The sequence below is a fragment of the Pseudomonas sp. GM18 genome (genome assembly GCF_000282195.1).
In the GTDB taxonomy this organism is placed as follows: Bacteria; Pseudomonadota; Gammaproteobacteria; order Pseudomonadales; family Pseudomonadaceae; genus Aquipseudomonas.
This window is the reverse complement of record NZ_AKJT01000026.1, coordinates 1-55,628: the sequence shown is the minus strand read 5'-3', so window position 1 is coordinate 55,628 and position 55,628 is coordinate 1. Positions and strand designations below refer to the sequence as shown.

Below are 55,628 nucleotides of genomic sequence, written 5' to 3'. Positions count from 1 at the left end.
AGAACTTGCGGTGCATCAGTCACACCACGTCAAGCGGATTCACGACTGCTGCGCAGCCGAACGCAGCCTCGCAGGCTCGACAGCTGCTACGGGCGGATGGAGTGGCAAGAGAGGTATTGCTGGAGGGGGATATAGCGAGGATTAGCAGTGACAGCACGCCGGGTGACGGCGGGTGCTTAACGCCTTTTCAGCTTCGGCGTACCCAGCACCTGGCGACCAACAACCCCATCAACACGCCGATGCAATTAGCCAGCATGTCGTAGGGCGAAGCCGTGCGCAGCGGCATCAAACCTTGCGCGAGCTCAATGAATACGCCGGTGAGCAAACACCCCAAGGCGATCCAACGCAACTTCACGCTGGGGAAGGCCAGGCGGCAACTGAACGCAAACACCAGAAAGCCGATCCAGTGATGCAGCTTGTCCTCTTCGACGAACAGCTCCGGGATCGGCTGAGGTCGCAAACCTGCGTACAGCAGAATCACAGTCACCACGGCAAAGACCAGGCCCCGGAGCCAGAATGGCAGCTCGACCAAGCCTTTGAGCCATGTGATCATTCGGTAATTTTCTCGAAGTTGTTGTAGAACAGGCTGCTGTCTCGCCCGTCGGTCATGGTCTGCAACGAGTAGGCACGGTTCAGGCGCGCACCACCATCGCGAGTCAGTGGCGCCCAGACTATATTGGCGCGGCGCATGGTCGAGGTACTCATCAGTTCGTCGAACGGGATGGAAATGTAGATGCCTTTATCGAAGCTGCCCTCGCCATATTCCGCCTTCGACGCAGTGGTCAGGGTGACCCAGCCGCCAAACTTCACGCCGTTCTTGAACTCCCGCGACAAGTCGACGGTGGTGCCCCAGTCCCGTGCCAGATAACGCCCGACGCTGACCGCTGCAAGCATGTCATTGGGCAATTCAGTATAGCTGGTGACATGACCCGTAATGGTCTGGTAATCGCGCAGGCCAAAGCCCTGATCAAAATCCCGCTGGCGCACGAAGTTCAGATCCGCGCCCAATGACCAGCGTTTCCCCGTGCGTCGATACAGCACTTCGCTGCCGACCCCGGCATACATGGATTCCAGATAGCCGCCATAGACCATGCCATACCAGTCCTGATCCAGCTGCGCCGCGTGGTTAAACTGGAACGTCGGCATTGTCACATCGGAGGTGGTCAGGTATTGACGCAAGTCGGTGCGCACCCGCGGCAACCCGCTCGGTGCGTCGTAGGTGAACTTGTCGTAGTTGTTCAGCAGGTTGGCGCTGAGCAGGCCGCTCCACCAGGTGTTGCGGGTGAAACGGTACTCCGCGTCGGCATCGGCGGTGAACTGATAGAGCAAGCCGTCGGGGCCGCCGATGTTCTGTTTGTAGCCCAGGCCCAAACCATAGCTGAACGGCTCCAGCGCCTGGGTATAGAGCGTGGTTTCCCGGTGTGCAGTCGCCGGATTGACCTCGGTCGTACGGTGCAGATCCTTCAGCGGCTGGTCGTTGTTCACCACCGCACGGAAGGTTTCCCGCGGCACGCTGGTTTCTTCGATCGACATGTCATAACGCTGATTGACCAGGGTGAACCAATCGATGTCCTGATTGACGCTGTTATCGAGAATCCGGCTGGCTCGCCCGACGGCCTTGGACGGATAAAAATAGCGAGACTGCTCGCCATACACCATCAGCTCCGAACCGCGTTGGGTGATCCGTTTGACCTTGTAGCCGGCATTTTGCTGCAGCCGGTTGGAGACATCGGCCCAGTTGACTTGATCGGGCGGGGTCGACGGTGCCTGCGCGGGTAGCCGCTCGGCGGGAGGATCATAGGTCTTGGCCGGTGCCTTGCGGCTGACAAAGTTGGTGTGCAGGGTGATGCCGAACATCGCCGTATTGCCACGCTCCCAACCGGCGCTCAGGTCGACGCTGTCGGCCAGCTTGTAGACCACACCGAAGTTGACCGGCAGGTCTTGCTTGAGCGGGTTGTCCAGTGGTTCGTTCTTGTAATCGTTGCCTTCGTACTCGATCTTCAGGCTCAGTGGTTCCCAGGGCGTTTGATAAGCAATCCCGCCAAACAATGAAGGGCGCCCCCTGAAGTAAGCGTTGGTGTTCACGTCCCCTGCCCTGGCCACAGCCGCCGTGCTCTGCGGCCGGTCGTTGAATTGGCTGCCCAATACCGACAGCGGGTTACTGAAGTCCCCGCGATTCCCCAGATAACCCCAGGCAATTCCAAGGCTGAAATCCAGGTCGCCATAACGCTTGTTGGCGACGAAATATTCGCTGGAAAACAGCCCGGTACCACCGATGTCCCGGGCGCCGATAGCGACCTGCGGCGCCCAGTGAGTTTCTTCCCAAAGCCGCGCTTTCAAGTCGATGGCCTTGTCTTTAAAGCTCTGGTCGCCGCTCAATTCCTCGGTGCCGTACTTACGGTTGGTGATCGCGGTGTAACGAAACGAACCCTCCAGCCAATCGAACGGCTGCAAGGAAAAACTGTAGCGCGAGTAAGGATCGGTACGACTGGCCGTGGCGCTCAACTCCCCCGCGGGGGCCATGCGCGCGGTGGGTGTCTGTAACAGACCGACGCCACCAAAATCACTCTGGGTGTAGCGCGGTTCACCGTGAGCCAACCCGCAGGGCAGGAGCAATGCAGCAGCAAAACGTAACTTCAACGGGCACTTCAAGGGGCCACCTCAGCCAGCGGTTGAGTGGCGAGAAACTCGGCCAGTTGTTGATTGAGCTCAGGGGTCGGCGTCTCGAGATCGTCGCTCCTGATCGGCACCAGGATCTTGCTGCCGGGCGCCGCCATGACGCCGTCCTCACGATTCCATGCCGCCACACCCACGCGCCGTATTTGGCCGTCGGGCTGGATCAGCCACAGATAATCACCTTCGGCGTCGCCAAGAATGGCGCAGTCACGGGCATAGCCACGCACTTCCTGCAGGGCTCGGTAAGGCACCTGACAGGGTTGCGCGACCGCCCCGAGAACTTCCACGGTGGACGGCCGCTGGGGGTAAATCAGATGGTCGCCATCATCCAGCAGCGCGTTGCGGGCGAACCCCACTTCCACAGCGATCGGGTCGAGCACCGCGACCTGGCGTCCAGTGACCGGCAACTGCTCGACCTGCTCATAAAGGCGCGCGCTCAACGCTGCTCGCGTGTTTTTGCCATCGAGCAAGGCACCCCGTTGTACCAGTTTCAGATCGAACAGGACGCCCGCCTTCAACCGCATCTGTTTGTCCACTAATGAACGGTGCAGCCACGCCGCGCCCAGCCAGTAACTTTCGGCATTGGGTTGAGCATTGCGAATGACATCCAGCAAACGTGCACCAGGTTTGATATCGAATTGGCCAGGGCTGCGCACGTCACCGCTGACCGTGACGGCCGCCTGGCCCACGCCCGGGCCTATCAACAGCAGGCCAAGCAAGAAAAGGTTTGGACACTTCACCGGGTAGCTCCCCGATCACGGCGCACCTGCACGATTTTCAGAAACAGCTGCGGCGTCAGATGCTGCTCGCTACGCAGGATGAAACCGTCCTGGGGGTCGACCCAGTAGCGGTTGGTGGCGCGGAAATTCAGGGTGGGTGCATCCACCTGCTCGTCGATGCGCAGCAAGGCGTAATCCTTGTCCAGAATGCTGATGGTCTCGATACCGTGACGGCTGAAACGGCTGTTGACCGCGATACCGATGCGGTTGCCGTTATAGATGTCGATCCAGCGCGTGCTGGTATAGCCGTCGGGCAAATGCTGAAGGCCGCGCTTGAAGGGCGACTCTTCATTGAAGCGAGTGCCATCCAGGGAAACGCCCAGCCCGACAGTGCGCACCACCAGGCCGTCGCGCATCATCAGCACCTGCTTGCCGGAAGCGACCCAGAACTGCAGGTCGCCCCGCCGACGAGCCATGGCCATCACGCCCTCACTGGAGGGGGTGGTGACCAGGATCTGCGGATACGGCACGGCGTCGACCTGAGCACGGGTCAGATTGATGGAGGCAGGCCCCGCGACGGACGTTTCAAGGGTGTCCCATGAGGCCTTCATCAACGGGTTACACCCGCACAACAAGAGCGCCATCGTCAGACTGGCGAAGGTAGGCAAATTTTTCACGGCGGGATTGAGCCTTATCTGCTGTTGGCTTCGCTGAGATCGTTAAGTGAGCTGGCACCGGTCCCCAGGACAGTGGCCGTAGGCAGAAGCTGGCTGATCAGACGATTCCAGCGCGTCACGCCGGCCGGGCCGACATAGACGATGTCTTGCGGTTGCAAGTCGAAACGGGTGGCCAGTACCAGGGCCGAAGGGGATTCGGCGTCGAGCTGGAACACCTTGGCAGGTTCGGTTTCCAGGTGGTCGGCGCCGCGAATCACGTACACCGCGTTGCCGTTGGAGGTGGTCTGGTTCAAGCCCCCCACTGTGCCCAACGCATCGGTCAGGTTGATCGATTTGCCTTTGAAGCTCAGCGCGCGAGGCACGTTGACCTCACCCATGACATAGATCCGCTTTTGGTCGTTATAGGGCAGGTACAGCCGGTCGCCGCCCTTGAGATAAACGCCTTGCAGCTGTGAGTCCTGGCGATTGAGGGTGTCCAGATCGAGCTTGTATTCGCGCCCGTCCCGGGTCAGCGTCAGGCCTGACAGGTCTGCGTTCGAGGGGTCCACACCGGCCGCTCCAACGGCCTCCACCACGCTCAGCGGCGTGGTAGTGATCGGTTGCTGCCCAGCTTTGAGCACCGCACCGGAAATCACCACGGTCTGGCTGGCGAAGCGCAATACGCTGACGTCGACCTGGGGGCTTTCGACAAATTGCGACAAGCGCTCGGCAATAAAGGCTCGCAACTCTTCGATGGTTTTACCGGCGGCCGGGATATTACCGATGTACGGATAAAACAACGTGCCGTCCGGACGAACCAGACGCCCGTTGGCATCGATTTGCTGTTGCGGCCCCGAAGGCGCCGTCAACTCGGGGTGATCCCAGACCGTGATAAATAGCAGGTCGTTGGCTCCCACGCGATAACCGCCTGGAACGTAGGACAACAACGCTGGGGGAACGGATTCGCGAACTTGCGTGGCCGCATCCATGGCAATCAATTTAGGCGTGATGGGAATAAGCTCCACCCGGCTACTTTCCGGAGAGCCGTCACTGACCATTTGACTGGTGTCCATGTGTTGACCAGGCGAAAACATACAGCCGTGCAAGCTGATACTTGCCAGCATAACAACAGATAATCTACGGATCATAATGGCACTACGCTAGTCGAGGGCAAATCTAAAACAAGATCACCCAGAAAGTTCTGAGTGATCTTGAACAACATACTTCGCGGGGTTTAGTTGGTACCCGTCGTACCACCAGTACCGGTTGTGCCACCCGTTCCAGAGGTACCGCCATTGGAACTGCCTCCAGAGTTTGAAGCGGCCGCCGCAGCGCCGACAATGGCCGCGCCGATCACCACGGTTTCGGCGACCGTCACTCCCCCGACCAGCGGGGTACTCAAGGACAATGGCTCGCTCACTGCTTCGCTCGCCGCTTCGCTAGCGGTTTCGCTCGGCGGTGCATCCGCCGCCAACGCTGCAGTGCTCATGACAGCCAGCAAGCCGGCCGTAAGTAGTTTCTTCATATCAGACTCCTTCTCGACATCAACTCTGCATTAGATTTGAGACTAAGGGACCGGGAATGGAACAGCAGGTGAATTAACTGACACCCGTCAATTTAACGAGACAGTTCATGCACATTGCCTCCTTTGGAGAATGTCATTTATAGGGAGTGCATGCCATACGCCAAACCTCGTCACGTCATGGACAAAAGCGCTTTAACCGGGCAGGACTCATTGACGGAAAAAGGTGTTTTTCCAAGATGTTTGCTACATGACAAGGCATTTTCGGCACAAACTCCCGAGTGAAAATCACTCACCCTTCGCGCCCATTGTTATTATTAGTCAGGATTTTCCCGGCTTCTTGTCCCGCAAGGTTCTATTGCGACTGAACATTCAAGGTTAAATAACATCAGGTCATAAATAGTTAATGTTAACTATAGACCATTATTAACCCGTCATTCCCCTTTCAACACCGCGCGCAAGCGTGGGTTGCGCAAGTCTTTTTCCGAGAGTTGAGGCGATTCAATGGGCCAGGTAATGCCCAGGTCAGGATCATTCCAGAGCAGCCCACCCTCATCCTCGGGGAAATACAGATCGGTGCATTTGTATTGAAAATCGGCGGTATCGCTGAGCACGCAGAAGCCGTGGGCATAACCCGGCGGCACCCATAGCTGTAGATGGTTGTCGGCGGTCAACTTGACCCCTACATGTTCACCGCAAGTGGCCGATTCGGGATCGATGTCCACCACCACGTCATACACCGCACCTTGGGTAACCCGCACCAACTTGCCCTGGGGCCGGGTCCGCTGGAAGTGCAAACCACGCAGTACGCCATACTGCGAGCGTGAGTGATTGTCCTGGACGAAAGGCAACTCGATGCCGGCATCACGATAACGCTGCTCGTGATAACTCTCGAGAAAGAACCCACGGGCATCGCCAAACACCTTGGGCTCGATAATCAGTACGCCGGGCAACCGGGTGTTGATGACATTCATTTCGTAGGCTCCATCGTCAGTACGCGCGCCAGGTATTGTCCGTAACCGGTTTTGTGTAACGCGGTGGCTTGTTTATCCAGTTCCGCAGCCGACAACCAACCCTGGTGATAGGCCACTTCTTCAAGGCAGGCCACTTTCAAGCCCTGCCGCGCTTCGATGGTCTGGACGAAATGCCCGGCCTCCATCAACGAATCATGAGTGCCGGTGTCCAGCCAGGCAAAACCACGCCCCAGCACACTGACGTGCAGATCCCCGCGTTGTAGATAAGCATTGTTCACGTCGGTGATTTCGAGCTCGCCGCGTACCGACGGTTTGACTTGCTTGGCGATGCTCACCACGTCTTTGTCGTAGAAATACAAACCGGTGACAGCATGGTCGGACTTCGGATGTGCAGGCTTCTCTTCGATCGAGATCGCCTTGCCGCTCTCGTCGAACTCGACAACACCAAAACGCTCCGGGTCGCTGACCCGATAACCAAAGACGGTGGCACCGGTTTGTCGTTGAGACGCTTCGCGCAACAAAGCGCTGAAGCCATAACCGTAGAAGATGTTGTCACCCAGGATCAGCGCCACATTGCTGTCGCCGATGAAGTCCTCGCCGATCAGAAAAGCTTGCGCCAGACCATCAGGAGAAGGCTGTTCGGCATAGCTGAGTTCAATGCCGAAAGAAGAACCGTCACCCAACAGGTTCTCGAAGTTGGGCAAGTCCTGCGGCGTGGAAATAATCAATACCTCGCGAATGCCCGCCAGCATTAATACCGACAGCGGATAATAAATCATCGGCTTGTCGTAGACCGGCAGCAGCTGTTTTGACACACCACGGGTAATGGGATGCAAGCGGGTGCCGGAGCCTCCCGCCAGAATGATGCCTTTCATAGGGGATTCCCTTCGAAGTTAAATAGAGGCAGGTTTTGAATGTTTCAGCCGGTGTGGCCAAGACGCACCGGCCGGTACTGACCGTTAAGGACCCGTTGCCACCAACCTTGATGCTCCAGATACCACTGGACCGTTTTGCGTATACCGCTCTCAAAGGTTTCCTGTGGCCGCCAACCGAGTTCACGCTCGATCTTGCCTGCATCGATGGCGTACCGAAGATCATGCCCGGGCCGATCCTTGACGAAGGTAATCAGCTCGCGATAACGCTCGACGCCCGCAGGCTTGTTGGGCGCCAACTCTTCAAGCAGATCGCACAGGGTTTCCACGACCTCGAGATTGGTTTTCTCGTTATGGCCACCGATGTTGTAAGTTTCACCGACCTTGCCCCGGCGCACGACCTCACATAACGCGCGCGCATGATCCTCTACAAACAACCAGTCGCGAATCTGCAAGCCGTCGCCATAGACCGGCAGAGGCCGGCCGTGAATGGCATTCAGAATCACATGGGGAATCAACTTTTCGGGGAAGTGATAAGGGCCGTAGTTGTTCGAGCAATTGGTCACCAGCACCGGCAGGCCATACGTACGTTGCCAGGCCCGAACCAAATGGTCCGAACTGGCCTTGGACGCCGAATAAGGTGAACTGGGTGCATAAGGCGTGGTTTCACTGAACAGGCTATCGGTCCCCTCCAGGTCGCCATACACCTCATCGGTTGAGATATGGTGAAAGCGAAAAGCCTGTTTGACCTCCTCCGACAGTCCGTTCCAATAACGCCGCGTCGCTTCGAGCAACGTATAGGTGCCGACAATATTGGTCTGGATAAAGTCCGCGGGACCGTCGATAGAACGATCGACATGCGACTCCGCGGCCAGGTGCATGACAGCATCTGGTTGAAACACAGTGAATACCTGATCCAGCGCCTGAGCATCGCAGATATCGACCTGGAAGAAGTGATAACGCGGCGACTCGGCAATGCTGGACAGGGAGTCGGGATTACCCGCGTACGTCAACTTGTCAACGTTAGCGACTCTGCAGTTGGTTTCACTTATCAGGTGGCGTACCACGGCTGATCCAATGAAACCGGAACCACCGGTAACGAGGATTTTTTTAAACATTAGAGGAGATCCTGGCGGCGAGTAAAAAGACTGAAATCGGTCATGCCCTGCCGTATTTATCTTCAAACCTTACGATGTCGTTCTCGCCCAGATAGGAGCCCGACTGGACTTCGATCAGTTCAAGGGGAATAACACCCGGGTTCTCAAGCGCATGCACTTGACCGATAGGGATGTAAGTAGACTGATTCTCGGAGACCAGATAAGTCTGCTCACCGTTGGTCACTTTGGCCGTACCGCTGACGACGATCCAGTGCTCGGCGCGGTGGTGATGCATCTGCACCGACAACTTCGCACCCGGCTGCACCGTAATGCGTTTCACCTGATACCGAGTGCCTTTATCTATCGAGTCATACATGCCCCACGGACGATAAACTTCTCTGTGGTTCGAGTATTCGTGGCGATCGGCCTGCTTGAGGCGTTCCACTACTTTTTTAACGTCCTGCACTTGATCCTTGTGCGCAACCAGAACGGCGTCGTTGGTTTCAACGATGACCAGCCCTTCGACACCGATAGTCGCAATCAAACGGCTATTGGCGTGAACATAGGTATTGGATGTGTTCTCGGCGAAGACATCTCCCTTGAGCACGTTACCGTCAGCATCTTTTGCAAAGGCATCGGCGAGTGCAGACCAGGAGCCTATGTCACTCCACCCGGCATTCATTGGGACCATCACCGCATCGGCAGTCTTTTCCATTACTGCGTAATCGATAGAGTCCTCGGGGCACGCAGAAAACAAAGCGCGGTCAACCCGAGTGAAATCCAAATCCTGCGAGCCGTTACCCAAGGCTTCGATACACGCAGACAAAATGTCAGGCCGGAATTTTTGCAACTCTTCCAGATAACGGCTCGCACGGAACAGGAACATGCCGCTGTTCCAGAAAAAATCGTTCGTGAGCACATACTCTTGAGCCGTTGCCAGATCGGGTTTCTCGACAAAACGGCTCACTCTATAACCGCCGCCGATATCGTCGCCCTTTTCTATATAGCCATACCCCGTTTCGGGATAGGTAGGCACTATTGCGAAGGTCACCAACTTGCCTTCCATCGCCAGCCCAAGCGCAACCCTGATGCTCTCCTGGAAAGCGTCGACATCTTTAATGGTGTGATCCGCCGGCAAAATCAGCAGCATCGGATCTTCACCTCCGACCGTGGCCTGCAGCGCGGCCAACGCAACCGCCGGCGCCGTATTACGACCTACGGGCTCAAGCAGGATATTGACACCTTCCATACCCAGCTTTCGTAACTGTTCAGCAGCCAAGAACCGATGTTCTTCATTGCAAATGAGCCTCGGAGGTTGTATCTCCAAGCCATCAAGTCTTTGAATAGTAGCCTGCAGCAAAGAGAGGTTGGTATCTATTAACGACAGGAATTGTTTAGGATTCAGTTGTCGCGAAAGTGGCCATAGGCGCGAACCAGAGCCTCCAGATAAAATAACCGGAATCATTTAGCACCTCATCGAAAAGTAACAGCCTGGATTAGATCGAAGTAATGGATGACTTATGAGGGTCGCCATTCAATGAAAAGCTGCTCATACGCACTCAACACTTTTTCCCATTTAAAACACTCGACAAATCTCGCGGCACCGGCCTCTTTCATGTCCGCTATTTTTTGCTCATCCGCCAGCGACTCATCCAACAGGCGCGAAAGAGATTGTTTGTCCGAGAAGTAAGCAGCCCCCTCACCCACGACCCAACGGTTAAATGGATTATCGTGAGCAATAATTGCGCAGCCAGCACCCAGCGCCTCGACCAAAGAGGGGTTGGTTCCGCCAACACGATGGCCATGGAGATAGAAACGGCTGAAATACCTGAATGCCTGCACGACGTTCGAATCGTAGATGGCACCTGGAAATATCACCTCATCACTTGCCGCATCCATCACTTTCTTGTGATATTCGTTGGTATTCGGCGTGAAGTTCCCGAGCACCACAAGTTTATGATTTCTGACCGAAGAGCTAAACGCATCGACCATCTCGAAAAAAGAGTTTTCCGGTTCGGGCCTGGCAATAATGATAGAAAAATTCTTCGGTTCCAGACCAAAGCCCGCCAATACTTCGACAGACGCCGATTTCACTTCATCACCGCCGTAGGGAATCATGGTGATCTTATCGGCACTGACGCGCGTAGCGAGGTGCTCTTTGATCTTCGGATGGTCGGCGACCAGATGATTACCAATCCAGCAACCGAAGCGCTCATTTAACCAGAACCAGGTCTTGGCAATCGCCCCCCACTTTTCTCTGCGCCACTCAATACCGTCCATATTGATTATATTGGTCTGGCCTTTTGCACGTTGCAGCAGATTAAAAATGGCGGTGTTGTACCCCAACGTCAAAAACAAACCTTTTTCACTCAACGCATGGCGTACAGCCTTGAAATCAAAAATAACGGTACCCAGTGCGCCCTCTCTGGAGACAGGTATGTGAACACGACGAATACCCCGCCATTCGGTTTCCGTTATTGCACCACTGCCGCTTTCCTGACAATAAACGGTGATTCTCCAGCCTCTTTCCCTCAGGTAGACCGCCAGTTTTTCGGCAAATGTCTCGAAGCCGCCATGTTGTGCCGGAATGCCTCTTATCCCTAGAATCAACAAGTGCCTATTCATAAGTTTCAAATACCTTAATGTGCTGACGCGCTACGCGCTTCCAATCATGCTTTTCTATCATTTCGGCTCTAGCGTTCTTCGAAATATCCTCGGCAGCACTTGAGCCCAGAGCGACAAGTATTTGCCGGGCTAAATCCTGTGGGTTATCCGTTTCAAACAAAAAGCCATTTCGGCTGTCGTCGACGACTTCAACCATAGCTGGCAAACGTGAAGACACGGTAATGCAGCCATACGACATCGCCATTAGCAGCACGCCACTTTGGTAGATTTTTTTATAGGGCAGGACCACGATATCAGCAGAGGAATAATAAAAATCGACGTCCTCGTCATTGATATAACGGATATGTGGAATCACCACATTGGATATATTTTTTGATTTTATTATTTCCTCATAATGCTGAAACGAATCCTTCCACACCTTACCAGCGATGAGCAGCACGGCATCAGGTTCACGCTTTGAGACGATCTCCATCGCACTCAACAGAACGTCCAGCCCCTTGACCTTTTTTATCTGACCAAAGAAAAGTATGAGCTTTTTATCGACTGGTAATGACAGGTGCTGGCGAGATAAAACAGTCTCTCGTCGTTTCACGAACGGCAGGTAGTTGCCGTGCGGGATAATAGCTATCTTCTTGTCGATACCCTGCGCAGAAATCACCGAGCGCAACTCTTGCCGAGAGAACTCGTTATGGACGATGAACTCCTCCGGCGCCCTCAATATCGAGGTATGGGTTCCTGTCAAGGAATTTCCCGAAAACGATTCGACATCATGAACCGTGGCGACTATTTTTATCCCGCTAAACTTCAGCAGATTGCATGTTATCAATTCGAGCAGTGAGTATTGAAAAAAATGCAGATGGCAAATCTTTCCGCCTTTTTTCTTTATATCAATGATCGATCTCGTCAAGGCCATAACAAACCTGGCCAGTCTGACGATTTTATTAGACTTGCCGTAGACCCCTTTGAAAAACTTATTTATCGTAAAATTATTTGAGCTTTGCTCCTGAGACTCAGGGCAAGTGTAGAGATGTACACAGGCATTATTCAGAACCAATCCTTGCCCGAGGCCGGTGTTGTAATAATTCATTCCACCGTGCCCGCCTACTGGTTCAATTATGAAATAGTCCAAATGAGCCATGAAGAAAATCCTTATTCAGTTCAATTTAACAACTGATATATTTCATTAACAGTCGACTGCGCCAACTGTTTATGCGTGCTTTTTTCACCTGCAGCACCGACCTGGTATTGAGGCACAAACCGGCTTATCGCGCCCCTGTGTATCAAGCACTCATCGGTGTGAGTCTCAGCGGTGAATTTTTTATTCTTGTCTGAATAATTGTATAAAGAGAATGGCGTACCTACCGCATAGGCAACCACCGCAGGGTGCAATCGAGCACTGATCACATGCCTGGCTTTTTTTATACACTCAATGGATTGATCAATATCACTGCCCGGGATTTTAAATACCGAGAACCCGCAACCTTCCAACTCCCGCTCGGCATACAGCGATACTCCGGCATCGACCTCTGCATCCGCATTTAGTACGCCTATCTTATTAATACCCAATGCTCTGCACGCCTTGATCGAAACACCGAGCAACTGCCTGTATATATCTGCACTGGATTGTTCGCCATAACCTTCAAGGTCGCGCAAGCACACGATGATATAATCATCTGTGCCATCCAGACTACTTGCCCCTTGCGTATCGTCTATATCAAGCGCATAAGCCAAGTCCACAGATTGCTTTATTTTTCCGGAGCGCATCCAAGGATTTATTTTTTTAACGGCCTGCAACGAAGCCGAGTCTCTAATGTAAAGCGCTTTAGCTATTAACGTTGCAAGAAACAATATCAGCCGGGTTTTCAGTTTTTTATGGTTGTCGACCCCAATACCTGCATAGATAACATGCGCACCGAACAGGCGGCCCAGCGCCATGTACTTGATCCCGCCAGTCCCGCCTTCATCCATGAAGCAAGTGCCACCACCCCAGATGATCGCAGAACTGCTCATTACCTTTTTATAGGCGGCCAACGCGTTAGCCTTATTAAGCTCCACCACCCCCACATCATTGTCGCTGATAAAGCTTTGTTTCCTGAGCGACTCGGCATCCCCGTAAGTTAGCACGGTAAACACCAAACCTGGCTTCTTCAAGGACAGGAGCGACTTTAGCATCAGGAGATCGCCGAAGTTATCTCCGTAATACCCAATAATAGAAACATTCATACACTCATGCTCTTTCTATAAAGAATATAGTACGAAACAGCTATGAATAGCTCGCTAGCCACAATACTGGCACCAATGCCTTTTGCTTCAAACTGCATTAACAAGACAAACAAACCGACCTGTAGCACCATACCGATACTGGCGACCAGTATCTTTTTACTCACCCATTCCTCGCTCAACAATGCAGCGCCAAAAGGGGTTGCGAAAAACCTGAACGGAATAGACAGCGCCGCTATTTGCAACACCTGTGCCGCATAATCATATTCACCACCAAACAGCAAATGAATAAGTTCTCGAGAGTAAAAACTCAAGCCCGCCGAAAAAACAGCTCCCACTGCAAATGAATACAATGAATGTTTGATGGGTATGGATTTTTCCGCACGCGAAAGTGCATGGTATTTTTTTATTAAATAGGTATTGAATACTGTATTAGGTGCGATATACAGCGCCGTGAGCAAGGTATTGCAAATCGCCAGATACCCGGAATAGGTAGAACCATAGATCACCCCTAACAAAGAGATCGGGATCTGCAACTGAGCTATATTGAGAGCGCCATTCAACGAATATTTAATGGAGTCCTTCAAAAAATCTCGAATTTTTAAACCTGCTGCTTTTCCGTGCCGGGTTATTAAGACAACACACAGCACCAAGCAAAGAATATTAGCCGCCCCCAGGGCTGCCGCAGCGGTGGTAAAACTAGGGACCAGAGAATAAAAAATTGCCGCAACCAGCAATATCCTTGAAAGCGGCACGACCACTTGGCCAAACGAAATCCGCAGGGGACTGCTCTTGAGCTGACCTTGAGTGATCACAATCGCCTGAGAAGACAGTGCGACCACTCCTGTCGCCAGCAACACCGACTGCAAAAGATCTATGCCTGCTCCGTACAACAGCGCCATGCTGATGACATAGGCACCCAGGGTATTGATCAACAGGCAAACGTAGGCAATCTGCATGTACCCGGTATATTCAGACGGTGACCGGCTGACACGCCTCAACAACAAACTATTGATGCCACTGAACGCCAACGCCCCCAGCGTTATAGTAATTGCGTTGGAAAATGATATAAGGCCAAAACTGCCTGCGTCCAAAGTCCGGCTGAGTATGACTTGAAGTAAAAAAGTCGCACCCGCAGCCCCAAACGATGAGATCAACAATTGAATTGCTTTCAAGGAAAATGTCCTGCTCGCGGTTAGTCAGCGGCCTGAAATCGATCGTTCAATTTAAAGTGCGCCTTCAACAGCAAATATTTTTTGGATGCGGTGTCCGGGGCCAAACCTCTTTTTGTCAGGGACATTTGGGGATTCCAGATATCAGCTTCTTTATAAGAGTGATAAAACCAACTCCAGCCCTTTCGCTCAAACAGATCCAGCAATGTGTTCATGTACAGATCAGAGTCGTCCACCGGGCTATAATTCGACACACTAAACTCACCGACAATCACCGGCCCCGGATGACTTAAAACCCGAGACAGTGTTTTTCTGAAATACAACCGCAAGCTCTTTTCACTTCTCAGCAAAAATGGCAGGCGCTGATTGACAGGAAACTCATGAACGCCCTGATGAGTAAAATCTCCGGGATCGTAATAATGCAAGCTACCTATTACTTGCTTGTCATCAATCAAGTCGGCGATCTCATTCCAGTTTGAGCGCTGCCCATTAGGAATCCCATTCGGTTGAATGGTAATGCGGGGCTGGATCAACACAAGTTTGCCTGGCGAAACCTTCAGGATTGTTTTTGATATTTGCTTTATAAAATCAAGGTAGTTCGCAAGCTCAGCCTGCGCCGGCTCATTCACAATGTCATAGCCAATGACGATGCTTTCGTCCTTGAACCTCTCTGCCAATTGCGCATAGCTCTTGATCAGCGCGTTCTTCAAATCGGCATTACGCCAATATTCGTCCCCCATCGAACCCGAGTATTTTTTGACATTGCCTGGAAAGGTATGAACATCGATAAGAACCAGAATATTGTACTTTTTTGCATACCGAACATAGCGATCAAGTACGGCGACTGCAGTACTGTCCAACCCACCCATTTCATCAAACAAGGGATGTGATGCAAACGCTACACGCACGGCATTGACATTCAAATCATCCAGAGTCTTAAAATCCTGCTCACTTAAATTCAAATCAACATTAAACCCTCGCAACGGCATGCCCGCTTTATAATCTTGAGCACTTCGAGTCATTGCCTGGGTGCTAAACGCAACCAGCAATAGCATGACACACAGAAAAGCGCTTCTAAGCATGTCGTTTTGCTCTGTCGTTAAGGGCGCAGATGATTCCAAAATTTATCCAAATAATTGCCTGTATACTATCCGCCCGGAATGACCAACCCTGAATACCGGTGATTAATATTGCAATGATAGAGACCAGCGCAGCGGCCGAGGCATTACTAACGGAAACCTCACCTGCCCTTTTGATCGTATTTTTATGAATTTTGTAGACACCGTATATAAGAGCTAAATAACTGATAATTCCTATCAACCCTGTCTCGGCCATGACCAACAAGTACATATTGTGAGCCGGGTATCTAAAGCTTTTAGACGCACCAAACTCATCATACTGTTCCATGACATCCACAAAATTGTTCCATCCCACACCAATGATTGGATGCTCTACAAACATGTTGAGCGCAATTTTGGCCAAAATCAGCCTTGAGGTCGTACTCGACTCGGGCGCATCAAAGAATCGCGCATAGAGGTTTTCCAGGTTGTAAATGGCACCTGCCATAATCACCAAAGAAAATATTACAGAGGTGTAGATGATTTTTTTGTTTCTTAGGATCGAACTGCCATTCGGACGCTTAAAATAAAACAGGCAAAGACCTACGACAAAAAAGTACAACACAATTTGAGTTCTTGAGTAGGTTAAGCAAATGACAACAAAGCCCGCTGCGATCGCACCGATGTACAGCAACCTGCCCTTTCCGTTTACTGCTCCATAGACACAGAACGGTAATAACAGCACCGTAAACAAAGAAAGCAGCGCCGGGTGTCTTAACGTACCCGTGACCCGAGTGATGCCATTTTCTACAAAAAGCTCTTTAACTTGCTGGGCATCTTCCGTGACATCGCCGGTTGCCAGTTGATAGGCCGCATACAACGTTTCAAAGAGTATCAATAACGCGGAAACTCTTGTGAACTTCTCCATGGACTTGCCATCCTGGAAAACCGACCTCACCACCAGAAACAGCACGATAATCTTCCAGTGCCGAAAAATTTCATACACGGTGAAGCTTACCGCTTCCGAATTGATGATCGACACAGAGGACAATACAACAAAAAATATTGCCATCGCCGTTATCCGGTCAATCTTTATCTTTTCCAGATTAATTTGCTTACTGAAAAAAATGATCGACACCAGTATCAGAAAGAGAAATATATCGTAGGGTGCAATGGAAAGTTCCGCGCCCCCAAGGTGTATATCCGCCCCCGTCAATCGATACCTCAGGTTGAAGGCCGTCGCCACCAAGAGCAACGGAAATAGCATATAGTTGACAAGCACCCTTACTGGCATTTTAGTTCTCGAGAATAGACTGAGGTGGCTATTCTTTTACCGATATCAATAAACGGCGTCTCAATGCACCGGTGAATCACTGCCGAAGCCGTGTAGGTGAGTACTATCGATAACACTATAAACAGCACAACCAGGTCACTGCTCAGATAACCGAACGCTCTCGCGACAATCATCACTGCGTCGATAATCAGGATATGAATCAAATACGTGGAGTAAGAAAGCACGCCCAGTTTGACCAGTACCTTGTTCCTGAGCGGGGCTTTCGACAGTTCCAATACCCTGGTGATCAAAGGCTGCCTGAATCGGCCATTCAGTTTGAACACGATTGCCAACACCGCCCATAAGCTGATCGAGGCAAAACTGGCAAAGGATCGGGTAATGAGGCCTATCCCCAAGACGATGACCACGATCAAAAGGCCGTTCTTCAGTTCACCCTCGCCACGACGAATCAAATCGTGGGTCAACATGCCGATGATAAACACAGGGAGTTTTATAAGGATGAAACTGCCGTAAGAGAATGTCAGCCCGGAGTGAGACAGGAGCAGCAGCGCGAGCAAACTCGCCGCCACGAGCAATTCTTTCCCGCGTTTCAGCAGGAAGCCGCCGACTAACAACGGAGCGATCAGATAAAATTGCCATTCCAGTGTCAGGCTCCACGCCGGAGCTAAAAAGGCGTCCCCTGCATGGGGTAGAACCTGGTCCGGAATCACCCCCTGAAGCAATATTAAACAAGGCATCAAGTAAGCAGTTACATTGCCGGTGATACTCGTCCAATAGCTTTCAACTGCTGCCATTTGCGCTGGTGTGTTCCATGGCATGTCCATGCGAACACTCATTCTTTCGTTAAACAACAATGCCGCCAGAAACATCGCAAGCAGATAGATTGGAATGATCCTGAAAGCGCGTCGAATAATATAGGGCTTATAGTCGCTGCTTTTTCCGCTCAGGGCTTTGGCGATAAAAAAGCCGCTGAGACAGATGAAAATATCCACGGGTATGGCAGTGGCCAACAAAACCTCATTGATTATTGGAGGTACATTGCCTATTGCCTGACGAAAGCAGGAGTACAGGTGACCGAAAACGACCCACCACGCCATCAGTCCTCGAATAGACTCCAGCTCTATGTAGAATTCCTGTTTGTTTGCCATGGCCATCTTTTCTCAACTATCTATCAGGAGTAGTCACTTGGAACGACACACCTATTACTTGCCAATCGGCTAAATCCGGGAAACAGGCTTCTCTTCAGACATTTTTTGAAAAAAACCACGCTACCGCCCCAGGATTTATAGTCAATTCCCTGAGAACACGGCGTATTTCTTATCGGTCAACATGGGTATCAGCACATGCCCCTGGCGGGAAGTCAGGTGCCGACACCTCATACAATCAAAAAATCAAAACACTCAACACAACTCAACAGTCCGGGAGGACTGACGTCTCCCCTACCGCACCCGAATCAACTGTTATCCGATTGGTACTCATAGTTGTAATAACCATAAGCACCATATCCGTATTTAACCGAAGCGCGTTTTTCTACCCCGTTGAAAATCGCACCTCTCAACTCGATCCCGTTTTGAGCGAACCGGCGAATGGTCAGTTCTATTTCCCTGGAAGGGTTAAAACCGAAGCGCGCAACAATCAAGTTTGTGCCTGACTGCCTGCCGACAATCGCTGCATCGGTCACCGCCAATAACGGAGGAGTATCCAGTATGACCAGGTCATACCGTTCGCTGACCTGCGACAGCAGCTCACTGAAGTTTCGATGCATTAACAGTTCCGAGGGGTTAGGCGGTATCTGCCCACGGCTGATGAAGTCGAAATTGTCGATGTCTGTTTTGCGGATCGCGGTGTTCAGATCGCAACGCTTGGCCAAGACATCGGAGAGCCCGTTGGTGCTGGGGGAGTTCATGACTTTGTGGATATAGCCCTTACGCATATCGACGTCGATCAGCAAGACGCGCTGCCCTGTTTGGGCGATCACCGCCGCCAAGTTGACCGATACGAAGGTTTTACCGACTTGCGGGCTAGGACCGGAAATCATCAGGCGATTGTTATCAGCTTCATGCATCGCAAAATGCAAACTGGTGCGCAAACTGCGAAGCGCTTCAATCGCCAGGTCGGTGGGGTGATTGACGGCCAGCACCGAGATGCCTTTGCCAGAACGCTTCCCACGCGTATTTTTTTCTTCTTCATTCTTTTGCAGCATGCTGTAGGGAATGGACGCATATACCGGGAGCCCAAGTTGCTCAATGGCTTCTGGACTTTCCAGTCCGCGATTCAATGCCTTGCGCAGCAGCACCAGCAGCACTGCCAGGAACCCGCCCAGAAAGGTGGCAATCAGAACAATCAGGATTTTTTTGGGCTTGATCGGCTTGATCAGGTTCACATCCGCCGTATCGATCAAACGCACATTGCCCACCGTCCCGGCGCGCATCACATCGAGTTCCTGGGATTTATTCAGCAGCTGGGTATAAATCGCCGTACCTACTTCGACGTCGCGAGTCAGGCTGAGCAGTTCTTGCTGGGTCGAGGGAAGGTCCTGGACCTTCTCTGACAGACGCTGTTGTTTGCTGCTCAATTCAGCAATCTGAGCAAGCAGGGCACGGTAGGCCGGGTGTTGACGGGTGAACTTTCTGTCCATCTCGGCTTGCTGGAGTTTTAGCTGAGAGATGGCCGTGTCCAGCGAAACAATCTGGTCCAAGATCGCCTTGGTTTCCAGGCTGATATCAACGGACTTGGTGCGCGTCTGGTACGAATTGAGCGCATTGCCGGCCTTCTCCAGATCATTTTTGACCTGGGGCAGCTGTTCCTTCAGAAACTCCAGACTTTGCGCGGCCTCGGCAGAAGTCCGTTGTACGTTTTGCTCGACGTAGAGTTCGGAAATTTTGTTGAGGATTTTTACCGCCAATTCCGGCTCGGTACTTTCCAGCGCCAACCCGATGATGCCCGACTCTTTCCCACGCTCGATGACATCCAGTGCTTCCTGATAATCCAGAATGCTGGTCAACCGCGGTTTGCGGACAATACGAAACCGTGTTCCAGGGTTGGCACGCAACTCTTCGACAAACAGTTTAACGCCGCGTTGATCGACAGGCTCTCCAACCTGCCCTTCAACCAACAGTTCGTCAGTTTCATCGAATAGTTGGAAAGCGCCGTTTTCACCGGTAATGAACGTCAGTTTTTTGGCTAACTTATCTTGTGGCAGCTCGAGGCGAGCTATTTTTAACGATTCGCCACCCCAGGCGTAACTCGTCATGCCCAACCAAGGGCTGGCTATTTCATCAGGGTTGGCGTTTTTAAATCGACGTGCAATGAACTCGCCGATAATGGGGAAGTAACTGGGCTCTACGATAATAGCCAGTTTCAGTTCATCGACTGTTTTGCCAATCACCGCACGAGACTTGATCAGCTCGATCTCAGTCGCCGAAGGCGACTCTTTTCCCAGCATGCTGCTGACATCGGAGAAGCCCAGCAAATCGTTCTTCTTCGCTTCAACCTGCAACAGCGCATTCGCCTGGAATACCGGTGTCGCCAACACCGCATACGCGGCCCCGGCCACCATGAAGGCTCCGGTAATCGCGGCAATCAGCCATTTATGGTCGATGAGTGTTCCAAACAGGCCGAGAAGATCAATCTCGTCATTGTCGTCGTCCCGCACGTTGACTACCGGTGCTTGCTGCATAAGTCGGATTCTTTGCCTTGATTACGATTCAAAAAGGAAGTGGTCATCAGCGTGCGAGACGCTGTGCCCATGCGTGTACGGCTTCTTCGATCAACGCATAAGCGTGCACAAAAGCAGGTTTGCCTTGACGGTAGGGGTCGCTGATTTCGCGATCGTCCTGCCATTTGCCCAACAGCAACACCTTGCCTCGCGCTTCAGGGGCAATGTCGAGCACCCCGCGGATATGCCGCCGCTCCATCACCAGAACCAAGTCCGCCTCGCTGACGGCTTGAGACGTAAGTTGAACGGCCTGGTGCTCATGGGGCAGATGACCATGTTCCTTGAGTACAGCCTGTGCCGTCGGCTCGATGGGTTTGCCTGTCAAGGCGGCCAGGCCAGCCGAGCTGACCTGGATATCGGAATGAACGAGTGCCCCGCGCAGCAAGTGCTCCGCGGTGGGACTGCGGCAAATATTGCCGACGCAGACAATCAAAACCCTTTTAAGCAAGATAACCTTCCCCGTCTTGTCAACATTGGCGGTGACATGCACTTGCCGAACATAAGAGCTTTAAACTACGAATGAGCCCGGGCATTTATAATAACCGGTAACTGCAGCTGAAACTTTCAAACAATCAGTGCGTATTTATTACCATGACGCTTGAACAGCCCCCAACTTTTTCTCCAGACAAAAAATAACATTCCACTCTTCAGAATGTGAATATAACAGCCGGCGAATTTATCCAGACATTTTCTAACAGTTGCCGTTTTCCGGCGATCGTTCAATCTAAATTACACCGAAATAGCGAATGTCTAATGTATAGCCGTTCCGCTAGTGCATTGCCAGGGTGTCGAACATTCGATTAGTAGTTGGATAAGGGACGCCTTGGGCAATAACTTTATTGACAGCGGGTTACGTCAGAAGCATGCCGTGAGGCAATCGGCATGCTCGCCTCCATAATATTTTTCTCGAGTGACCGGGCCGTTTCGAGCCTGCACTCCCCAGCGTGACCGGCTCCGCCATCTTTCCTACTGCCATTAGCCACTCCATCAGTCTACTTTCAAGGACGCTTCCATGATTCGTAAATGCCTGTTCCCCGCTGCCGGTTATGGGACCCGCTTTTTACCCGCCACCAAGGCCATGCCGAAGGAGATGCTGCCGATCGTCAGTAAGCCGCTGATCCAGTACGCCGTCGAGGAAGCGCGTGACGCCGGCCTGCAACACATGGCCATCGTCACCGGCCGCGGCAAGCGTGCGCTGGAGGATCATTTCGATACCAGCTACGAGCTGGAGCACCAGATTCGTGGCACCGATAAGGAAAAGTTCCTGCACGGCACTCGCGAGCTGATCGATACCTGCAGCTTTTCCTACACCCGTCAGGTGGAAATGAAAGGCTTGGGGCACGCCATTCTCAGCGGCCGCTCGTTGATCGGTGATGAGCCATTCGCCGTGGTGCTGGCCGACGACCTGTGCCTGAACCTGGAGGGTGATGGAGTTCTGGCGCAAATGCTCAAGCTTTATGAGCAGTTCCGCTGTTCGATCGTGGCGATCCAGGAAGTACCCCGCGAGCAGACTCAGAAGTACGGCGTGATTGCCGGCGAGTTGATTCGCGAGGGGATTTACCGGGTCAACAGCATGGTCGAGAAACCCCGTCCGGAAGACGCTCCGTCCAACCTGGCGATCATCGGTCGATACATTCTGACCCCTGACATCTTCGACCTGATCGCTGACACCGAACCTGGCAAGGGCGGTGAAATCCAGATCACCGATGCACTGATGAAACAGGCCCAGAACGGCTGCGTACTGGCTTACCAGTTCAAGGGCCGACGCTTCGATTGTGGCGGTGCCGAAGGTTATATCGAAGCCACCAACTTCTGCTTCGAGCACCTGCATCAGAACGCCCTGTGATGTTGCTGTCCCCCGATATGGTCTTTATTACCTTATGGACGAAGCCTCTATGAATACGTTGAGCGGTTTCAAGGCAGATGACAGTCGCCACCCGTATAGCGCTGACCTTAAGCACAACCTCGCGTACCGCATCGTGCGCGCCTATGCGTCGGAACTGATTTTCCCCCGCGCGCGAAAACCACCGGTACTGCTGGTGGAACGCATCGGCGCGTTTCCCTCCTCTGGGGAGATCCGCCGCCAAGTCAAGGATGGTCAGGCGCTGCTGGCGAGCATCAAGCAGCGTTACGCCCGCGATGCCCTTGACCTCAACGAGAGCAGCGGGCTGAACCTGGTCTTTGCCGACTGGCGCTTCTGCTTGCGCCTCTCGGGCGAGGGTTGCGTAGCTTGCCTGACCGTGGAAAGTCGGGGCGACAGCTCGCTCCTGCAGCGCAAAACCGCCGAACTGCTGGAGCAGATCGATGCAGGGAGGGCATTTGAATGAACGCGATTGCAGAACACGCCACCAAAGCCTGGTACCTGGTCCAGTGCAAGCCCAAGCAAGATGAGCGCGCCGAAGAACATTTGCAGCGCCAAGGCTATGCCTGCTTTCGCAAGACCTACAGACGTGAGCGCATGTTGCGCGGGCAACGTCGAGTGATCAGCGAGTCGCTGTTTCCGGGCTACCTGTTTATTCAACTGAGCCTTCAGGACAGCTGGGGTCCACTGCGCTCGACCCGCGGCGTATCGCGGGTCGTCGGGTTCGGCGGTCAGCCGCTGCCGATCCGCGATGCGCTGATCGACGAGCTCCAGGAGCGGGACAGCCAGGCGATCGTGACCACGTTGTTGAAACACGGAGATGCAGTGCGTATCACTGAAGGCCCGTTCTGCGATCTCGAAGCGGTGTTCCTGGCCATGGACGGCGAGGAACGGGTGCTGCTGATGATGAATTTCCTGCAGCGTGAACAGCAAATCAGGCTGCCGCTGGCGCGGGTCAACAAGCTTTAGATGCTTTTAGACGCTCAAAAAAAACGCCGCTCAACAAGCGGCGTTTTTTATCAACACAGGAAAACCTACGCCCCTTCCGAGAGGTGATTCCAGTCGACCCAACCCAAAAACCACGTCGCCAGAATCAGTAAACCGAAGGTGATCCGGTACCAGGCAAACACCGCATAACTATGGTTGGCAATGAACTTGAGCAACCCGCGCACGGCAATCATCGCAAAGACGAAAGCGGCGACAAACCCCAGGGCAAACACCGGCAAATCTGCGGCCTGGAACAGGTCGCGATATTTATAGCCCGAGTACACCGCGGCACCCACCATTGTCGGCATCGCCAGGAAGAACGAAAACTCGGTGGCCGTCTTGCGTGACAGGCCAAACAGCAACCCGCCGATAATCGTCGATCCCGAGCGCGAAGTACCGGGGATCATCGCCAGGCATTGTGCGCAACCGACTTTCAAGGCATCGGTCCAGCGCATCTCGTCCACGTGATCGATCACCACCACATGCTCGCGTTGTTCGGCCCACAACATGATGATCCCGCCGATCACCAGCGCCACGGCCACAGTGATCGGGTTGAACAGATACTGATGGATTTTGTCGGCGAACATCACACCCAGGACAACCGCCGGCAAGAAACCGATCAATAAGTTCAGAGTGAAACGTTGCGCATTACGCTGGGTCGGCAAGCCGGTGGTGATCTCCAGAATTTTGCGACGGAACTCCCAGACGACCGCCAGAATAGCTCCCAACTGAATAATGATATTGAACGCCATGGCTCGCTCACCGCCAAAGTCGAGCAAGTCCGCGGCAATAATCTGGTGGCCCGTACTGGAGATCGGCAAAAACTCTGTGAGTCCTTCAACCAGCCCTAGAATCGATACTTGCGTGGTGGTCCAGAAGTCCATTAATCCCCCGTTAACCCCTTTCGGCTGAAAGGTCTGTTGTTGATTCCGAGCATCTGTCGGATCAAGGGAGAATTAAAACGCATTATCCGCCGGCTTGAGCCAAACGTTATAAAACGACCATGACCAGGGCTATGACCACCTCCACGGCCCCACCCGCCTGCTACGCTTTGCGTTCATGACTGGATGACTCACCACTCATCGTCAGCTCGTTGACGTTTTGAGTTTGGACGCGCGCAATGTCTACCCCAAAAATGATCGCCCAAGAGAACATTCCACATGGCAAAGATCATAGTGCTCGCTGGTGACTTCCCGCAGGGCGATGGGGAGTATTACTCGGGAACCATCACACTCAAAACAGCCCTTAAACCACGACTGGGGAAAAGCTTCTCCGTCTCGGAATTTAAAGATCTGACGGTCCAGAACACAGAATCCAACAAGAATATAAAGAGCGCCATCGGCCTGGGCATTGCGGGCGCGATGTTGTTGGGGCCGATCGGGGCCATCGCCGGCTATCTGCTCGCCGGCAAGAGCACCGAGGTGACCTTCATGGCCACCCTGAAGGGCGGCGCCAAGCTCCTGGCAGCAACCGATAGCGATACCTACCGGGATATCTCGGAACGTGCCCTCAAAAAATCCCGCCCCAGCCGCCGAGACGCCCTTAGCGAGTCATTTGAGAACGGATTCATTCACTGATCCGCTGGCCCCGTGACCGCGAAGATGTTGCAGGGCACTCGATACAGAACATGCTCCGTCGTACTGCCCACCCACTTGCCCAATCCCTTGCGATGCGCATTGCCCATGACGATCACATCGGCCCGGTGATGGGCTGCAAAGTCAGCCAGCGCTTTGCCGGGCGGCCCCGCAACGAAGTGTTGTCGCTCGGTGGGCACGCCAAAGTGGTCGGCCAATGCGATGAATGACTTATGCAGAGACTTGCGCACGTCACTGTTGAAGCCTGGCATCGTCACTGCACCCGCGCCTGCATCGGATATATGCGTCAGCGATAGATCATAAGCATGCAGCAAATGCAGTTCTGCGTTGCATTGCATGGCCAATCCGTTCGCTGCCTGGATGATGCGGTCGTTGATGCCGGTGATCTGCGTCTCGGGTTGCGACGGATCGACTGCCGCCACGATCACCCGCGGTAGCGGACACCTGACCTCACTGACCAGATGCACGGGCACCGGACATTCGCGCAACAGGTGCCAATCCAGAGGCGTAACGAAAACGCGCTTGAGCGCAGACTCGTGCTGCACGTCCTTGATCACCAGATCCGGCTGCATTTCTGCCACATGCCGAAGGATCTCTTGCAACGCGCTGCGGGTTATAAGCACTTCAGTGCTTACCGTGACCCCGCGCCCGCGTATCAGATCTGCTTCATCCTTCAGCCACTTTTCGTTCTCTTGCTGGCAGGCCTCACGAAACCGCGCACCGGCGCTCATCAAACCCAAAAGATGGGAGTCTTCGATAAACACCGTGATGTGCAGCGCTGCGCCAGTGGCTTCGGCAATGGCGACAGCTCGCTCCAACGCCGGAGTGTGACGCATGGCTGGGCCGGCTATCAGAAAGAGTCGTTGATATTGGCTCATGTAACACCTCCAAACGTTCCGGGATACCTAGCTCCCCCAACGCTCTCGCCTGTCACACCACCGACGATTGGCTATCGCCTCAACTAACGGGATCGACACTATCAATATACGCCTGGATTCAATAAGCGAGTGATCGACGTGCCACGTCACACCGAATCCGATGATCCGGATTCGGTGATGACCCAACGCTACTTCTGCGCGTATTTCGTGCCGTGTGAATCGTTAAGCTGTGCCTGCATCAGCCCCCACTCACGCTGAATGATCGAGTAAGGAATAAAGATACTGATCCGCTCGGCACCCTTTAACCCAGGGTGAAAACTCACATCGTGAAGTGTGGTGGAGAAGTAGCCGACATTAATACCGACAATGCTGCCGTCATTGGCGATGACGGGCCCACCCGACATCCCCTTGATCATCGGGGCATCATGGATGGCATAGCGTTCGCCGCTGCCTTCATCACTGTTGATGAAAGGCGCCGGATACACCTTGCCTTGCCCGCTGACCGTTGTCATATACGGGCTCGTCCCCACGGCAGTGATGTGCTCACCCACGCGCGGTGCGCGCCATGACGGATAATGACCGTCGGCCTTGTGCTTGATGAAGACCAGGTCGCAGCCGGTGCTGCAGCTGTATTTCACGTTGCGAATGAGGGGGGTGTGGCGGGTGGTAACGGCGTAGTCCTCGTTCCATTGTACGGCCGAGGCGGTGTACAGATAGGGCAAGGGAAAGCCTGAAAAGACTGAGAAATATGAATCATTGGCAGGTCCCGACAAGTCGGGTTTTACCATACCGTTGCATCCTGCAATACCAGCTCCTATTAAAAAGTAGGCCATGACTTTAATCATGATGCTCACCGACTTGTAAGGAGATTTTAGTTTTAGTTGTGTCAGGTTTTTAGTGATCAGGTTGTTGTAGTTTTTCCTCGCCGCCTGGTCTGGTGGGTAATGTATGGCTTAGGTTTTAATAGTGCGTATGAATTAATTGTGCTAAGCGCAATCGCTTTTCGATACATATAAAAAACTGCAAATATTTGGCGCCTGAAAAATGTCAGGCATACCGAAATAAATAAAAATGGAAGTTGCACCATGAAGAGTAAAACGCTTGAAACAGCGCCTTTAGAGCGACTTAGATCACTTTGGAATGCCTCGGCAACCTAACAGAAATCAGGGCCGCGAATATAACAAATGCGCTGGATATCCATAAACATGCTCCCAGCCCGAACACCTGAAAAACCCAACCAGAGAGCACGGTGCCGATCAGCCGTCCCATGGCGTTGGACATGTAGTAAAAGCCCACATCCAGCGATACGCCGTCTTCCTTGGCGTAGGACACGATCAGATAGCTGTGCAGCGAGGAATTCACCGCGAACAACGCACCAAAGATCATCAAACCGCCCAACAGCACCCACTGTTGCGACAACCCGGCGTTCAGCCCCAGAGCGATTGCCGCGGGCAGGCCTGCCAAAGCAACTGCCCAAAGAAACGCAGCGCGGCCATCAGGAACATGTCCTCGTTGTTTGCCGGTGATCCGCGGCGCGAATGATTGCACGATGCCGTAGCCAATCACCCAGGCCGCCAGGAATCCACCGACCTTCCAGAAGTCCCAGCCAAAAACGCTGCTCAAGTACACCGGTAAAGCCACGACGAACCAGACATCGCGGGCACCGAACAGGAACATCCGTGCTGCCGACAAAATGTTGATGGCCCGGCTCTTGGAGAGGATGTCGCGAAACCTGGGCTTGGCTTTCGCCTTGCCCAGATCCTTTTTCAACAGGATCAAGCTGCTGAACCAGATCAGCGAAAGAACGCCTGCCATGGCCAGCAACGCCCCTTTGAAACCGATCAGGGCGAGCAATGCCCCGCCGAGAAAGAAACCGACGCCTTTAAGTGCATTCTTCGAGCCGGTAAGGATGGCTATCCATTGATAAAGCTTGCCCTGCTGCCCATCGGGCACCAGCAGCTTGATCGAGCTTTTGGCGCTCATCTTGTTCAGGTCTTTGGCGATCCCCGACAGCGCCTGAGCCCCCATCACCCAAGGAATCGTCAGCCAGGCCACCGGCACCGTCAGCATCAACAGCGCCACAACCTGCATCCCCAGCCCGATGTTCATGGTTCGGTTCAGCCCCAGTCGCGCACCTAGATAACCGCCCACCAGGTTGGTGATCACGCCAAAGAGTTCGTAGAACAGAAACAACGCCGCGATTTGCAACGGGCTGTAGCCCAACCCGTGAAAGTGCAGCACCACCAACATGCGCAAGGCACCGTCGGTGAGGGTAAAGGCCCAGTAATTGCCAGTCACAAGCAGGTATTGCCGCACTGACGGAGCGAGGGCTGACAAGGCTTTCATCAATGTTCCTTAAACGGCCAGACCGACCATCCTGGCCAATTCGACGGTGCGGTTCGCGTAAGCCCATTCGTTGTCATACCAGGCATAGAGTTTGACCTGGGTGCCGTTGATGACCAGGGTCGACAGTGCATCGATGATCGATGAGCGCGGGTCGGTTCGGTAGTCGATGGACACCAGCGCACGCTCCTCGAAACCGAGGATGTCTTTGAGTTGGTTTTCGGACGCGTCCTTGAGAAACCGATTCACTTCTTCGACCGTGGTGACGCGCTCGACCTCAAAGACACAATCGGTCAGCGAAGCATTGGCCAACGGTACGCGCACGGCGTGGCCATTCAGACGCCCGCGCAGCTCCGGGAAAATTTCCGCGATGGCGGTAGCGGAACCCGTGCTGGTCGGGATCAGGCTCATGCCCGAAGCCCGCGCACGGCGCAGATCCTTGTGGGGTTGGTCGAGGATGCTTTGGGTGTTGGTCAAGTCGTGAATGGTGGTGATCGAGCCGTGGCGAATGCCTAGCGCTTCATGGATCACCTTGACCACTGGCGCAAGGCAATTGGTGGTACACGACGCGGCGGTAACGATGCGATGTTCCGCCGGATTGAACAGTTGATGGTTGACGCCCATGACGATGTTCAGCGCGCCCTCTTCTTTCACCGGAGCGCTGACCACCACGCGTTTGACGCCCTGGTCGAGGTACGCCTGAAGCACCGCGACGGTCTTCATCTTGCCGCTGGCTTCAATCACCAGATCGCAGCCCGACCAATCGGTATCGGCAATCGCCTTGTTGGCGGTGACCTTGATGCGCTTGCCGTCGATGACAATACAGTTGCCCTCGGCGCTTGCTTGATCATTCCAGCGACCATGCACCGAATCGAAGTTCAGCAAGTGCGCATGCGTCGCCGCGTCGCCTGCCGGGTCGTTGATCTGCACGAACTCAAACTCCGGCCAGTGCCAGGCGGCGCGCATGGCGAGACGACCGATGCGGCCAAAACCATTGATGCCCACTTTGATAGTCATGTTGAGGTGCTCTGTAGCGGTTGTCAGGGAGGGTGCTTTGGCAATCATCAAGCCGGACAGCAGGCGGCTGCCCGTTCAGGACGGTCGCCCATTTGTTCAAGGCGCTTGGCATCGGGGCTTAACCAGTGCGTGTTGGCTTGAAGCGCCACGGTCAGCATCTGATGCACCCAATCCGGAAGATTTGGGTGCAGTCGGTAGTAGACCCACTGGCCTTGTCGACGGTCCACCAGCAATCCGCAGGTACGCAACTGCGCCAGGTGCCTGGAAATTTTCGGCTGGCTCTCGTTCAACGCGCAGGTCAGCTCGCAGACACACAACTCTCCCTCACGGGCGATGAGCAGCATCATGCGGGCGCGGTTGTCGTCAGCCAGGCATTTGAAAACGGCGGTCGGCGTCAGAGAGTCAGACATTTCGGTTCTCGCTGGTTTGGGCTTTGCGTCACAACGGAGCATCAGCTTATATGCGATTTACCGAATATATGTTTTTCCGTATGTACGGTAAAGCGCCAGCGGTCAATCTTCATAAACGCCAGACCGCCCGCCCCCTCTCTATGACGATAGAGGTTGCAGCAGGCACCGGGCGCCCAACGCATCAATCTGCGGACGTCCGAATAGATAACCTTGCCCCCACTCGCTACCGCAAGCGGTGACAAGCGCGCGGTCGGCTTCGGACTCAATCCCTTCGATAATCACGCACGGCGCCAGGGTCTTGCACAGCTGCACCAAGTGGCCAAGGGTCTGGGCGTTGTTGGTCTCCAGGCGTGCACGTTGCAGGTAACCCTGATCGATCTTGACGATGTCCGGCCGGGTCTGGCGAATGAATTCCAGGGTGCCCAGGCCCGCGCCAAAATCGTCGATGGCCACCCGGCAGCCAAGTTCGCGCAAGCACAGGACGAACTCGATCGCCGCCAACGTGCTGGGCGGTGTCGCGCTTTCGGTGATTTCAATCACCAGTCGCGCGGCCACCGAGGGGGCGTCACGCAACTGCGCGATGATCTCCCGCCAGTAATGGTCGACGATGGCGCTTTGCGCGGAGATGTTGCAGCCCAGTCGCAGGTGTTCGTCCAGCAGCAAGCTGTCGATCACGCCATGCACCACGCTGCGATCGAGCTCACGCATCAGTTGGTGTTTCTCCAGCATCGCAAAGGGATAGACCCCTTCCCCCAGCGCATCGACATGCCGCAACAACCCTTCCTGATACAGCACCCGATTGCTGTCGGGTAACCAGACCACCGGCTGAAACGCCAACACCAATCGGCCGAGCGCCAACTCACTGTAAAAGCTTCTGACTCTGTGCATGACACATCCGTGGACAAAGCAGCAGTCTGCCGCCGGCTGAGTGTAACGCCGCCGAGCGGGCGCTCCTGCAACTGCAAAGGGTTGACTGCCGGCCATAATCCCCTCGCCTCCTGCCGTCAGGAAGTGTTCCCGGATACCTTTCGTTTGTCCTTGGAAACGTGGTTGTGCCGTTAATCGACTGTGCTCATTTGTTTATTGCGATCATGCGCCGGCTTGCGCGATATCACTTAGCTATCAGTCCAGGAAGAACTATGCACAGAATGACTAGCGCCAGTTTTCGGGTGCTTGCCGATGTCTTGACCGACGGAGGTGCAAACGTAGAAGCCTTGCTCAAGCAGTTCGACAGCAGCGAGGAGGTCTTTGCAAACCCCAAGGGTGTCGGGCTGGAGCTGGTCTATAAGGTGATGGAAGAAGCGGTAAAGCGCACCGGCAATCCGGACATCGGCCTGCTGGCCTATTCCCGGGCGCACCCTTCCAATCTGGAGGTGCTCGGTTATGCCATGATGTCCTGTGCAACGCTGGGCACTGCCCTGCAACGCCTGGTGGACTATCACTCACTGATCAGCAACGGCTTTTGCATGTGCCTGGAACGCAAACCCCGGGCGCTGAGGCTGATCGGTTTCGACATCAGCATGGAGCCGTCGTTGACGCCCCGCCCGTTCATCGACGCGGGTGCCGCGCAAACCCTTGGGCTGGTTCACTGGCTGTTGCCCAAGCACAAACCCCATCCCCTGGCAGCGACCTTTACTTACCCCGAACCTGCGGACACCACCCGGCTGGAACAGTTGCTGGGCAGCAACCTGCTGTTCGGCGCACCGTACAACAGCTTGTCGTTCAGCATCGACGACTGCTCGATTGCCTTGCCCACTGCCGACCCGGCACTGGATGTCTTGCATGTCGAATACGCTCGCGCGCGTTTGAACGTGCTGCTTAACGACTCGATGACCGCGCGGGTGCGGCGAGTGCTGTCCGAACGCTTGGCCCAAGGCGTGCCCAGCGACCTCGACAAAATCGCCCAGGTGGTCGGGGTCAGCGCGCGCAGCCTGCAACGGCGCCTGAGCAATGAAGACATGCACTTCTCCGCGCTGCAGGATGAGGCGCGGCTGATGCTCGCGCACAACTTCCTGCGCAACTCGGTGCGCAGCGTAAAGTACATCGGCGCATTGCTGGGTTTTCGCGATCAGAGCAGCTTCCATAAAGCCTGCCTGCGTTGGTTCGGCATGACCCCGGGGCGCTATCGCGAAGAGTCCTGAGGTTCGTACGGCCCAAGGAAGATCAGCGAAAGGATTTCGTATACCCTAGCGCTATCTCACTCCAAACGATCGCCGCCGTGAACCTACCCAAACTCAACGCTCCCGACCTTGGCAATACGCCGTCGACCTCGGAAATCATCACCCGTCATCTGCGCGACGCCATCGTCGCCGGGCATTTCGCCGAAGATGAGCCGATTCGCCAGGACGACATTGCCCGCCAGTTCAACGTCAGCAAGATTCCGGTGCGCGAGGCCCTCAAGCGGCTGGAAGCCGAAGGGTTGGTGATGTTCCAGCGCAATCGCGGGGCGATGGTCACGCGGGTTTCCGATGCCGAGCTGGCGCAGATGTTCGAAGTGCGCATGTTGCTGGAGGACAAAATACTGCGCCTGGCCATTCCCAACATGACCGAAGAAACCTTCGCCCGTGCCGAGCGCATCTGTCAGGAATTCATCGGTGAGGACGACGTGGGCCGCTGGGCCGAGCTCAATTGGGAGCTGCACGCCTGCCTGTACGAACCAGCGCAACGGCCGTTTCTGGTCAGCCTGATTCGTTCGGTCAACGACAAGCTGGAGCGCTACCTGCGCATGCAGATGAGCCTGTCGGCCGGCAAGGAACGGGCCGATCACGAACACCGTGAGATCCTCGCGGCCTGTCGTGCCGGCGATGTGGAGCTGGCGGTGAAGCTGCTGGACGAACACATTGCCGGGGTCTGCAAGACCCTGTTCGAACACCTGCCCCACGCCCACTGACGGCTCAGGATGCTGTGCCGATTTCGTCATCGGCACAGGATAAATCCATCAAGCCGGCACCCCGCCGCACAGGCCACTCTTGCGTTCACTCATCTGAACGGACGTGGCCCTCCCATGAAACGCATCACCGTGATCGACTCCCACACCGGCGGCGAACCGACCCGCCTGGTGACCGCCGGTTTTCCTGACCTGGGCACCGGCAGCATGGCTGAACGGCGCAAGCGGCTGGCCGACCATCACGATCAATGGCGCGCGGCCTGTGTGCTGGAACCACGAGGCAGCGACGTGCTGGTGGGTGCCTTGCTCTGCACACCGGTAGACTCGAGCGCCTGTGCCGGGGTGATTTTCTTCAACAACAGCGGTTACCTGGGCATGTGCGGCCACGGCACCATCGGCCTGGTGGCGTCGTTGGCGCATCTGGGCAAGATCGGCCCCGGCGTGCACCGCATCGAAACGCCAGTGGGGACGGTGCAGGCGACCCTGCACGAAGACCATTCGGTGAGCGTGCGCAATGTGCCGGCCTACCGTTACCGCAAGGCGCTGGTGTTGCAGGTGCCGGGCATCGGCCAGGTGGTCGGCGATATCGCCTGGGGCGGCAACTGGTTTTTCCTGATTGCCGAGCATGGCCTGAGGGTCGCCGGCGACAACCTCGACGCGCTGACCGCTTATACCTACGCGGTGCAACAAGCGCTGGAGGCCCAGGGCATTCGTGGCGAAGATGGCGGGCTGATCGACCATATCGAACTGTTCGCCGATGACGATCAAGCCGACAGCCGCAACTTTGTCCTATGCCCCGGCAAAGCCTATGACCGCTCACCGTGCGGCACCGGCACCAGTGCCAAACTGGCCTGCCTGGCCGCCGACGACAAGTTGCAACCGGGGCAGATCTGGCGTCAGGCCAGTGTCATCGGCAGCGAGTTCGAAGGCTCTTATGAATGGCAAGGCGAGCGCATCGTGCCGACCATTCGTGGCCGTGCCTTTATCAGCGCCGAGGCCAGTTTGATCATCGAACAGGATGACCCGTTCGCCTGGGGCATTCGTCCATGAACGAGGGCCTGGTGGCCGATGTGATCGTGATCGGCGCCGGCATCATCGGCGCCGCCTGCGCCCAGGCGTTGGCCCGGCGTGGCTTGCAGGTGCTGGTGCTGGACGCCGGCCTGCACGGCGCGACGGCGGCGGGCATGGGCCACTTGCTGGTGCTCGACGACAACCCGGCCGAACTGGCCCTGAGTCAATATTCCCTGCAACGCTGGCGCGAACTGGCGCCGGACCTGCCCGACGGCTGCGCTTACCGCAACAACGGCACACTGTGGCTGGCGGCCAACGCAGAAGAGATGGCGGTCGCCCACAGCAAATACCTGAACCTGAAAGCCCAGGGCGTGGCGTGCGAACTGGTCAGCGCCAGTGCCTTGCGCCAGCGTGAGCCGGAACTGCGCGCGGATCTGGAAGGCGGCTTGCTGATCAATGGCGACGGCATTCTGTATGCGCCGGCAACGGCCCGCTGGATGCTCGATACGCCGAATATCCGTCAGCACCGGGCGCGGGTCAGCGCGGTCGATGGTCACCGCGTTTGCCTCGATGACGGTCAGTGGTTGCGGGCCGAAGCGGTGGTGTTGGCCAACGGCATTCAGGCCAGCGAACTGTGCCCGGAATTGCCCATCGAGCCGAAAAAAGGCCACCTGCTGATTACCGACCGCTACCCCGGCACCGTCACCCACACCCTGGTGGAACTGGGTTACGTCACCAGCGCCCACAACGCCACGGGGCCATCCACCGCCTGCAATATTCAGCCGCGCCCGACCGGGCAATTGTTCATCGGTGCCTCGCGGCAATTCGGTACTACCGACCCACAGGTTGAAGGCTGGATGCTGGCGAAAATGCTCAAGCGCGCCGCCGAATACATGCCAGGCCTGGCCCGGCTCAACGGCATCCGCGCCTGGACCGGCTTTCGCGCCGCCAGCCCCGACGGCCTGCCGCTGGTGGGTCAGCACCCACAGCACCAGGGCTTGTGGCTGGCGGTCGGGCACGAAGGGTTGGGCGTCACCACCGCCCCCGGCACCGCCGATTTGCTGGTGGCGCAGCTGTTCAACGAAACCCCGCCACTGGCCGCGCAACCCTATCTGCCCCAGCGTTTCCTCGGAGAACCCGCCTATGCCTGAATTACTGCTGGACGGCCGCGCCTTGAAGGTGGCCGAGGGCACCAGCGTCGCCGCTGCCTTGGCGTTGGGCAGCGACGGATGCACGCGCACTTCGGTCAATGGCCAGCGCCGCGCACCGCTGTGCGGCATGGGCATTTGCCAGGAATGCCGGGTGACCATCGATGGCCGGCGACGCCTGGCCTGCCAGACTCTGTGCCGCGACGGCATGCAGGTGCAGACATGCCCATGAACGAATACGCCGATCTGCTGATCATCGGCGCCGGCCCCGCCGGGATGGCCGCTGCCCTTGCCGCCGCGCCCAGTGGCGCACGCATCGTCATGCTCGACGACAATCCGCTACCGGGCGGGCAAATCTGGCGTGACGGCCCTCAAGCCAACGTGCCCGATCAGGCCCGTCGCCTGCGTGAGCGTTTGCAGGCGTGCAGCAACATCCGCCGTCACGCCTGCACCCGAGTGATCGCCAGTCCCGGTCCGAAACAGCTGTTGGTCGAAAATGACGATGCCGGTTGGCTGATCAGTTACGACAAGCTGATTCTGTGCACCGGCGCCCGCGAGTTGCTGCTGCCCTTCCCCGGCTGGACGTTGCCTGGCGTGACCGGAGCCGGTGGCTTGCAGGCGCTGATCAAGGCGGGCCTGCCGGTGCAGGGTGAACGCGTGGTGATCGCCGGCAGCGGCCCGCTGTTACTGGCCAGTGCCGCCACCGCGAAAAAACACGGCGCGCAGGTCCAGCGCATCGCCGAACAAGCCTCGCGCACCGCCGTCGCCGGTTTCGCCGCGCAACTGCCCCGCTGGCCTGGCAAATGGTTGCAATCGTTCAGCCTGTTCGACCGCCATTACCGCACCGCGACGCATGTGCTGGCCGCCCTTGGCACTGATCGGCTGGAAGGTGTGCGCCTGCAACAGCAGGGCAAAATCGTCGAACTGGAATGTGATCGGCTGGCCTGCGGTTTCGGCTTGATCCCGAACATTCAATTGGGCCAGGCACTGGGTTACGCCATCGAGGGTCAGGCGTTGGCCGTGGATACCTGGCAGGCCAGTCGTGCCGACCATTTTGCGGCGGGTGAATGCACCGGGTTTGGTGGCAGTGAATTGGCGTTGGTCGAAGGCGCAATTGCTGGGCACGCGGCGGTCGGTGACCTTGAAGCGGCGCGCCAGTTATGGCCACGCCGGGCACGCTGGCAGGGTTTCGCCAAGGCGCTGAATCAGGCCTTCGCCCTCGACCCGCAACTCAAATCCCTGGCCCGCCCCGACACCCTGGTCTGCCGCTGCGAAGACGTGCCCTACGCCGCATTGGCCGGGCACACCGACTGGCGCGAAGCCAAGCTGGCCAGTCGCTGCGGCATGGGCGCCTGTCAGGGCCGGGTGTGTGGCGGCGCGGTGCAGCACCTGTTTGGCTGGCAACCTTCAGCGCCCCGCCCGCCCTTCAGCCCGGCCCGAATCGAGACCTTGATGTGCCTGGACGACACCCCGCCGGCCTGATTCCCCCTCGGGGGTTTCGGCCGCGCTGTCGAGCTACTATGATCCCGGGGTCGCCACCAGACCCCAGCGCCATGTACCCCTCGCTCAGCACCTTCAAACCCTGCGACCTGCCAACGCTGCTGAACAGCCTGCAGCCGATTGCGCCGCTGCTCGATACCCTGGCGGACGTGGTGTTTTTCATCAAGGATCGCGAAGCTCGCTACGCCTTCGTCAACCAGACCCTGGCCCGGCGTTGCGGTTTCAAACATCGCGAAGAGCTACTGGGGCGCACCGCTGAAATGGTCTTCCCGGAACGCTTCGGCCCGCTGTACACCGAACAGGATCGGCGGGTGCTGTCCAGCGGCCGCGAACTGGCCGACCAACTGGAACTGCACCTGTATTACGGCAACCAGCCGATCTGGTGCCTGACCCACAAACTCGCCTTGAAGGATGAACAGGGTCACATCGTGGGCCTGGCCGGGATCTCCCGCGACCTGCAATCGCCGCAGTCCAATCACCCCGCGTTCCAGAAACTCGCCGCCGTGGACGCGCACATCCGCAGCCACTTCGCCCGCCCCATCAGCCTTGCCGAACTGACCGCCATCGCCGGTTATTCCGTGGCGCAACTGGAGCGTCACTGCAAACGGGTCTTCCAGCTCACGCCACGGCAGATGATCAACAAGGCGCGCCTGGAAGAAGGTTCGCGGTTGTTGCTGCACACCGACCTGCCGATCACCGAGATCGCCCTGCGTTGTGGTTACACCGACCACAGTGCGTTCAGCCGACAGTTTCGTGCGTTGACCGGCCTGTCACCGAGTCAGTATCGCGATACTCAGCGCTAAGGATCGTTCCCACGCCCTGCGTAGGAACGATCAACAGGTGATGTTTAAACGACACTTCCAGAAACTCACCCAGGCTACACATCCTTGCGCCTCTGCCTACGACTACGCCAGAATCCGCCGGCTAGTGCGCCTGTGGCCCGGGCTATATCGTTTCCCTGTCGCTGAAAAACAGTGATCGGGTTTGGTAGCCCGCCGTCCACATGTCGCATAGCAGCACCTTTATGGTGGCCATGCGTAGGGTGCCCTCGGGCACGCCGGTTTTTCCATGTGGGCCGGTCTACCAACCTTCGTATGGCCACCACCTCTTCGTTTGGTAGCGAGGGTGATGGCTCCTCTAATCACATATGGAGTTCCATCTATGTTCAAACCAACGCCAAATCCTCCGGAAACCGACGACGTTTCCCCCTACGAATCCCTCGATTCCAAAAAGCTCCACGAAGCCGCCGACCGCGCCCTCGACCACTACCTCAAACCACCCACCCCCAAAGCCACCAAGCGCAAACCCAGCACCATTTACCATGTGGGTGAGAAGGTCGATAACGAAACCCTGCTGGTCAACGCCTGCGAATCCCTGGCGTCAGCGAGCGTGATGCTCAGTGAGTTCGCCGGGTTGATGGACATGCCCCATCGCAACATGATGTTGGGGATTCAATCGGTGGTCATGCTCGGGGAGCTGGCCGTCAACCGGGTACTGGATAACCTCGATCCACAAGGCTAGCGAGGATGATCGTTCCCACGCTCCGCGTGGGAATGCCTCAACGGACGCTCCGCGTTCGGCTCTGGAAGGGACGCGGAGCGACCCGGGCTACATTCCCACGCGGAGCGTGGGAACGATCAGCGCGCCTACGCCTGCCGATGTTCCTTAAAGGGGCGCCCCGCACATCCATTGCTCCCATCTGTAACACCCGCCATCGCGGACCTCGCCCCTCGCGACATCCCGCTGACGCACCGCAACACCTCTACTCCAAGGCCTGCCAACAAATTCACGCCTCTGCCTGGAAACGGGCACGTTGATTGCTATATTTAATATCGTATACGAAATCCCCAATACGATATCCAACAGCACTTCACACCAACGAGGCCTCTATGAAAAACCCCGCATTTGCCGTAGCCCTCAGCGCTGTTCTCAGTACCTCCTTTATCGCCACCGCCCAGGCCGACAAGCTCGACGACATCATCGGTTCGGGCAAGCTGCGCTGCGCCGTAACCCTGGACTTCCCGCCCATGGGTTTCCGCGATGCCGGTAACAACCCGGCCGGTTTCGACGTGGACTACTGCCGTGACCTGGCGAAAATCCTCGGGGTCGAGGCCGAAGTGGTCGAGACGCCGTTCCCGGATCGCATTCCGGCGCTGGTCTCCGGGCGGGCCGATGTGATCGTCGCCTCCACCTCCGACACCCTCGAACGGGCCAAGACCGTCGGCCTGACGGTGCCCTACTTCGCTTTCCAGATGGTGGTGCTGACCCGCGACGACACCGGCATCAACAGCTTCGATGACCTCAAGGGCAAACCCGTGGGCAACACCAGCGGCACCTATGAAGCCATCGCCCTGGAGAAAGACGTGAAGAGCTGGGGCACTGGCACCTTCCGCGCCTATCAGTCACAGAACGACACCCTGCTGGCGGTCGCCCAGGGTCATATCGACGCCACCGTAGTCACCAACACCGTGGCCGCCGCCACCCTCAAATCGGGCAAATACAAAAACCTGAAAGTCGCCGGCAACGCGCCGTACGTGATCGACTACGTCTCCCTCGGCGCCAAGCGTAACGAGTATGGCCTGCTCAATTACCTCAACCTGTTCGTCAACCAACAGGTGCGCACCGGTCGTTACAAGGAGTTGTTCGTCAAATGGGTCGGTACTGAAATCCCGCCGACCAACCTGACCGTGCCCCAGGTCTACTACTGAGGTGTCCGGCATGCCTAGGCCCACTTCTCTGACCGGCCGCAGCCTGGTCGCGGGCGCCGCCCAGGGTGACCTGCTGTTCGCCGATATCGGGTTGAGCTTCTGGGGCGGGGTCGATCCGTTTAGCGGCGAGATCATTGACCGTCACCACCCCCTCAGCGGCGAATACCTGGCCGGCCGCGTGCTGGCCATTCCCAGCGGTCGCGGCTCGTGCACCGGCAGTAGCGTGTTGATGGAACTGATCAGCAACGGTCACGCACCGGCCGCACTGGTGCTGGCCGAACCCGATGAGATCCTGACCCTGGGCGTGCTGGTGGCGCAGACGATTTTCGAGCGGTCCCTGCCGGTGCTGTGCATCGGCCGGGAGGCCTTCGCCGCATTGCGCGGCAAGGCCTTCGCTCGGGTCGACGGCGCCTCGGTAACCGTGTTCGAACACCTGCCGGGCGATGCCTGGCAGGCACTCGACAGCGCGTTGCAAACACAAGATTCAAGCGCATCGATCGAACTCACCGAACACGACCGAGCGCTGCTCGACGGCCAGCAGGGCAAGGCGGCGCAAGTGGCCATGCAGATCGTCCTGCGCATGGCCGAATTGCAAGGTGCTCGCCGTCTGGTGGATGTCACCCAGGCGCACATCGACGGCTGCATCTACACCGGACCTGCGAGCCTGCGCTTTGCCGAACAACTGGTGCAATGGGGAGCAAAAGTGCGGGTGCCCACCACCCTCAATTCGATTTCCGTGGACCAGCGTCGCTGGCGCGAATTGGGCATCGACCCGGCGCTCGGCGAACCAGCCAGTGCCTTGGGCGATGCCTACATGGCGATGGGCGCACAGCTGAGTTTCACCTGCGCACCCTACCTGCTCGACAGCGCGCCGAAAGCGGGCGAGCAGATCGTCTGGGCCGAATCCAACGCGGTGGTCTACGCCAACAGCGTGCTGGGTGCACGCACCCTGAAGTACCCGGACTACCTGGATATCTGCATCGCCCTGACCGGCCGCGCCCCGTTGATCGGCTGCCACCTGGACGCGCAACGCAAGGCCCGATTGCAGGTCGAGGTGCCCGCCCTGGGTGAACTGGACGACGCCTTCTACCCGCTGCTCGGTTACCACATCGGCGCGCTGGCGGGCAGCCGGATTCCACTGGTGCGCGGGTTGGAAAACCGCAAGCCGAGCCTGGACGACCTCAAGGCGTTCGGCGCAGCGTTTGCCACCACCTCCGCCGCCCCTTTGTTCCATATCGCCGGTATCACCCCGGAGGCCCTCGACCCGGAACAGGTGCTGGAGACGGGTGTGTCCATACCCGTGGAAACAATCCGACTCAAAGACCTATTGGTCAGCTGGCGTGAGCTCAACAGTGCCCGCGACAGCCGGGTGGATGTGGTCTCGCTGGGCAACCCGCATTTCTCTCTCAGCGAGTTCGCTCATCTTGCGCGGTTGTGCCTTGGTCGGCACAAACACCCTGACGTGGTCCTCGCCATTACCTGCGGCCGCGCCGTGCTGGAGCAGGCTCGCGAAGCCGGGCATATCGCCGTGATCGAAGCCTTCGGCGCGACTCTGGTCACCGATACCTGCTGGTGCATGCTCGGCGAACCGGTGATCCCGCCGGGCGCAAAAACCTTGATGACCAACTCCGGCAAATACGCCCATTACGCACCCGGCCTGGTGGGCCGCAAAGTGCATTTCGCCAGCCTCGCCGAATGCGTCGACACCGCTTGCAGTGCCACGGCCAGCGGTCGTCTGCCGGCCTGGCTGCAAACCGCCGCCCCTCTGGAGACTCTCGCGCATGTTTGATTACACCTTCCAATGGCGCGCCACCCTGCGCGCCCTGCCGGACATGCTCGCCGGCGCCTGGGTCACCTTTGAGACCGCCGCGCTGTCGATGATCTTCGGCGTGTTGATCGCCCTGGCCCTGACGGTGCTGCGCGAAACCAAAAACCCGTTGCTGCGCGGCATTGGCAACGGCTGGGTATCGATCGCGCGCAACACCCCGTCGCTGTTCCAGATCTACGTCCTCTACTTCGGCCTCGGCTCGCTGGGCCTGCATGTCAGCTCGTGGTTCGCCCTGCTCGCCGGGATCACCTTCAACAATGCCGGGTATCTGGCGGAGAACTTTCGCGGCGGCCTCAAGGCGGTACCCGACACCCAAGTGCGCGCCGCACGTTCGCTGGGCATGAGTGCCTTCCAGGCCTACCGCATGATCATCGTCCCGCAGCTGTTGCGGATCGTTTTCTACCCGCTGACCAATCAGATGGTCTGGGCGGTGCTGATGACGTCGCTGGGGGTGATCGTCGGGCTGAACAATGACCTGACCGGCGTGACCCAGGACTACAACGTCAAAACGTTCCGCACCTTCGAATACTTCGCCATCGCCGCCGCGCTGTATTACCTGATTGCCAAGGCGATTGTCGCGTCGGCCCGGCTGATGGCCTGGCGGTTGTTCCGTTACTGAGGGCTTGACCATGTTTTCCACCAGTTTTTCCTGGAATGACCTGCTGTTCCTGCTCGATGGCGCCTGGGTCACCCTGCAACTGACGTTCTGGTCGATCATCCTCGGCTCCGTCGCCGGGCTGTTGTTTGGCCTGCTGCGGGCACTGTTGCCACGCGCCAGCCTGCCCCTGGCCTGGGTACTGGACGTGTTTCGCAGCGTGCCGCTGCTGATTCAGTTCGTGCTGTTCAACTCGCTCAAAAGCATCGTCGGTTTGAACATCAGTGCCTTCAGCGTCGGCTGCATTGTGCTGGGGGTCTACACCGCCGCGTACTTCACCGAGATCGTGCGCAGCGGCGTGCTGTCGGTGCCGTTCACCCTGCGACGGGCCAGTCGTTCGCTGGGCCTGAGTTTTTTGCAGGACCTGCGCTGGATCGTCCTGCCGATGGCCACGCGAGTGGCCTTCCCCGGCTGGCTGAACCTGGTGCTCGGGGTGATGAAAGACACCGCGCTGGTGATGTGGATCGGCATCGTCGAACTGCTGCGCGCCTCGCAAACCATCGTCACCCGCATTCAGGAACCGTTGTTGGTGCTATGCGTCGCGGGCCTTATCTATTACGTCATGAGCCTGGTGGTTGCACGCCTGGGCGCTCGTCTGGAAAGAAGGTGGCAAGAAAATGATTGAGATCGACAACGTACATAAATCCTTCGGCGATCTGGCCGTGGTCAAGGGTGTCAGCCTGACGGTGGACAAGGGCGAAGTGGTGTCGATCATCGGCGGCTCGGGCTCCGGCAAATCGACGCTGCTGATGTGCATCAACGGCCTGGAACCGATCCAGAAAGGCAACATCCGCGTCGACGGCGTCGAGGTTCATCACAGCGCCACCGACCTCAACCGCCTGCGGCAGAAAATCGGCATCGTGTTCCAGCAATGGAATGCCTTCCCGCACCTGACCGTGCTGGAAAACGTGATGCTGGCACCGCGTAAGGTCTTGGGTAAAAGCAAGGCTGAAGCCGAGGCTCTGGCAGTGCAGCAACTCACCCACGTAGGCCTTGGCGACAAGCTCAAGACCTTCCCCGGCAAGTTGTCCGGAGGCCAGCAACAACGCATGGCCATCGCCCGCGCCCTGGCCATGTCGCCGGACTACATGCTGTTCGACGAAGCCACCTCGGCCCTCGACCCGCAATTGGTCGGCGAGGTGCTGGACACCATGCGCATGCTCGCCGAAGACGGCATGACCATGGTGCTGGTGACCCACGAAATCCGCTTTGCCCGCGATGTGTCCGACCGCGTGGCGTTCTTTCGCAATGGCCTGGTGCATGAGATCGGCTCGCCGGATCAGGTGATTGGCAACCCGATACATGCAGAAACCGCGGCGTTTCTGAAATCAGTGAAATAACGACAGGCGATAAAAGGAGTAAGCCATGCGTTCATCGAAAGTCATTCATGTGGTCAGCTGCCACGCCGAAGGCGAAGTCGGCGATGTGATCGTCGGCGGCGTCGCCCCACCGCCCGGCGCCACCGTGTGGGAACAGTCACGCTGGATTGCCAAGGATGAAAACCTGCGCAATTTCGTCCTCAACGAACCTCGCGGCGGCGTATTCCGCCACGTCAACCTGCTGGTGCCGGCCAAGGATCCTCGGGCGCAAATGGCCTGGATCATCATGGAACCGGCGGACACACCACCAATGTCCGGCTCCAACTCGCTGTGCGTCGCCACGGTGCTGCTCGACAGCGGCATTCTGCCGATGACCGAACCGCAAACCCGGCTGGTACTCGAAGCGCCCGGCGGCTTGATCGAGGCCGTGGCCGACTGCCGTGACGGCAAGGTCGAACGGGTGGAAATCAAGAACGTGCCCTCCTTCGCTGATCGCCTCGACGCCTGGATCGAAGTCGAAGGCCTCGGCTCGTTGCAGGTCGACACCGCGTACGGCGGCGACAGTTTTGTCATCGCCGACGCCAAACGCCTGGGCTTTGCCATCCGCCCTGACGACGCGGCTGAACTGGTCGAGGTCGGGTTGAAAATCACCCGCGCGGCCAATGAGCAGCTGGGCTTCGTCCATCCGCTGAACCCCGAGTGGTCACATATTTCCTTCTGCCAGATTGCCGCGCCCATCGTCGTTGAAAACGGCATCGCCACCGGGGCCAACGCGGTGGTGATTCAACCCGGCAAGATCGACCGCTCACCCACCGGCACCGGCTGCTCGGCGCGCATGGCGGTGTTGCAGGCCAAGGGATTGATGCAGGTCGGCGAGCGCTTTATCGGCCGTTCGATCCTCGGTTCCGAATTCCATTGCCGCATCGATTCGATGACCGAAGTGGCTGGCCGCCCGGCGATCTACCCGTGCATTTCCGGCCGGGCCTGGATCACCGGCACCCACCAATTGCTGCTCGACCCGAGCGACCCGTGGCCACAGGGCTATCGCCTGTCAGATACCTGGCCCGGTGCCTGAAACGCCCCCAGACCAACGGCTACCAAAAACCCCTGATTGATTGAAAAAACCACTGGCCGAGCATCGGCATTTAAAATATCGTATACGAAATACAATAAACGAACCGGAGGCAACAATGAGCAAACGCATTAACTGGAGTGGCGTCTTCCCCGCGGTGACCACTCAATTCAACGATGACTTTTCCATCAACCTGGAAAAAACCCATCAGGTGATTTCCAACGTGATCCGTGACGGCGTATCGGGCCTGGTGGTGTGTGGTTCGGTGGGGGAAAACACCTCATTGACCGCCGAAGAAAAAATCGCCGTGACCGAAGTCGCGGTCGACGCCTCTCGCGGTCGCGTGCCGGTGATTTGCGGTGTGGCCGAATTCACCAGCGTGCAAGCGGCCAAGGTGGCCAACGCGGTACGCAGGGTCGGCGTCGACGGCGTGATGCTGATGCCGGCGCTGGTCTACGGTTCCAAGCCGTTCGAGACCGCCGAGCACTACCGCTACGTGGCGAAGAACGCCGACGTACCGCTGATGGTTTACAACAACCCGCCGATCTACAAAAACGACGTCACCCCGGACATCCTGATTTCCCTGGCCGACTGCGACAACGTGGTGTGCTTCAAGGATTCCTCCGGCGATACCCGCCGTTTCATCGACGTGCGCAATGAAGTCGGCGACCGTTTCGTGCTGTTCGCAGGTCTCGACGACGTGGTGCTGGAAAGCATCGCGGTGGGTGCCGAAGGCTGGGTCTCGGGTATGTCGAACGTGTTCCCGAAAGAAGGCGAAACTATCTTCCGCCTGGCCAAGGCCGGTCGCTTTGCCGAAGCCATGCCGATCTACGAATGGCTGATGCCGATCCTGCACCTCGATGCCCGTGCCGACCTGGTGCAGTGCATCAAGCTCTGCGAAGCCATCGCCGGTCGCGGCAGCGCCCTGACCCGTCCGCCACGCCTGGCACTGCCAGAAGCTGATCGGGTGTTCGTCGAGCAGATCATGGCCAAGGCCCTGGCCAACCGTCCGCAACTGCCGGACGTCGGTCTCTGAGTGATTGCCGGGCGGATCCTTGCGGGTCCCGCCCGGCTACCTGTTTTTGCGCCTCTACAGGAAACGCCAGCATGTCCAACCCTCACAGCACGACCAGCGCAACCACACCCTCGGGACTCAAACGCGTGGTGGCCGCCGCCATGGCCGGCACCGTCGCCGAGTGGTATGAATTCTTTCTCTATGGCACCGCCTCGGCATTGGTCTTCGGCCAGCTGTTCTTCCGCCAGACCGACAGCCCGATCGACGGCATCATCGCCGCCTTCGCCCTGTACGCAGTGGGCTTTCTCGCCCGTCCGTTGGGCGGTCTGGTGTTCGGTCATTACGGTGACAAATTCGGTCGCAAGCGCCTGCTGCAACTGAGCCTGGTGGCGGTCGGCATCACCACGTTTCTGATGGGCTGCCTGCCCGGCTTCGACAGCATTGGCTATGCCGCGCCGGTGTTGTTGGTGCTGCTGCGGCTGATCCAGGGCTTTGCCTTCGGGGGCGAATGGGGCGGCGCGATTCTGCTGGTGTCCGAACACTGCCCGGACAATCGCCGAGGCTTCTGGGCCAGTTGGCCGCAAGCCGGGGTGCCGGCCGGTAACCTGGTGGCCACCGTCGCCCTGCTGCTGTTGTCGTCGAACCTGTCGGAACAACAATTCCTCGCCTGGGGCTGGCGCGTGGCGTTCTGGTTCTCGGCGGTGGTGGTGTTGATCGGCTACTGGATTCGCACCAGCGTCGATGACGCGCCGATTTTCAAGGAGGCCCAGGTACGGCAAGCGCAGACCAAGCAGCAACAGCTGGGTGTGGTGGAAGTGCTGCGTCATCACTGGCGCGCAGTGCTGGTGGGGATCGGCGCGCGGTTTGCCGAGAACATCCTCTATTACACCGTGGTCACCTTTTCGATCACCTACCTGAAGCTGGTGGTGCACAAGGACACCTCAGAGATTCTGTTTCTGATGTTCGGCGCACACTTGCTGCACTTTTTCCTGATCCCGTTGATGGGCTATCTGTCGGATATCGTGGGGCGCAAACCGGTGTACCTGATCGGCGCGGTGCTCACTGCGTTCTGGGGGTTTGTCGGCTTCCCGATGATGGACACCGGCAACAACTGGCTGATCATCGGCGCCATCACCCTGGGCCTGGCCATCGAGTCGATGACCTATGCACCCTACTCGGCGCTGATGGCCGAAATGTTCCCCACTCACGTGCGCTACACCGCCCTTTCACTGTGCTACCAGGTGGCGCCGATCTTCGCCGGTTCCCTCGCGCCACTGATCGCCATCACTCTGCTCAACAAGTACCACAGCTCGACACCGATCGCCTGGTACCTGGTGGGCGCCGCGTTGATCTCCATCGTGGCTGTCGGCCTGACCCGGGAAACCCGTGGCAAGTCGTTGCACCAGGTGGATGCCGAATCCGCTGCGCGTATTGCTGCCCTGGATAACACAGTGCCGGCCGCTGCGCGTCGGGGTGATTCGTTGGCCTGAACCCAATACTTGTAGGAGCGGGCAAGTCGGATCGCCGCACCGCTCGCTCCTACAAGGGACTCACCATTTCTGACAGGAGTTTTTTATGCCCGAGATCCTCGGCCACAACTATATCGGCGGTGCCCGAAGCGCCGCTGGCCACATCGCGATGCAAAGCCATGACGCCCATACCGGCGAAGCACTGCCCTACTCGTTCATGCAAGCCACCGTTGAAGAAGTACACGCCGCAGCCCAAGCTGCCGCTGCCGCTTACCCGACCTTTCGCAATCTGCCGGCGACGCGCCGTGCAGAATTTCTCGAGGCCATCGCCGCGCAACTGGATGCCCTGGATGACGAATTCGTCGCCCTGGTCACCCGCGAAACCGCCCTGCCGACCGCACGCATCCAGGGCGAACGCAGCCGTACCAGTGGCCAGATGCGCCTGTTCGCTCAGGTGCTGCGTCGGGGCGATTTCTATGGTGCGCGCATCGACCGCGCCTTGCCCGAACGTCAGCCACTGCCACGGGTCGACTTGCGCCAATACCGGATCGGCGTCGGTCCGGTGGCCGTGTTCGGCGCCAGCAATTTCCCCTTGGCCTTTTCCACCGCCGGCGGCGATACCGCTGCCGCTCTGGCCGCCGGTTGCCCGGTGGTGTTCAAGGCCCACAGCGGACACATGGCGACCGCCGAGCACGTGGCCGATGCAATCATCCGCGCCGCCGAGCAAACCGACATGCCTAAAGGCGTGTTCAACATGATCTACGGCGCGGGCGTCGGTGAAGTGCTGGTCAAGCATCCGGCGATCCAGGCCGTCGGTTTCACCGGCTCGCTGAAAGGCGGTCGCGCCCTGTGTGACATGGCCGCCGCACGGCCACAACCGATTCCGGTATTCGCCGAAATGAGCAGCATCAACCCGGTGCTCGTATTGCCTGAAGCCCTGCGCGCCCGTGGCGAGAAAATCGCCGGTGAACTGGTGGCGTCGGTGGTTCAGGGGTGCGGTCAGTTCTGTACTAATCCGGGGTTGGTGATCGGTATTGGCTCACCGCAATTCAGCGCGTTCACCGCGAGGCTCAGTGCCTTGATGGCCGAACAACCGGCGCAAACCATGCTCAACGCCGGCACCCTCGCCAGCTACGAAAAAGGCGTGCAAGCCTTGCTCGACCACCCAGGCATAACCCACCTGGCGGGCCAGGACCAACACGGCAATCAAGCGCGGCCGCAACTGTTCAAGGCCGACGTCAGCCTGTTGCTCAAGGGTGATCCGCTGTTGCAGGAAGAAGTGTTCGGCCCGACCACCCTCGTCGTCGAAGTGGCCGACAAGGCGCAGCTGCAACAGGCACTGCACAGCCTGCACGGGCAACTCACCATCACCCTGATCGGCGACGCGCAGGACCTGCACGAACATGCAGATCTGCTGGTGCTGCTGGAACAAAAGGCCGGCCGGGTGCTGTTCAATGGCTACCCCACCGGCGTTGAAGTGTGCGATGCGATGGTGCATGGCGGTCCTTACCCTGCGACCTCCGACGCCCGTGGGACGTCGGTCGGCAGCCTGGCCATCGAGCGTTTCCTGCGCCCGGTGTGCTACCAGAACTGCCCGGACGCCTTGCTGCCCGACGCCCTGAAAAACGCCAACCCGCTGGGCATTGCCCGCCTGGTCGATGGCACGAGCCACTGCGAACCGGTTTAACAAAACGACCTACTGTGGGAGCGCAATGCTGTTCACTTACGCCGTAATGCGAGATCTGTAGCAGCTGTCGAGCCTGCGAGGCTGCGTTCGGCTGCGCAGCAGTCGTAAAATCAGCCATTGCGGTGTATCAGGTACACCATGGCTACCGGACTCACGACTGCTGCGCAGCCGAACGCAGCCTCGCAGGCTCGACAGCTGCTACGGTCGAACGCAGCCTTCGGCAGCTGCTACAAGGAATGCGTCGCGGCTGAAATTGCTTAAGTGAACAGCATTGCCTGTGGGCATGCGGGTTATCAGGTCAGCAACGCTTTCAGATCGTTGTACAGCGCCTCGGGAATCTGCACGCCTTCCACCAGACTACATGCCCGCGCCGCATAACGCCGTTGCGACGGCAAGCGCGCACCCTGCCCTTCAATCCCCTGAAACAACACTTCGGCCCGGGCCAAATGTTCCTCAGTGGCTTCCCCCAGAAAACGCCGTGGGTCCAGTGCGATGATCAACTCGCCATGGTACGGCGACGACTTGCTGCCCGCGTCATAAGCCAGCGACTCGGCGCTGGTCAGGTCTCCGATCAACGGACCGGCAATCAACTCCACCATCGCCGCCAGCGCCGAGCCTTTGTGCCCACCAAACGTCAGCATCGCGCCGCTGTCGAGCACGACATTGGCATCGGTGCTCGGCCGCCCCTCAGCGTCCACTCCCCAGCCCTCGGGAATCGACTTGCCGGCACGCCGATGCAACTCGATATCGCCACGGGCAATCGCACTGGTGGCGAAGTCGAACACAAACGGATCCTGCCCCGCGCGCGGCCAGCCAAAGGCTATGGGATTGGTGCCGAACACCGGCACCCGTCCCCCGGCTGGTGCCACCCAAGCATGGCTGGGATTACACGCCAGTGCCACCAACCCGGCGGCGGTCAACTGCTCGATCTCCACCCACAGCGCCGAGAAATGCACACAACGATTGATCGCCAGCGCCGCAATCCCGTTGGTCCGGGTTTTCTCCTCCAGTAACGGCAGACCCGCCTGGAACGCCAATTGCGAGAAACCACCACCGGCATCTACCCGCACAATCGACGGCGCCTGGTCGATCACACGTGGCTCGGCATCGGCCGACACCTTGCCGGCCCGCAGGGAGTTCACGCAGCCCAGAATCCGGTACAAACCGTGGGAGGCACAGCCATCGCGCTCGCCGGCGATCACCGTCGCCGCCACTGCTTGCGCATGGGCCAGATTGAAACCGTTGTGCAGCAAGATCGATTCGGCCAGCTCGCGAGCTTCGGCCAGGGACAGTCGGATCATGATCAACTCCTTGGACAGACCGCCCAGACTGGCCCAGTCCAAGGCTCACGGCTTGATCGCTTTAGGTCGGGTTGATGACGAATTCGGCATATCGCTGAAACGGTCGACGGCGTGTTGCCCGGCCACTCGTCGGGCGGTGCAACGCGATCGATTGACATCGATGGGTGCCTGGGGCAATTATTATTACATCGCATACGATATAAACGTATACGATACACAAATCACACTTTTCAAAACGTTGAGGATCCACCCCATGAGCAAGATCGAAAAAGTCCTGATGACCGGCAAAACTCACACCACCGCTAGCGCCGCTGGCAACTCTTCACGTGGTCATAACGGCAGCCTCGACATTACGCTGTCGTCGCCTGGAAGCGCGAAGCCAGCGCACGTGTTCACCGCTATTCAGCCACACCCGACTGCTGAGCAATTGTTCGCCGGTGCATGGTCGGCCTGTTACACCGCCGCCGTCGGGCTGGTGGCCAATGACATGAACGTGGTGCTGCCGTCTGATCTGTCCGTCGACATCGAAGTCGATCTGGGCCAGACCGGTGCGGCCTACTTCCTTCAGGCTCGATTGACGCTCCGCGTGCCGGGTCTGGCGCACGACGTTGCGACGACACTGGCGCACACCGCCGATCAAATTTGTCCGTACTCGAAAGCGACGCGCGGCAACATCGACGTGGCCCTGAACGTCCTCACGGTTTGACGCACCGCGATTGGCTTTTTTTTTCCTTATATACATCGCATGCGCTTTAAGCGCATGCGAATAACAAAGCCAAACCCATTCCGATAAAATCGTATACGAGGTATATTTTGCCTTTGCGAGCCTTCAACTCTGGCCAACGAGGAAGCACATGAAACGCACCGACAAGGCGGTCCCCGCTGATCTGAAGCTCTCCGACTTCCTGTGTTTTGCGGTCTATTCCACAAACCTGGCCTTCGGCAAGGCCTACAAGCCGATACTCGAGCAACTGGGGCTCACCTATACGCAATACATCACCATCGTTGCGCTATGGGAGGAAGACCACCAAACCGTAGGCAGCCTGGGCGAGAAACTGTTTCTCGAATCGAACACGCTCACACCGATCCTGAAGAAACTGGAAGCGATGGGCTATCTGCAGAGGCAGCGTGATCCCGAGGACGAGCGGCAGGTGCGGATCAGCCTGACGAAGAGCGGTCGACAGCTGCGCGAAGACCGTCCCGAAATGGGCCTTTCCCACGCAACTGGCCTGACACCGGACGAGTTCACACAGTTGCAGAACGCGATCGTGAAACTGCGCAGCAATCTCATCAAATCGACGAAAGCCGAGGAGTGAGCGTCTGCTGATCGTTTCTTTCGCACCGTCCGCACACATGAAAAAGCCCGACGCTGGAACACTCGCCGGGCTTTTTCCATCATTGCCCGGCAATGACGGTGTATCGGTTCAAGGCAAAGGGTCGAACTTCAAGCTGCTGAGGCTCTGCACTTTGTCCACGCGAACCATTTTGTACTCGGTGTTCGGGCCGATCCAGCGATCCCAGATCGCGTCGATCTCGCCGGCTTTTTCCATGGTCGCCAATGACTCGTTGACCTTGGCGAGGAACGCCGGCTCATCCCTGCGCATGCCCGCGCCAATTGGCTCGAGCGCCATCGGCTCCTTGGCGAGCGCCAATTCGACACCGCTGGCCTTGGCCTGATTGACCAGTTTCAGGGCGGTCATGGTGTTGGTCACCAGGCCCACGACCTTGTTCTGCTGCAAGGCCATGTAGGCCGAACCGGTGTCCTGGAACGTCACCGGCGTGGCCCCGGCAATGCGGATCGACTGCTCGGAGGTCGAGCCTTTGGTGGAGCTGATGCGTTTGTCCTTGAAGTAGCTTTTCGGCTGATCGGCGTGGGCCGCGCGCACCACCAGTGTCTCCTTGGCGATGTAGTACGGATCGCTGAACTGGATCTGTTCAGCCCGGGTTTTGGTGTAGGCCAGGTTGGCGAAGATCACGTCGACGCGGCCCATTTTCACTTCAGGAATCCGTGCTTCGACAGACAGCGGCTTGAGCTCCAATGCGACGCCCATGGTCTTGGCCAGGGCCTTGCACAGGTCGACGTCCATGCCCACCAGCTCACGGGTTTTCGGGTCCGGGGCGGAAAACGGCGGCACGTCGGCGTACACACCGCAGCTCAACGACTTCTTGGCCATGATGTCGCTCAATTGATCGGCCTGCGCTACCGCAACAGCCAGAGGACCTAACGCCAGCGTGACAAACAGATGCTTCATACGCATGGAAAAACTCCTGGGATTGGAAAGTCGGATGGCAGAGGGAGCAAAATCACTGCGGCTCAATGGGCGCGCAGATCGGCGATAAAGCGTTGTGCCCGCGGGTGCGAGGGCTGATTGAAAAAGCTCTCGGGCGTGCTCTTTTCCAGAATCTGACCCGCGTCCATGAACCAGATGGTGTCGGCGACTTCACGGGCGAAATTCATCTCGTGGGTCACACACATCATGGTCATTCCATCCTTGGCCAAACTCTTCATGACGTTCAGCACTTCACCGACCATTTCCGGGTCGAGGGCACTGGTCGGTTCGTCGAACAGCATCACTGGCGGCTCCATCGCCAGCGCCCGGGCAATCGCCACCCGCTGCTGCTGACCGCCGGACAACTGCGCCGGATACGCACCGGCCTTGTGTGCCAGGCCTACCCGATCAAGCAACTGCATGGCTTGTTGCTTCGCCGCCGAGCCTTTCAGGCTGCGGATTTTGGTCGGTGCCAACGTGATGTTTTCCAGCACCGACAGGTGCGGAAAAAGATTGAAACTCTGGAACACGAAACCTACACGGCTGCGCAGCCGATTGATGTGAGCATCAGTGCCGTGCACGTCCTGGCCATCGAACAGGATCTGGCCTTTCTGGATGTCTTCCAGACGATTGACCGTGCGGATCAACGTCGACTTGCCGGACCCCGACGGGCCGCACAGCACCACCACTTCTCCGGGTTTCACCTCAGCAGTGATGTCGGTCAGCGCGTGGTACTCGCCGTACCATTTATTGATGTTCGAAAACATGATCATTGGATGCATGGACGCAACCCTCTTCAATTATCGATGGCCAGCAAGGGGTCGGCCGCCACGGCCTGACCGCCATTGCCCAGACGCTTGCGAGCGATACGGCGCTCCACCCAGCCGGCCAGATGGGTCAGGCCGAAACAGAGCAGGTAGTAAATGATCGCCAGGATGAAAAACACCTGGAACGGCTTGGTCAGCAGTTGGTTGTTGACCTGGTTGGCGGCGAAGGTAACTTCCTGGACGTTGATCACATAACCCAGGGAGGTTTCCTTGATGATCGAGATGAACTGGCTGATCAGGCTGGGCAGCGCGTTGTACAACGCTTGCGGCAAGATCACCCAGATCGTCGTGCGCAGGTAACCAAGGCCCAGTGCCCGGGATGCTTCGTACTGCCCCGCCGGCAGTGCCTGAATGCCGCCGCGAATGATTTCGCACAGGTAGGCACTCTGGTAGATCACCAACGTGCAGAGCATGGTCACGAACCCGGTGATGTTATGGCCGATCAGCAACGGCACCAGGAAGTAGGTCCAGAAGATCACCATCAGCAGCGGGATGCCTCGCAGCACATACACCCAGACCGTGGCAGCCCAGCGCAGTCCGGTCCATGGCGAAACCCGCGCCAACGCCAGCAGCAAGCCGAAAGGGAATGCCAGCAACAGCGCCAGTGCCGCCAGAATCAACGTACTCGCCAACCCGCCCAAAGGGCCATGCGGGTACTGGCCGATCAGAAACAAGGTCCAGTTTTGCTGCACAATCGAAAAGATATCGAACATCGTCGTCTACCTCGCCAGCGCTTTGTTGAAGCGTCGCGCCAACAGCGCGCCGAGCCCCATCAACAGCAGGGAAAAGACCAGGTAGAACACCGTGGCAACCAGGTAAGACTCGAACGTGCGAAAGGTGTAGTTCTCGACTTCGCGGGTGGCGTAAGTCAGCTCCACCACGCCGATGGCCATGGCCAGGCTGGTGTTCTTGAACAACAGCACGGTGTGGTTGATCAAGGACGGCAGGCAGTTGCGTACGCCTTGCGGCAAGATCACGTAACGCATCGAGCGCACATAACCCAACCCGAGCGCCCTGGACGCTTCGGTCTGTCCGGCCGGAATGGCGCGCAGGCCACTGCGGATGTCTTCACAGAAATACGCCGCCTGACACAGCCCCAGGGCAATCACCGAGAACAGGTATTCAGTGCTGTAGTTCGCCAGCCACAGTTGCGTGGACTCGCTGAGCAAGGTCGGCACACCGAAATACCAGAGCATCAATTGCACCAGTGTCGGCACGTTGCGGTGGTAAGACACGTAGCCGGCCACCAGTCGGTCGGCATACTTGTTGCCGGTCAGGCGTACGGTTACCAGCAACAGCGCCAGGGCCATTGCCAGCAGCCAGGCGAACAGCGCCAGCTGTAGAGTTATTTCGATGCCCTTGACGATCAGCTCGGCATATTCGCCTTGCAGAACCGCGGCCAAATCGAAGTCATGCTTCATGGTCAATCCCCATCGGCATTGGGATAAGGGCAGGGATAAGGCGCCAGGCACAGGCTTGGCGTGGGTACCGCGATGACGGATCAATCCGTTCTTCTGTAGCGTTTCGTGCGGGGGAACTCAGCCCTGGTAATCCTGCGGACGGGCGGTGGAAAGGCCGCCGGGCACTTGCAGGGTCGGGGTGATTTCCATGTGCCCGACGTTGACCGCAATCGGTGCGGCAATGGCAAACGCGATGGCGTCGGCGATGTCCTTGGCCTGAGGCAGTTCGAACCCTTCGACAAAGCGCTTGTAGGTCTCTTCGGAGTCACCGTGGACGTGGGCGAAGATGTCGGTGGCCACTCGGCCCGGACAAATCTCGGTGACCCGCACCCGCTTGCCGAAGGCATCGATGCGCAACTGTCGCGACAGCATGCTCACCGCCGCTTTGGTCGCGTGATAAGTCGAGTTGCCGCCGAAGTTGTACGCCGCGGCAATCGAACTGATGTTGATGATGTGGCCGCAATCGCGCTCGACCATCCCCGGCAACGCCAGACGCGCCAGGTGCAATACCGCACGCAGGTTGACGTCAATCAGCAAGTCGATGCCTTCGGCGTCGGCCTTGAGAATCGAGCCTGGTTTGTCGACACCGGCGTTGTTCACCAGAATGTCGAACGGCTGGGTTTCGAACAGACGCGTCAGCCCGGCCAGGTCGGTGACATCGATGGCGTGAGCGATACAGCCGGTTTTAGCGGCCAGTTCTTGCAGCTTGTCGGCGCTGCGGGCCAAGGCATGCACCTGCACGCCTTCCTGACAGAGACGCTCGACGACTGCGGCGCCAATCCCGGAAGAAGCGCCGGTCACCAGCGCGGTTTTGTAATCTGAAAATGGCATGAAGCTGTCCTCGTATTACGTGTGCGGATCACTCGGGTGATCGCAATGGCTTCGACTCTATCCAGCCCTGAAGCGCTGGACCAAGACGGAATGACTGTGTGGCAATAAGCCCTGCTTATGACCGTGCGGCCGTTACGCCAACAGCTGCGAAATCGGCGTGATACAGCCGCCGGCCAACTCGATTTCACGACGGATCGTCCGTGCCAGTTCCACTGCACCGGGCGTGTCGCCGTGCAACAGGATCGAGTGCGCCGGCACCGCAATGCGCTTGCCATTGAGACTGGTCACCGTGCCCTCCTCCAGCAACTGCCGAACCCGCTGCAGCACGGCGGCCGGTTCCTTGATGACCGAGCCTGGAACCTTGCGCGGCACCAGCAGGCAGTCATCGTCGTAGGCGCGGTCAGCGAGAAACGTCGTGGCGACCCGCAGTCCGCATTTTTCAGCAGCGTTTTCGATGGCGCGACTGCTCGACGAGCTGATGATCAGCGTCGGATCGAACGCCGCCACCGCACACACCAATGGCCCAGCCAGTGCCGCGTCGGCTGCGACCATGTTGCCCAGCGCGCCGTGAAAGCTCATGTGGGTCATGCGGTGGCCATTGACCGCCGCCATCCCTGCCAGCGCGCCGAGCTGATAGACCACATAAGTCGCCAGTTCCTTGAGCTCGATGTTCATCTGCCGCCGACCGAACCCCATCAAGTCGGGGAAGCCCACATGAGCACCCAGATCGATGCCACCGGCCTTGGCCAGGCGCACGGTGTTGTCCATGATCAGCGGATCACCGGCATGGAAACCGCACGCCACGTTCGCCGAGGAGATCAGGCTCATCAACGCCTCATCCTCGCCCATGCGCCACGGACCGAAGCCCTCACCCAGATCAGCGTTCAAATCAATTTTCATCACCTATCCCCTCATCCGTTTCCAACGCCCGTAGCAGCTGCCGAGC

Annotated in this window: 56 protein-coding genes; 23 read left to right on the top strand and 33 right to left on the bottom strand. The window is 57.4% G+C overall.

Annotation, left to right across the window (positions count from 1 at the left end):
• Nucleotides 1-187: 187 nt before the first annotated feature.
• The 19 genes from PMI21_RS21405 to PMI21_RS21495 all read right to left on the bottom strand — a co-directional run bounded on the left by PMI21_RS21405 (nt 188) and on the right by PMI21_RS21495 (nt 21,051).
• Nucleotides 188-553, bottom strand: coding sequence for a VanZ family protein (locus tag PMI21_RS21405; protein ID WP_007935588.1), 366 nt, complete (start codon nt 551-553; stop codon nt 188-190).
• Nucleotides 550-2,640, bottom strand: a complete 2,091-nt coding sequence (locus PMI21_RS21410; protein ID WP_033063860.1) for a YjbH domain-containing protein — start codon at nt 2,638-2,640, stop codon at nt 550-552. The genes PMI21_RS21405 and PMI21_RS21410 overlap by 4 nt, the downstream gene beginning before the upstream one ends.
• An 8-nt stretch (nt 2,641-2,648) precedes the next feature.
• A complete protein-coding gene (locus PMI21_RS21415) occupies nt 2,649-3,416 on the bottom strand; it encodes a capsule biosynthesis GfcC family protein (RefSeq protein WP_007935585.1) in 768 nt (255 codons plus the stop codon).
• Nucleotides 3,413-4,072 (bottom strand): YjbF family lipoprotein, encoded by a 660-nt coding sequence (locus tag PMI21_RS21420; protein WP_007935584.1) that lies wholly within the window; start codon nt 4,070-4,072, stop codon nt 3,413-3,415. The genes PMI21_RS21415 and PMI21_RS21420 overlap by 4 nt, the downstream gene beginning before the upstream one ends.
• A 14-nt stretch (nt 4,073-4,086) precedes the next feature.
• Nucleotides 4,087-5,199: a polysaccharide biosynthesis/export family protein gene (locus PMI21_RS21425; RefSeq protein ID WP_177318276.1), complete on the bottom strand. Its 1,113-nt coding sequence runs from the start codon at nt 5,197-5,199 to the stop codon at nt 4,087-4,089.
• Nucleotides 5,200-5,285: 86 nt separating this feature from the next.
• Complete coding sequence (locus PMI21_RS21430) at nt 5,286-5,576, bottom strand: hypothetical protein (protein WP_007935582.1); 291 nt, start codon at nt 5,574-5,576, stop codon at nt 5,286-5,288.
• Nucleotides 5,577-6,007: 431 nt separating this feature from the next.
• Nucleotides 6,008-6,547, bottom strand: coding sequence for a dTDP-4-dehydrorhamnose 3,5-epimerase (gene rfbC, locus PMI21_RS21435; protein ID WP_007935581.1), 540 nt, complete (start codon nt 6,545-6,547; stop codon nt 6,008-6,010).
• Nucleotides 6,544-7,422: a glucose-1-phosphate thymidylyltransferase RfbA gene (rfbA, locus tag PMI21_RS21440; RefSeq protein ID WP_007935578.1), complete on the bottom strand. Its 879-nt coding sequence runs from the start codon at nt 7,420-7,422 to the stop codon at nt 6,544-6,546. The genes rfbC and rfbA overlap by 4 nt, the downstream gene beginning before the upstream one ends.
• A 44-nt stretch (nt 7,423-7,466) precedes the next feature.
• Nucleotides 7,467-8,537 carry a dTDP-glucose 4,6-dehydratase gene (gene rfbB / locus PMI21_RS21445; protein WP_007935576.1) on the bottom strand — a complete coding sequence of 357 codons (1,071 nt, stop codon included), beginning with the start codon at nt 8,535-8,537 and terminating at the stop codon, nt 7,467-7,469.
• 40 nt (nt 8,538-8,577) lie between these two features.
• Nucleotides 8,578-9,981, bottom strand: coding sequence for a mannose-1-phosphate guanylyltransferase/mannose-6-phosphate isomerase (locus tag PMI21_RS21450; RefSeq protein WP_007935574.1), 1,404 nt, complete (start codon nt 9,979-9,981; stop codon nt 8,578-8,580).
• Nucleotides 9,982-10,034: 53 nt separating this feature from the next.
• Nucleotides 10,035-11,141 (bottom strand): DUF1972 domain-containing protein, encoded by a 1,107-nt coding sequence (locus tag PMI21_RS21455; RefSeq protein WP_007935573.1) that lies wholly within the window; start codon nt 11,139-11,141, stop codon nt 10,035-10,037.
• The gene (locus tag PMI21_RS21460) at nt 11,134-12,279 is read right to left on the bottom strand and encodes a glycosyltransferase family 4 protein (RefSeq protein ID WP_007935571.1); all 1,146 of its coding nucleotides are present in this window, start codon (nt 12,277-12,279) and stop codon (nt 11,134-11,136) included. The genes PMI21_RS21455 and PMI21_RS21460 overlap by 8 nt, the downstream gene beginning before the upstream one ends.
• A 20-nt stretch (nt 12,280-12,299) precedes the next feature.
• Nucleotides 12,300-13,364, bottom strand: coding sequence for a polysaccharide pyruvyl transferase family protein (locus PMI21_RS21465; RefSeq protein ID WP_007935549.1), 1,065 nt, complete (start codon nt 13,362-13,364; stop codon nt 12,300-12,302).
• On the bottom strand, nt 13,361-14,536 hold the full coding sequence (locus tag PMI21_RS21470) for an oligosaccharide flippase family protein (protein ID WP_007935534.1): 1,176 nt from the start codon (nt 14,534-14,536) through the stop codon (nt 13,361-13,363). The genes PMI21_RS21465 and PMI21_RS21470 overlap by 4 nt, the downstream gene beginning before the upstream one ends.
• Nucleotides 14,537-14,556: 20 nt before the next feature.
• Complete coding sequence (locus PMI21_RS21475; protein WP_007935526.1) at nt 14,557-15,615, bottom strand: glycoside hydrolase family 5 protein; 1,059 nt, start codon at nt 15,613-15,615, stop codon at nt 14,557-14,559.
• Nucleotides 15,608-16,885, bottom strand: coding sequence for an O-antigen ligase family protein (locus PMI21_RS21480; RefSeq protein ID WP_007935525.1), 1,278 nt, complete (start codon nt 16,883-16,885; stop codon nt 15,608-15,610). Before PMI21_RS21480 ends, PMI21_RS21475 begins: the two co-directional genes overlap by 8 nt.
• Nucleotides 16,876-18,033, bottom strand: a complete 1,158-nt coding sequence (locus PMI21_RS21485; protein ID WP_238541203.1) for an acyltransferase family protein — start codon at nt 18,031-18,033, stop codon at nt 16,876-16,878. Before PMI21_RS21485 ends, PMI21_RS21480 begins: the two co-directional genes overlap by 10 nt.
• A gap of 305 nt (nt 18,034-18,338) precedes the next feature.
• Nucleotides 18,339-20,564: a polysaccharide biosynthesis tyrosine autokinase gene (locus tag PMI21_RS21490; RefSeq protein ID WP_007935523.1), complete on the bottom strand. Its 2,226-nt coding sequence runs from the start codon at nt 20,562-20,564 to the stop codon at nt 18,339-18,341.
• Between the two features lie 46 nt (nt 20,565-20,610).
• Complete coding sequence (locus tag PMI21_RS21495) at nt 20,611-21,051, bottom strand: low molecular weight protein-tyrosine-phosphatase (protein WP_007935522.1); 441 nt, start codon at nt 21,049-21,051, stop codon at nt 20,611-20,613.
• A 564-nt stretch (nt 21,052-21,615) separates the two neighbouring features.
• Here PMI21_RS21495 and galU point away from each other — a divergent pair.
• The 3 genes from galU to rfaH are packed head-to-tail and all read left to right on the top strand — an operon-like array spanning nt 21,616 to nt 23,433.
• Nucleotides 21,616-22,449, top strand: coding sequence for a UTP--glucose-1-phosphate uridylyltransferase GalU (gene galU, locus PMI21_RS21500; RefSeq protein WP_007935521.1), 834 nt, complete (start codon nt 21,616-21,618; stop codon nt 22,447-22,449).
• Nucleotides 22,450-22,498: 49 nt separating this feature from the next.
• Nucleotides 22,499-22,930, top strand: a complete 432-nt coding sequence (locus tag PMI21_RS21505; RefSeq protein WP_007935520.1) for a hypothetical protein — start codon at nt 22,499-22,501, stop codon at nt 22,928-22,930.
• On the top strand, nt 22,927-23,433 hold the full coding sequence (rfaH, locus tag PMI21_RS21510) for a transcription/translation regulatory transformer protein RfaH (RefSeq protein WP_007935519.1): 507 nt from the start codon (nt 22,927-22,929) through the stop codon (nt 23,431-23,433). The genes PMI21_RS21505 and rfaH overlap by 4 nt, the downstream gene beginning before the upstream one ends.
• Before the next feature lie 65 nt (nt 23,434-23,498).
• Here rfaH and PMI21_RS21515 read toward each other — a convergent pair whose 3' ends face one another.
• Nucleotides 23,499-24,335 carry an undecaprenyl-diphosphate phosphatase gene (locus PMI21_RS21515; protein ID WP_007935518.1) on the bottom strand — a complete coding sequence of 279 codons (837 nt, stop codon included), beginning with the start codon at nt 24,333-24,335 and terminating at the stop codon, nt 23,499-23,501.
• 276 nt (nt 24,336-24,611) lie between these two features.
• Here PMI21_RS21515 and PMI21_RS21520 point away from each other — a divergent pair, with 276 nt between their 5' ends.
• On the top strand, nt 24,612-25,028 hold the full coding sequence (locus tag PMI21_RS21520) for a hypothetical protein (protein ID WP_007935517.1): 417 nt from the start codon (nt 24,612-24,614) through the stop codon (nt 25,026-25,028).
• Here PMI21_RS21520 and PMI21_RS21525 read toward each other — a convergent pair.
• From PMI21_RS21525 to PMI21_RS21550, 6 genes are all read right to left on the bottom strand, one after another.
• Entirely contained in the window at nt 25,022-25,924 is a 903-nt protein-coding gene (locus PMI21_RS21525; RefSeq protein WP_007935516.1) for a universal stress protein, read from the bottom strand. The two genes, PMI21_RS21520 and PMI21_RS21525, sit on opposite strands and share 7 nt — an antisense overlap.
• 188 nt (nt 25,925-26,112) lie before the next feature.
• Complete coding sequence (locus PMI21_RS21530) at nt 26,113-26,712, bottom strand: trypsin-like peptidase domain-containing protein (protein WP_007935515.1); 600 nt, start codon at nt 26,710-26,712, stop codon at nt 26,113-26,115.
• A 337-nt stretch (nt 26,713-27,049) separates the two neighbouring features.
• Entirely contained in the window at nt 27,050-28,270 is a 1,221-nt protein-coding gene (gene arsJ, locus PMI21_RS21535; RefSeq protein WP_007935513.1) for an organoarsenical effux MFS transporter ArsJ, read from the bottom strand.
• Nucleotides 28,271-28,279: 9 nt separating this feature from the next.
• Nucleotides 28,280-29,284, bottom strand: coding sequence for an ArsJ-associated glyceraldehyde-3-phosphate dehydrogenase (locus PMI21_RS21540; protein WP_033063859.1), 1,005 nt, complete (start codon nt 29,282-29,284; stop codon nt 28,280-28,282).
• Nucleotides 29,285-29,331: 47 nt separating this feature from the next.
• Nucleotides 29,332-29,694 (bottom strand): metalloregulator ArsR/SmtB family transcription factor, encoded by a 363-nt coding sequence (locus PMI21_RS21545; RefSeq protein WP_007935510.1) that lies wholly within the window; start codon nt 29,692-29,694, stop codon nt 29,332-29,334.
• Nucleotides 29,695-29,832: 138 nt separating this feature from the next.
• On the bottom strand, nt 29,833-30,582 hold the full coding sequence (locus PMI21_RS21550) for an EAL domain-containing protein (RefSeq protein WP_033063857.1): 750 nt from the start codon (nt 30,580-30,582) through the stop codon (nt 29,833-29,835).
• A gap of 251 nt (nt 30,583-30,833) precedes the next feature.
• On the opposite strand from PMI21_RS21550, the gene PMI21_RS21555 reads away from it, so the two are divergent.
• The 17 genes from PMI21_RS21555 to PMI21_RS21635 all read left to right on the top strand — a co-directional run bounded on the left by PMI21_RS21555 (nt 30,834) and on the right by PMI21_RS21635 (nt 47,993).
• Nucleotides 30,834-31,835, top strand: a complete 1,002-nt coding sequence (locus tag PMI21_RS21555) for an AraC family transcriptional regulator (RefSeq protein ID WP_007935507.1) — start codon at nt 30,834-30,836, stop codon at nt 31,833-31,835.
• A 77-nt stretch (nt 31,836-31,912) separates the two neighbouring features.
• Complete coding sequence (locus PMI21_RS21560; protein WP_007935506.1) at nt 31,913-32,584, top strand: GntR family transcriptional regulator; 672 nt, start codon at nt 31,913-31,915, stop codon at nt 32,582-32,584.
• 114 nt (nt 32,585-32,698) lie between these two features.
• Entirely contained in the window at nt 32,699-33,631 is a 933-nt protein-coding gene (locus PMI21_RS21565) for a 4-hydroxyproline epimerase (RefSeq protein ID WP_007935505.1), read from the top strand.
• A complete protein-coding gene (locus PMI21_RS21570; RefSeq protein WP_007935504.1) occupies nt 33,628-34,743 on the top strand; it encodes an NAD(P)/FAD-dependent oxidoreductase in 1,116 nt (371 codons plus the stop codon). Before PMI21_RS21565 ends, PMI21_RS21570 begins: the two co-directional genes overlap by 4 nt.
• A complete protein-coding gene (locus PMI21_RS21575; protein ID WP_007935503.1) occupies nt 34,736-34,972 on the top strand; it encodes a (2Fe-2S)-binding protein in 237 nt (78 codons plus the stop codon). Before PMI21_RS21570 ends, PMI21_RS21575 begins: the two co-directional genes overlap by 8 nt.
• Nucleotides 34,969-36,222, top strand: a complete 1,254-nt coding sequence (locus PMI21_RS21580) for an NAD(P)/FAD-dependent oxidoreductase (protein ID WP_033063856.1) — start codon at nt 34,969-34,971, stop codon at nt 36,220-36,222. The genes PMI21_RS21575 and PMI21_RS21580 overlap by 4 nt, the downstream gene beginning before the upstream one ends.
• Nucleotides 36,223-36,293: 71 nt before the next feature.
• A complete protein-coding gene (locus tag PMI21_RS21585) occupies nt 36,294-37,043 on the top strand; it encodes an AraC family transcriptional regulator (protein WP_033063855.1) in 750 nt (249 codons plus the stop codon).
• Nucleotides 37,044-37,401: 358 nt separating this feature from the next.
• Nucleotides 37,402-37,761 (top strand): DUF6124 family protein, encoded by a 360-nt coding sequence (locus PMI21_RS21590; protein WP_007935498.1) that lies wholly within the window; start codon nt 37,402-37,404, stop codon nt 37,759-37,761.
• Between the two features lie 368 nt (nt 37,762-38,129).
• Complete coding sequence (locus PMI21_RS21595) at nt 38,130-38,948, top strand: ABC transporter substrate-binding protein (RefSeq protein WP_007935497.1); 819 nt, start codon at nt 38,130-38,132, stop codon at nt 38,946-38,948.
• Between the two features lie 10 nt (nt 38,949-38,958).
• Entirely contained in the window at nt 38,959-40,737 is a 1,779-nt protein-coding gene (lhpI, locus tag PMI21_RS21600) for a cis-3-hydroxy-L-proline dehydratase (RefSeq protein ID WP_007935496.1), read from the top strand.
• Nucleotides 40,730-41,395, top strand: a complete 666-nt coding sequence (locus tag PMI21_RS21605) for an amino acid ABC transporter permease (protein WP_007935495.1) — start codon at nt 40,730-40,732, stop codon at nt 41,393-41,395. The genes lhpI and PMI21_RS21605 overlap by 8 nt, the downstream gene beginning before the upstream one ends.
• Before the next feature lie 10 nt (nt 41,396-41,405).
• Nucleotides 41,406-42,056, top strand: a complete 651-nt coding sequence (locus PMI21_RS21610; RefSeq protein WP_007935494.1) for an amino acid ABC transporter permease — start codon at nt 41,406-41,408, stop codon at nt 42,054-42,056.
• Nucleotides 42,049-42,771, top strand: a complete 723-nt coding sequence (locus tag PMI21_RS21615; RefSeq protein WP_007935493.1) for an amino acid ABC transporter ATP-binding protein — start codon at nt 42,049-42,051, stop codon at nt 42,769-42,771. Before PMI21_RS21610 ends, PMI21_RS21615 begins: the two co-directional genes overlap by 8 nt.
• A gap of 25 nt (nt 42,772-42,796) precedes the next feature.
• Nucleotides 42,797-43,825, top strand: a complete 1,029-nt coding sequence (locus PMI21_RS21620) for a trans-3-hydroxy-L-proline dehydratase (RefSeq protein ID WP_007935492.1) — start codon at nt 42,797-42,799, stop codon at nt 43,823-43,825.
• 115 nt (nt 43,826-43,940) lie between these two features.
• Nucleotides 43,941-44,858 carry a dihydrodipicolinate synthase family protein gene (locus PMI21_RS21625; RefSeq protein ID WP_007935491.1) on the top strand — a complete coding sequence of 306 codons (918 nt, stop codon included), beginning with the start codon at nt 43,941-43,943 and terminating at the stop codon, nt 44,856-44,858.
• Between the two features lie 71 nt (nt 44,859-44,929).
• Nucleotides 44,930-46,327 (top strand): fosfomycin efflux MFS transporter AbaF, encoded by a 1,398-nt coding sequence (abaF, locus tag PMI21_RS21630; protein ID WP_007935490.1) that lies wholly within the window; start codon nt 44,930-44,932, stop codon nt 46,325-46,327.
• Between the two features lie 85 nt (nt 46,328-46,412).
• Nucleotides 46,413-47,993, top strand: coding sequence for an aldehyde dehydrogenase (NADP(+)) (locus PMI21_RS21635; protein ID WP_007935489.1), 1,581 nt, complete (start codon nt 46,413-46,415; stop codon nt 47,991-47,993).
• A gap of 293 nt (nt 47,994-48,286) precedes the next feature.
• Here PMI21_RS21635 and PMI21_RS21640 read toward each other — a convergent pair whose 3' ends face one another.
• Complete coding sequence (locus PMI21_RS21640; protein ID WP_007935487.1) at nt 48,287-49,294, bottom strand: Ldh family oxidoreductase; 1,008 nt, start codon at nt 49,292-49,294, stop codon at nt 48,287-48,289.
• A gap of 253 nt (nt 49,295-49,547) precedes the next feature.
• On the opposite strand from PMI21_RS21640, the gene PMI21_RS21645 reads away from it, so the two are divergent.
• Both PMI21_RS21645 and PMI21_RS21650 read left to right on the top strand, forming a co-directional pair.
• Nucleotides 49,548-50,000, top strand: coding sequence for an Ohr family peroxiredoxin (locus PMI21_RS21645; RefSeq protein WP_007935485.1), 453 nt, complete (start codon nt 49,548-49,550; stop codon nt 49,998-50,000).
• Between the two features lie 148 nt (nt 50,001-50,148).
• Nucleotides 50,149-50,610 carry a MarR family winged helix-turn-helix transcriptional regulator gene (locus tag PMI21_RS21650; RefSeq protein ID WP_007935483.1) on the top strand — a complete coding sequence of 154 codons (462 nt, stop codon included), beginning with the start codon at nt 50,149-50,151 and terminating at the stop codon, nt 50,608-50,610.
• Nucleotides 50,611-50,718: 108 nt separating this feature from the next.
• Here PMI21_RS21650 and PMI21_RS21655 read toward each other — a convergent pair whose 3' ends face one another.
• The 6 genes from PMI21_RS21655 to PMI21_RS21680 all read right to left on the bottom strand — a co-directional run bounded on the left by PMI21_RS21655 (nt 50,719) and on the right by PMI21_RS21680 (nt 55,582).
• Nucleotides 50,719-51,552 (bottom strand): ABC transporter substrate-binding protein, encoded by an 834-nt coding sequence (locus PMI21_RS21655; protein WP_007935481.1) that lies wholly within the window; start codon nt 51,550-51,552, stop codon nt 50,719-50,721.
• Between the two features lie 56 nt (nt 51,553-51,608).
• Nucleotides 51,609-52,337, bottom strand: coding sequence for an amino acid ABC transporter ATP-binding protein (locus PMI21_RS21660; RefSeq protein ID WP_177318277.1), 729 nt, complete (start codon nt 52,335-52,337; stop codon nt 51,609-51,611).
• Nucleotides 52,338-52,360: 23 nt separating this feature from the next.
• Nucleotides 52,361-53,104, bottom strand: a complete 744-nt coding sequence (locus PMI21_RS21665; RefSeq protein WP_007935477.1) for an amino acid ABC transporter permease — start codon at nt 53,102-53,104, stop codon at nt 52,361-52,363.
• A 6-nt stretch (nt 53,105-53,110) separates the two neighbouring features.
• Nucleotides 53,111-53,812: an amino acid ABC transporter permease gene (locus PMI21_RS21670; RefSeq protein WP_007935475.1), complete on the bottom strand. Its 702-nt coding sequence runs from the start codon at nt 53,810-53,812 to the stop codon at nt 53,111-53,113.
• Between the two features lie 117 nt (nt 53,813-53,929).
• Entirely contained in the window at nt 53,930-54,682 is a 753-nt protein-coding gene (locus PMI21_RS21675) for an SDR family oxidoreductase (protein ID WP_007935474.1), read from the bottom strand.
• A gap of 132 nt (nt 54,683-54,814) precedes the next feature.
• The gene (locus PMI21_RS21680; RefSeq protein ID WP_007935471.1) at nt 54,815-55,582 is read right to left on the bottom strand and encodes a LamB/YcsF family protein; all 768 of its coding nucleotides are present in this window, start codon (nt 55,580-55,582) and stop codon (nt 54,815-54,817) included.
• Between the last annotated feature and the right edge of the window lie 46 nt (nt 55,583-55,628).

What these genes read in the sequence shown, in the direction of transcription:
- PMI21_RS21590 (WP_007935498.1), top strand. Translation starts at nt 37,402, where the DNA reads ATGTTCAAACCAACGCCAAATCCTCCGGAAACCGACGACGTTTCCCCC.
- PMI21_RS21570 (WP_007935504.1), top strand. Translation starts at nt 33,628, where the DNA reads ATGAACGAGGGCCTGGTGGCCGATGTGATCGTGATCGGCGCCGGCATC.
- lhpI (WP_007935496.1), top strand. Translation starts at nt 38,959, where the DNA reads ATGCCTAGGCCCACTTCTCTGACCGGCCGCAGCCTGGTCGCGGGCGCC.
- PMI21_RS21620 (WP_007935492.1), top strand. Translation starts at nt 42,797, where the DNA reads ATGCGTTCATCGAAAGTCATTCATGTGGTCAGCTGCCACGCCGAAGGC.
- rfbA (WP_007935578.1), bottom strand. Translation starts at nt 7,422, where the DNA reads ATGAAAGGCATCATTCTGGCGGGAGGCTCCGGCACCCGCTTGCATCCC.
- PMI21_RS21525 (WP_007935516.1), bottom strand. Translation starts at nt 25,924, where the DNA reads ATGAGCCAATATCAACGACTCTTTCTGATAGCCGGCCCAGCCATGCGT.
- PMI21_RS21450 (WP_007935574.1), bottom strand. Translation starts at nt 9,981, where the DNA reads ATGATTCCGGTTATTTTATCTGGAGGCTCTGGTTCGCGCCTATGGCCA.
- PMI21_RS21465 (WP_007935549.1), bottom strand. Translation starts at nt 13,364, where the DNA reads ATGAATGTTTCTATTATTGGGTATTACGGAGATAACTTCGGCGATCTC.
- rfbC (WP_007935581.1), bottom strand. Translation starts at nt 6,547, where the DNA reads ATGAATGTCATCAACACCCGGTTGCCCGGCGTACTGATTATCGAGCCC.
- PMI21_RS21670 (WP_007935475.1), bottom strand. Translation starts at nt 53,812, where the DNA reads ATGAAGCATGACTTCGATTTGGCCGCGGTTCTGCAAGGCGAATATGCC.
- arsJ (WP_007935513.1), bottom strand. Translation starts at nt 28,270, where the DNA reads ATGAAAGCCTTGTCAGCCCTCGCTCCGTCAGTGCGGCAATACCTGCTT.
- PMI21_RS21515 (WP_007935518.1), bottom strand. Translation starts at nt 24,335, where the DNA reads ATGGACTTCTGGACCACCACGCAAGTATCGATTCTAGGGCTGGTTGAA.
- PMI21_RS21485 (WP_238541203.1), bottom strand. Translation starts at nt 18,033, where the DNA reads ATGGCAAACAAACAGGAATTCTACATAGAGCTGGAGTCTATTCGAGGA.
- PMI21_RS21430 (WP_007935582.1), bottom strand. Translation starts at nt 5,576, where the DNA reads ATGAAGAAACTACTTACGGCCGGCTTGCTGGCTGTCATGAGCACTGCA.
- abaF (WP_007935490.1), top strand. Translation starts at nt 44,930, where the DNA reads ATGTCCAACCCTCACAGCACGACCAGCGCAACCACACCCTCGGGACTC.
- PMI21_RS21545 (WP_007935510.1), bottom strand. Translation starts at nt 29,694, where the DNA reads ATGTCTGACTCTCTGACGCCGACCGCCGTTTTCAAATGCCTGGCTGAC.
- PMI21_RS21455 (WP_007935573.1), bottom strand. Translation starts at nt 11,141, where the DNA reads ATGAATAGGCACTTGTTGATTCTAGGGATAAGAGGCATTCCGGCACAA.
- PMI21_RS21585 (WP_033063855.1), top strand. Translation starts at nt 36,294, where the DNA reads ATGTACCCCTCGCTCAGCACCTTCAAACCCTGCGACCTGCCAACGCTG.
- PMI21_RS21480 (WP_007935525.1), bottom strand. Translation starts at nt 16,885, where the DNA reads ATGCCAGTAAGGGTGCTTGTCAACTATATGCTATTTCCGTTGCTCTTG.
- PMI21_RS21490 (WP_007935523.1), bottom strand. Translation starts at nt 20,564, where the DNA reads ATGCAGCAAGCACCGGTAGTCAACGTGCGGGACGACGACAATGACGAG.
- PMI21_RS21595 (WP_007935497.1), top strand. Translation starts at nt 38,130, where the DNA reads ATGAAAAACCCCGCATTTGCCGTAGCCCTCAGCGCTGTTCTCAGTACC.
- PMI21_RS21640 (WP_007935487.1), bottom strand. Translation starts at nt 49,294, where the DNA reads ATGATCCGACTGTCCCTGGCCGAAGCTCGCGAGCTGGCCGAATCGATC.
- PMI21_RS21580 (WP_033063856.1), top strand. Translation starts at nt 34,969, where the DNA reads ATGAACGAATACGCCGATCTGCTGATCATCGGCGCCGGCCCCGCCGGG.
- PMI21_RS21615 (WP_007935493.1), top strand. Translation starts at nt 42,049, where the DNA reads ATGATTGAGATCGACAACGTACATAAATCCTTCGGCGATCTGGCCGTG.
- galU (WP_007935521.1), top strand. Translation starts at nt 21,616, where the DNA reads ATGATTCGTAAATGCCTGTTCCCCGCTGCCGGTTATGGGACCCGCTTT.
- PMI21_RS21540 (WP_033063859.1), bottom strand. Translation starts at nt 29,284, where the DNA reads ATGACTATCAAAGTGGGCATCAATGGTTTTGGCCGCATCGGTCGTCTC.
- PMI21_RS21575 (WP_007935503.1), top strand. Translation starts at nt 34,736, where the DNA reads ATGCCTGAATTACTGCTGGACGGCCGCGCCTTGAAGGTGGCCGAGGGC.
- PMI21_RS21625 (WP_007935491.1), top strand. Translation starts at nt 43,941, where the DNA reads ATGAGCAAACGCATTAACTGGAGTGGCGTCTTCCCCGCGGTGACCACT.
- PMI21_RS21680 (WP_007935471.1), bottom strand. Translation starts at nt 55,582, where the DNA reads ATGAAAATTGATTTGAACGCTGATCTGGGTGAGGGCTTCGGTCCGTGG.
- PMI21_RS21475 (WP_007935526.1), bottom strand. Translation starts at nt 15,615, where the DNA reads ATGCTTAGAAGCGCTTTTCTGTGTGTCATGCTATTGCTGGTTGCGTTT.
- PMI21_RS21425 (WP_177318276.1), bottom strand. Translation starts at nt 5,199, where the DNA reads ATGATCCGTAGATTATCTGTTGTTATGCTGGCAAGTATCAGCTTGCAC.
- PMI21_RS21520 (WP_007935517.1), top strand. Translation starts at nt 24,612, where the DNA reads ATGGCAAAGATCATAGTGCTCGCTGGTGACTTCCCGCAGGGCGATGGG.
- PMI21_RS21565 (WP_007935505.1), top strand. Translation starts at nt 32,699, where the DNA reads ATGAAACGCATCACCGTGATCGACTCCCACACCGGCGGCGAACCGACC.
- PMI21_RS21675 (WP_007935474.1), bottom strand. Translation starts at nt 54,682, where the DNA reads ATGCCATTTTCAGATTACAAAACCGCGCTGGTGACCGGCGCTTCTTCC.
- PMI21_RS21660 (WP_177318277.1), bottom strand. Translation starts at nt 52,337, where the DNA reads ATGATCATGTTTTCGAACATCAATAAATGGTACGGCGAGTACCACGCG.
- rfbB (WP_007935576.1), bottom strand. Translation starts at nt 8,537, where the DNA reads ATGTTTAAAAAAATCCTCGTTACCGGTGGTTCCGGTTTCATTGGATCA.
- PMI21_RS21610 (WP_007935494.1), top strand. Translation starts at nt 41,406, where the DNA reads ATGTTTTCCACCAGTTTTTCCTGGAATGACCTGCTGTTCCTGCTCGAT.
- PMI21_RS21550 (WP_033063857.1), bottom strand. Translation starts at nt 30,582, where the DNA reads ATGCACAGAGTCAGAAGCTTTTACAGTGAGTTGGCGCTCGGCCGATTG.
- PMI21_RS21460 (WP_007935571.1), bottom strand. Translation starts at nt 12,279, where the DNA reads ATGGCTCATTTGGACTATTTCATAATTGAACCAGTAGGCGGGCACGGT.
- PMI21_RS21530 (WP_007935515.1), bottom strand. Translation starts at nt 26,712, where the DNA reads ATGGTAAAACCCGACTTGTCGGGACCTGCCAATGATTCATATTTCTCA.
- PMI21_RS21605 (WP_007935495.1), top strand. Translation starts at nt 40,730, where the DNA reads ATGTTTGATTACACCTTCCAATGGCGCGCCACCCTGCGCGCCCTGCCG.
- rfaH (WP_007935519.1), top strand. Translation starts at nt 22,927, where the DNA reads ATGAACGCGATTGCAGAACACGCCACCAAAGCCTGGTACCTGGTCCAG.
- PMI21_RS21635 (WP_007935489.1), top strand. Translation starts at nt 46,413, where the DNA reads ATGCCCGAGATCCTCGGCCACAACTATATCGGCGGTGCCCGAAGCGCC.
- PMI21_RS21555 (WP_007935507.1), top strand. Translation starts at nt 30,834, where the DNA reads ATGCACAGAATGACTAGCGCCAGTTTTCGGGTGCTTGCCGATGTCTTG.
- PMI21_RS21405 (WP_007935588.1), bottom strand. Translation starts at nt 553, where the DNA reads ATGATCACATGGCTCAAAGGCTTGGTCGAGCTGCCATTCTGGCTCCGG.
- PMI21_RS21650 (WP_007935483.1), top strand. Translation starts at nt 50,149, where the DNA reads ATGAAACGCACCGACAAGGCGGTCCCCGCTGATCTGAAGCTCTCCGAC.
- PMI21_RS21665 (WP_007935477.1), bottom strand. Translation starts at nt 53,104, where the DNA reads ATGTTCGATATCTTTTCGATTGTGCAGCAAAACTGGACCTTGTTTCTG.
- PMI21_RS21645 (WP_007935485.1), top strand. Translation starts at nt 49,548, where the DNA reads ATGAGCAAGATCGAAAAAGTCCTGATGACCGGCAAAACTCACACCACC.
- PMI21_RS21505 (WP_007935520.1), top strand. Translation starts at nt 22,499, where the DNA reads ATGAATACGTTGAGCGGTTTCAAGGCAGATGACAGTCGCCACCCGTAT.
- PMI21_RS21655 (WP_007935481.1), bottom strand. Translation starts at nt 51,552, where the DNA reads ATGCGTATGAAGCATCTGTTTGTCACGCTGGCGTTAGGTCCTCTGGCT.